General features: G+C 58.5%; 52 protein-coding genes and 2 tRNA genes (2 of these 54 running past the window's edge). 30 read left to right on the forward strand and 24 right to left on the reverse strand.

Annotated elements, in window-relative coordinates:
* From FKG94_RS04400 to FKG94_RS04420, 5 genes are all read left to right on the forward strand, one after another.
* Nucleotides 1–285: the 3' end of a ribonucleoside-diphosphate reductase subunit alpha gene (locus FKG94_RS04400; RefSeq protein WP_142902971.1), read on the forward strand. Its footprint begins 2574 nt before the window's first position; the window shows 285 of its 2859 coding nt (coding positions 2575–2859); its start codon lies beyond the left edge, outside the window; its stop codon occupies nucleotides 283–285.
* Nucleotides 286–426: 141 nt separating this feature from the next.
* Nucleotides 427–1713: a ribonucleotide-diphosphate reductase subunit beta gene (locus tag FKG94_RS04405; RefSeq protein WP_142902972.1), complete on the forward strand. Its 1287-nt coding sequence runs from the start codon at nucleotides 427–429 to the stop codon at nucleotides 1711–1713.
* A gap of 2 nt (nucleotides 1714–1715) precedes the next feature.
* Nucleotides 1716–1970: a hypothetical protein gene (locus FKG94_RS04410; RefSeq protein WP_142902973.1), complete on the forward strand. Its 255-nt coding sequence runs from the start codon at nucleotides 1716–1718 to the stop codon at nucleotides 1968–1970.
* Nucleotides 1971–2041: 71 nt separating this feature from the next.
* The gene (locus tag FKG94_RS04415; protein ID WP_142902974.1) at nucleotides 2042–2443 is read left to right on the forward strand and encodes a nucleotidyltransferase-like protein; all 402 of its coding nucleotides are present in this window, start codon (nucleotides 2042–2044) and stop codon (nucleotides 2441–2443) included.
* Between the two features lie 32 nt (nucleotides 2444–2475).
* Nucleotides 2476–2970 carry a DUF6231 family protein gene (locus FKG94_RS04420; protein WP_142902975.1) on the forward strand — a complete coding sequence of 165 codons (495 nt, stop codon included), beginning with the start codon at nucleotides 2476–2478 and terminating at the stop codon, nucleotides 2968–2970.
* A gap of 143 nt (nucleotides 2971–3113) precedes the next feature.
* Here FKG94_RS04420 and FKG94_RS04425 read toward each other — a convergent pair whose 3' ends face one another.
* From FKG94_RS04425 to FKG94_RS04440, 4 genes are all read right to left on the reverse strand, one after another.
* A complete protein-coding gene (locus FKG94_RS04425) occupies nucleotides 3114–4001 on the reverse strand; it encodes a GT-D fold domain-containing glycosyltransferase (RefSeq protein ID WP_179957485.1) in 888 nt (295 codons plus the stop codon).
* A gap of 299 nt (nucleotides 4002–4300) precedes the next feature.
* Complete coding sequence (locus FKG94_RS04430) at nucleotides 4301–5011, reverse strand: hypothetical protein (RefSeq protein ID WP_218943427.1); 711 nt, start codon at nucleotides 5009–5011, stop codon at nucleotides 4301–4303.
* Between the two features lie 484 nt (nucleotides 5012–5495).
* A complete protein-coding gene (locus tag FKG94_RS04435; RefSeq protein WP_142902977.1) occupies nucleotides 5496–5819 on the reverse strand; it encodes a YbjQ family protein in 324 nt (107 codons plus the stop codon).
* Nucleotides 5819–6031 (reverse strand): hypothetical protein, encoded by a 213-nt coding sequence (locus FKG94_RS04440; protein ID WP_142902978.1) that lies wholly within the window; start codon nucleotides 6029–6031, stop codon nucleotides 5819–5821. The genes FKG94_RS04435 and FKG94_RS04440 overlap by 1 nt, the downstream gene beginning before the upstream one ends.
* Before the next feature lie 792 nt (nucleotides 6032–6823).
* Here FKG94_RS04440 and FKG94_RS29695 point away from each other — a divergent pair.
* From FKG94_RS29695 to FKG94_RS04460, 3 genes are all read left to right on the forward strand, one after another.
* Entirely contained in the window at nucleotides 6824–7024 is a 201-nt protein-coding gene (locus tag FKG94_RS29695) for a hypothetical protein (RefSeq protein ID WP_246124924.1), read from the forward strand.
* Nucleotides 7025–7399: 375 nt separating this feature from the next.
* Nucleotides 7400–7777, forward strand: a complete 378-nt coding sequence (locus tag FKG94_RS04455; RefSeq protein ID WP_142902979.1) for a VOC family protein — start codon at nucleotides 7400–7402, stop codon at nucleotides 7775–7777.
* A gap of 257 nt (nucleotides 7778–8034) precedes the next feature.
* Nucleotides 8035–8304 (forward strand): CPXCG motif-containing cysteine-rich protein, encoded by a 270-nt coding sequence (locus FKG94_RS04460; protein WP_425460028.1) that lies wholly within the window; start codon nucleotides 8035–8037, stop codon nucleotides 8302–8304.
* Between the two features lie 376 nt (nucleotides 8305–8680).
* Here the strand turns inward: FKG94_RS04460 and FKG94_RS04465 are convergent, their stop codons facing one another.
* From FKG94_RS04465 to panB, 3 genes are all read right to left on the reverse strand, one after another.
* The gene (locus tag FKG94_RS04465; RefSeq protein ID WP_142902981.1) at nucleotides 8681–10051 is read right to left on the reverse strand and encodes a class II fumarate hydratase; all 1371 of its coding nucleotides are present in this window, start codon (nucleotides 10049–10051) and stop codon (nucleotides 8681–8683) included.
* 34 nt (nucleotides 10052–10085) lie between these two features.
* Nucleotides 10086–10559 (reverse strand): methylglyoxal synthase, encoded by a 474-nt coding sequence (locus FKG94_RS04470; RefSeq protein ID WP_142902982.1) that lies wholly within the window; start codon nucleotides 10557–10559, stop codon nucleotides 10086–10088.
* A gap of 221 nt (nucleotides 10560–10780) precedes the next feature.
* Entirely contained in the window at nucleotides 10781–11617 is an 837-nt protein-coding gene (panB, locus tag FKG94_RS04475; RefSeq protein ID WP_142902983.1) for a 3-methyl-2-oxobutanoate hydroxymethyltransferase, read from the reverse strand.
* Nucleotides 11618–11900: 283 nt separating this feature from the next.
* Here panB and FKG94_RS04480 point away from each other — a divergent pair, with 283 nt between their 5' ends.
* The 3 genes from FKG94_RS04480 to FKG94_RS04490 all read left to right on the forward strand — a co-directional run bounded on the left by FKG94_RS04480 (nucleotide 11901) and on the right by FKG94_RS04490 (nucleotide 15855).
* Nucleotides 11901–12827, forward strand: coding sequence for a LysR family transcriptional regulator (locus FKG94_RS04480; RefSeq protein ID WP_142902984.1), 927 nt, complete (start codon nucleotides 11901–11903; stop codon nucleotides 12825–12827).
* Nucleotides 12828–13377: 550 nt separating this feature from the next.
* Nucleotides 13378–14808, forward strand: a complete 1431-nt coding sequence (locus tag FKG94_RS04485) for an MATE family efflux transporter (protein ID WP_142902985.1) — start codon at nucleotides 13378–13380, stop codon at nucleotides 14806–14808.
* A gap of 87 nt (nucleotides 14809–14895) precedes the next feature.
* Nucleotides 14896–15855 carry a VanZ family protein gene (locus FKG94_RS04490; RefSeq protein ID WP_179957486.1) on the forward strand — a complete coding sequence of 320 codons (960 nt, stop codon included), beginning with the start codon at nucleotides 14896–14898 and terminating at the stop codon, nucleotides 15853–15855.
* A gap of 34 nt (nucleotides 15856–15889) precedes the next feature.
* Here FKG94_RS04490 and FKG94_RS04495 read toward each other — a convergent pair whose 3' ends face one another.
* The 3 genes from FKG94_RS04495 to FKG94_RS04505 form a co-directional block, all read right to left on the reverse strand.
* Nucleotides 15890–17275: a VWA domain-containing protein gene (locus FKG94_RS04495; RefSeq protein ID WP_142902987.1), complete on the reverse strand. Its 1386-nt coding sequence runs from the start codon at nucleotides 17273–17275 to the stop codon at nucleotides 15890–15892.
* A gap of 6 nt (nucleotides 17276–17281) precedes the next feature.
* Nucleotides 17282–18217, reverse strand: a complete 936-nt coding sequence (locus FKG94_RS04500) for an AAA family ATPase (protein ID WP_142902988.1) — start codon at nucleotides 18215–18217, stop codon at nucleotides 17282–17284.
* Nucleotides 18218–19114: 897 nt separating this feature from the next.
* Complete coding sequence (locus tag FKG94_RS04505) at nucleotides 19115–19540, reverse strand: Lrp/AsnC family transcriptional regulator (protein ID WP_142902989.1); 426 nt, start codon at nucleotides 19538–19540, stop codon at nucleotides 19115–19117.
* A 126-nt stretch (nucleotides 19541–19666) separates the two neighbouring features.
* Between FKG94_RS04505 and FKG94_RS04510 the strand changes: the two genes are divergently transcribed.
* Both FKG94_RS04510 and FKG94_RS04515 read left to right on the forward strand, forming a co-directional pair.
* The gene (locus tag FKG94_RS04510) at nucleotides 19667–20821 is read left to right on the forward strand and encodes a type III PLP-dependent enzyme (protein ID WP_142902990.1); all 1155 of its coding nucleotides are present in this window, start codon (nucleotides 19667–19669) and stop codon (nucleotides 20819–20821) included.
* A gap of 237 nt (nucleotides 20822–21058) precedes the next feature.
* Nucleotides 21059–21559 carry an aminoacyl-tRNA deacylase gene (locus tag FKG94_RS04515; protein WP_142902991.1) on the forward strand — a complete coding sequence of 167 codons (501 nt, stop codon included), beginning with the start codon at nucleotides 21059–21061 and terminating at the stop codon, nucleotides 21557–21559.
* Nucleotides 21560–21648: 89 nt separating this feature from the next.
* On the opposite strand, the gene FKG94_RS04520 is transcribed toward FKG94_RS04515, so the two are convergent.
* Entirely contained in the window at nucleotides 21649–22062 is a 414-nt protein-coding gene (locus FKG94_RS04520) for an ExbD/TolR family protein (RefSeq protein ID WP_142902992.1), read from the reverse strand.
* Between the two features lie 279 nt (nucleotides 22063–22341).
* Between FKG94_RS04520 and FKG94_RS04525 the strand changes: the two genes are divergently transcribed.
* A complete protein-coding gene (locus FKG94_RS04525; RefSeq protein ID WP_142902993.1) occupies nucleotides 22342–23790 on the forward strand; it encodes a coniferyl aldehyde dehydrogenase in 1449 nt (482 codons plus the stop codon).
* Nucleotides 23791–23833: 43 nt separating this feature from the next.
* On the opposite strand, the gene FKG94_RS04530 is transcribed toward FKG94_RS04525, so the two are convergent.
* The 6 genes from FKG94_RS04530 to hemA form a co-directional block, all read right to left on the reverse strand.
* Nucleotides 23834–24931, reverse strand: coding sequence for a PA0069 family radical SAM protein (locus FKG94_RS04530; protein WP_142902994.1), 1098 nt, complete (start codon nucleotides 24929–24931; stop codon nucleotides 23834–23836).
* A gap of 169 nt (nucleotides 24932–25100) precedes the next feature.
* Nucleotides 25101–26480: a YjgN family protein gene (locus FKG94_RS04535; protein WP_142902995.1), complete on the reverse strand. Its 1380-nt coding sequence runs from the start codon at nucleotides 26478–26480 to the stop codon at nucleotides 25101–25103.
* Between the two features lie 14 nt (nucleotides 26481–26494).
* The gene (gene moeB / locus FKG94_RS04540) at nucleotides 26495–27253 is read right to left on the reverse strand and encodes a molybdopterin-synthase adenylyltransferase MoeB (protein ID WP_142902996.1); all 759 of its coding nucleotides are present in this window, start codon (nucleotides 27251–27253) and stop codon (nucleotides 26495–26497) included.
* Between the two features lie 6 nt (nucleotides 27254–27259).
* Nucleotides 27260–28126, reverse strand: coding sequence for a peptide chain release factor N(5)-glutamine methyltransferase (gene prmC / locus FKG94_RS04545; RefSeq protein WP_142902997.1), 867 nt, complete (start codon nucleotides 28124–28126; stop codon nucleotides 27260–27262).
* Nucleotides 28127–28129: 3 nt separating this feature from the next.
* Nucleotides 28130–29212: a peptide chain release factor 1 gene (prfA, locus tag FKG94_RS04550; RefSeq protein ID WP_142902998.1), complete on the reverse strand. Its 1083-nt coding sequence runs from the start codon at nucleotides 29210–29212 to the stop codon at nucleotides 28130–28132.
* Nucleotides 29213–29248: 36 nt separating this feature from the next.
* A complete protein-coding gene (hemA, locus tag FKG94_RS04555; RefSeq protein ID WP_142902999.1) occupies nucleotides 29249–30529 on the reverse strand; it encodes a glutamyl-tRNA reductase in 1281 nt (426 codons plus the stop codon).
* 407 nt (nucleotides 30530–30936) lie between these two features.
* On the opposite strand from hemA, the gene FKG94_RS04560 reads away from it, so the two are divergent.
* The 9 genes from FKG94_RS04560 to FKG94_RS04600 all read left to right on the forward strand — a co-directional run bounded on the left by FKG94_RS04560 (nucleotide 30937) and on the right by FKG94_RS04600 (nucleotide 38305).
* Nucleotides 30937–32676 (forward strand): tetratricopeptide repeat protein, encoded by a 1740-nt coding sequence (locus FKG94_RS04560; RefSeq protein ID WP_142903000.1) that lies wholly within the window; start codon nucleotides 30937–30939, stop codon nucleotides 32674–32676.
* Entirely contained in the window at nucleotides 32673–33281 is a 609-nt protein-coding gene (gene lolB / locus FKG94_RS04565; protein ID WP_142903001.1) for a lipoprotein insertase outer membrane protein LolB, read from the forward strand. Before FKG94_RS04560 ends, lolB begins: the two co-directional genes overlap by 4 nt.
* A 232-nt stretch (nucleotides 33282–33513) precedes the next feature.
* Nucleotides 33514–34356: a 4-(cytidine 5'-diphospho)-2-C-methyl-D-erythritol kinase gene (gene ispE / locus FKG94_RS04570; protein WP_142903002.1), complete on the forward strand. Its 843-nt coding sequence runs from the start codon at nucleotides 33514–33516 to the stop codon at nucleotides 34354–34356.
* Between the two features lie 56 nt (nucleotides 34357–34412).
* A tRNA-Gln gene (locus FKG94_RS04575) sits at nucleotides 34413–34487 on the forward strand.
* Nucleotides 34488–34595: 108 nt separating this feature from the next.
* Nucleotides 34596–35525 carry a ribose-phosphate pyrophosphokinase gene (locus FKG94_RS04580; RefSeq protein ID WP_142903059.1) on the forward strand — a complete coding sequence of 310 codons (930 nt, stop codon included), beginning with the start codon at nucleotides 34596–34598 and terminating at the stop codon, nucleotides 35523–35525.
* 161 nt (nucleotides 35526–35686) lie between these two features.
* Complete coding sequence (locus FKG94_RS04585) at nucleotides 35687–36328, forward strand: 50S ribosomal protein L25/general stress protein Ctc (protein ID WP_142903003.1); 642 nt, start codon at nucleotides 35687–35689, stop codon at nucleotides 36326–36328.
* An 85-nt stretch (nucleotides 36329–36413) separates the two neighbouring features.
* Complete coding sequence (gene pth, locus FKG94_RS04590; protein ID WP_142903004.1) at nucleotides 36414–37001, forward strand: aminoacyl-tRNA hydrolase; 588 nt, start codon at nucleotides 36414–36416, stop codon at nucleotides 36999–37001.
* A 45-nt stretch (nucleotides 37002–37046) separates the two neighbouring features.
* On the forward strand, nucleotides 37047–38138 hold the full coding sequence (gene ychF, locus FKG94_RS04595; protein ID WP_142903005.1) for a redox-regulated ATPase YchF: 1092 nt from the start codon (nucleotides 37047–37049) through the stop codon (nucleotides 38136–38138).
* 90 nt (nucleotides 38139–38228) lie between these two features.
* Nucleotides 38229–38305, forward strand: a tRNA-Met gene (locus FKG94_RS04600).
* A gap of 91 nt (nucleotides 38306–38396) precedes the next feature.
* Here the strand turns inward: FKG94_RS04600 and FKG94_RS04605 are convergent.
* Complete coding sequence (locus tag FKG94_RS04605; RefSeq protein WP_142903006.1) at nucleotides 38397–40184, reverse strand: diguanylate cyclase; 1788 nt, start codon at nucleotides 40182–40184, stop codon at nucleotides 38397–38399.
* Between the two features lie 322 nt (nucleotides 40185–40506).
* Between FKG94_RS04605 and FKG94_RS04610 the strand changes: the two genes are divergently transcribed.
* The gene (locus FKG94_RS04610) at nucleotides 40507–42249 is read left to right on the forward strand and encodes a di-heme-cytochrome C peroxidase (RefSeq protein WP_218943428.1); all 1743 of its coding nucleotides are present in this window, start codon (nucleotides 40507–40509) and stop codon (nucleotides 42247–42249) included.
* Nucleotides 42250–42294: 45 nt separating this feature from the next.
* Here FKG94_RS04610 and FKG94_RS04615 read toward each other — a convergent pair whose 3' ends face one another.
* Nucleotides 42295–43992: a diguanylate cyclase gene (locus tag FKG94_RS04615; RefSeq protein ID WP_142903007.1), complete on the reverse strand. Its 1698-nt coding sequence runs from the start codon at nucleotides 43990–43992 to the stop codon at nucleotides 42295–42297.
* 397 nt (nucleotides 43993–44389) lie between these two features.
* Between FKG94_RS04615 and FKG94_RS04620 the strand changes: the two genes are divergently transcribed.
* Complete coding sequence (locus tag FKG94_RS04620; RefSeq protein ID WP_142903008.1) at nucleotides 44390–45187, forward strand: helix-turn-helix domain-containing protein; 798 nt, start codon at nucleotides 44390–44392, stop codon at nucleotides 45185–45187.
* Nucleotides 45188–45664: 477 nt separating this feature from the next.
* On the opposite strand, the gene FKG94_RS04625 is transcribed toward FKG94_RS04620, so the two are convergent.
* Entirely contained in the window at nucleotides 45665–46405 is a 741-nt protein-coding gene (locus tag FKG94_RS04625) for a slipin family protein (RefSeq protein ID WP_142903009.1), read from the reverse strand.
* A complete protein-coding gene (locus tag FKG94_RS04630; RefSeq protein ID WP_142903010.1) occupies nucleotides 46402–47835 on the reverse strand; it encodes an NfeD family protein in 1434 nt (477 codons plus the stop codon). Before FKG94_RS04630 ends, FKG94_RS04625 begins: the two co-directional genes overlap by 4 nt.
* Before the next feature lie 257 nt (nucleotides 47836–48092).
* On the opposite strand from FKG94_RS04630, the gene FKG94_RS04635 reads away from it, so the two are divergent.
* On the forward strand, nucleotides 48093–49001 hold the full coding sequence (locus tag FKG94_RS04635; RefSeq protein WP_142903011.1) for a diguanylate cyclase: 909 nt from the start codon (nucleotides 48093–48095) through the stop codon (nucleotides 48999–49001).
* A gap of 273 nt (nucleotides 49002–49274) precedes the next feature.
* A complete protein-coding gene (locus tag FKG94_RS04640) occupies nucleotides 49275–50132 on the forward strand; it encodes a substrate-binding periplasmic protein (protein WP_142903012.1) in 858 nt (285 codons plus the stop codon).
* Between the two features lie 5 nt (nucleotides 50133–50137).
* Here FKG94_RS04640 and FKG94_RS04645 read toward each other — a convergent pair whose 3' ends face one another.
* Together FKG94_RS04645 and FKG94_RS04650 are read right to left on the reverse strand one after the other, a co-directional pair.
* Entirely contained in the window at nucleotides 50138–53245 is a 3108-nt protein-coding gene (locus FKG94_RS04645; protein WP_142903013.1) for an efflux RND transporter permease subunit, read from the reverse strand.
* A gap of 12 nt (nucleotides 53246–53257) precedes the next feature.
* On the reverse strand, nucleotides 53258–54406 hold the full coding sequence (locus tag FKG94_RS04650) for an efflux RND transporter periplasmic adaptor subunit (protein WP_142903014.1): 1149 nt from the start codon (nucleotides 54404–54406) through the stop codon (nucleotides 53258–53260).
* A 173-nt stretch (nucleotides 54407–54579) separates the two neighbouring features.
* Here FKG94_RS04650 and FKG94_RS04655 point away from each other — a divergent pair, with 173 nt between their 5' ends.
* Complete coding sequence (locus FKG94_RS04655) at nucleotides 54580–55245, forward strand: TetR/AcrR family transcriptional regulator (protein WP_142903015.1); 666 nt, start codon at nucleotides 54580–54582, stop codon at nucleotides 55243–55245.
* A gap of 46 nt (nucleotides 55246–55291) precedes the next feature.
* Here FKG94_RS04655 and FKG94_RS04660 read toward each other — a convergent pair whose 3' ends face one another.
* Nucleotides 55292–55564 (reverse strand): TMEM165/GDT1 family protein, encoded by a 273-nt coding sequence (locus tag FKG94_RS04660; RefSeq protein WP_142903016.1) that lies wholly within the window; start codon nucleotides 55562–55564, stop codon nucleotides 55292–55294.
* A 174-nt stretch (nucleotides 55565–55738) separates the two neighbouring features.
* Between FKG94_RS04660 and FKG94_RS04665 the strand changes: the two genes are divergently transcribed.
* Together FKG94_RS04665 and FKG94_RS04670 are read left to right on the forward strand one after the other, a co-directional pair.
* Complete coding sequence (locus tag FKG94_RS04665; RefSeq protein ID WP_142903017.1) at nucleotides 55739–57022, forward strand: aspartate aminotransferase type Ic; 1284 nt, start codon at nucleotides 55739–55741, stop codon at nucleotides 57020–57022.
* A gap of 159 nt (nucleotides 57023–57181) precedes the next feature.
* Nucleotides 57182–57671: the 5' portion of a class II glutamine amidotransferase gene (locus tag FKG94_RS04670; RefSeq protein WP_142903018.1), read on the forward strand. 296 nt of this gene lie beyond the right edge of the window; only the first 490 of its 786 coding nucleotides appear in the window; it begins with the start codon at nucleotides 57182–57184; its stop codon lies beyond the right edge, outside the window.

The raw sequence follows: 57671 nt of genomic DNA on the forward strand, positions 1-57671 counted from the left end.
CCCCGCTGGATCGTCGATGCGGCCAGCCGCCGGCAAAAGTGGATCGACCAGGCCCAGAGCCTGAACCTGTATATCGCCGGCGCCAGCGGCAAAAAGCTGGATGTCACCTATCGCATGGCCTGGTACCGGGGTTTGAAAACCACCTACTACCTGCGGGCCCTGGCGGCCACCACCACGGAGAAGTCCACGGTCGAAACCGGCACCCTGAATGCCGTCGCAGCCAGCGCCACGGAAGTGCCGCAGGCCTGCGCGCTGGACGATCCCGATTGCGAGGCGTGTCAATAACGGATTAAGGGGAGAGCGTCAGTCTGGCGGGGGCTTCGGCCCCCGCCCAGACCTTTTAGCGCGAACACCCTAGTCATAACGATAGTCAAACCGCTAGCCACACTGAATTTCACTGTACAAGTTTTGAGGATCAACAACACTATGCTGAGCTGGGATGAGTACAAAGACGAAGCACCCGCCGCCCCCGAACCGCAACTGGCCCCGGTCGCTGAAAAACCCGAACTTAAAATACGCGAACCGGAGCCGGTAGCGGCCCAACCGGCCGCCCCCGCCAGCGCCGACAGCGCGCCGGCGCCCGCTGCTGACGACGCGCCGGCGGCTCCCGCCGACGACAGTACCCTGGCCGCCGCCAAAGCCGCCGTCAAGGCGCTCGACCCGGCCCCCGGACTGGAGGAGCTGGAAATGGGCGCCGCCCGGGTGATGGTTGACGACAAAGCCATGATCAACTGTCGCGCCGATCTCAACCAACTGGTGCCCTTCAAATACGACTGGGCCTGGCAGAAATACCTCGACGGCTGCGCCAACCACTGGATGCCCCAGGAGGTCAACATGACCGCGGATATCGCCCTGTGGAAAAGCAGTGAGGGTCTGTCCGAGGATGAACGCCGCATCGTGATGCGCTCACTGGGCTATTTCTCCACCGCCGACAGCCTGGTCGCCAACAACCTGGTGCTCGCCATCTATCGCCTGGTCACCAACCCCGAGTGTCGCCAGTATATCCTGCGGCAGGCGTTCGAGGAGGCGATTCACACCCATGCTTACCAGTACTGCATTGAATCTCTGGGCATGGACGAGGGCGAGGTTTTCAACATGTATCGGGAACTGCCGTCGGTCGCCAACAAAGCGGCGTGGAGCCTCAAACATACCCACTCGCTCGGCAACCCCACGTTTACCACCGGCACGGTGGAGAGTGACCGGGAACTGTTGCGCAATCTGGTCGCTTTTTACGTCGTCACCGAAGGTATTTTCTTTTACTGCGGCTTTACCCAGATCTTGTCGATGGGCCGGCGCAATAAAATGACCGGAGTGGCCGAGCAGTTCCAATATATTTTGCGCGACGAATCCATGCACTTGAATTTCGGCATCGATGTGATCAACCAGATCAAACTTGAAAATCCACAACTGTGGACCGCCGAGTTCCAGCAGGAAGTGGCGCAGATGATCCTGGAGGGCACAGAGCTGGAAATCCAATACGCCCGTGACTCCATGCCCCGCGGCGTCCTGGGTATGAATGCGGCCACCATGGAGGAATACCTGCACTTCATCGCCAACCGCCGCCTGGCGCAACTGGGTCTGCCGGAGCAATTTGCCGGTGCGCAAAACCCCTTCCCGTGGATGAGTGAAATCATGGATCTGCGCAAAGAGAAGAACTTTTTTGAAACGCGGGTGATTGAATACCAAACCGGCGGCGCCCTGAGCTGGGAGTAGGCATGACAGAGGTCGCGCCCCAACCGACCGGGGCGCGACGCCAGGGCCACTACGGCACACTCGCTTTGGAGGAAAATGTGAACAAACAACACGCCAGCCCGGAAAGCATCATCAAAGCGCTGAACCAACTCAGCCAGACCATCGAAGCCATGGCGATTGTGGTCAACCGGCTAAAACGGTCTGTGGAACATGATTCAAACCAGGCCGCAGTCGCCGCAGCGGAGGCCGACCAGCACTGCGACCGCAAATTACACTGACTCGCCACGCCGGTGCCGGGCGATCGTCTTGAACTTCACCGTCACAGAGGTTTTCAGGAAAGGGGGTATCTGTGAGCGCGCAAATCAGCGACGCCCTGCAAGAGATTCAGCAGCCGTTAACAGACCACAGCCAGAAATCAAAGTATCGCCAAGTTGCCCGTATCATCACGCATCTGCGGAATGAACTGCACCAGCAGCATCCTCAGTTGGCCATGCCCACCAGTTGGATGATTGAGTGCCTGGTCTTTAATTGCCCCGCCAGTGACTTTAACGGCGATAACTGGCAGGATATCGTCAACGCTGTTTTAGATCGTATCAGCGACGATATGGCGCGGGACTACGGCCGTGAGTGCCACTACCACCAGACCGACGGCACTACCCCGTTGTTTCCCAATCATGACCTCTACGACGAAACAGACGCCTACCATTTCTGCCAGCGCCTGTCACAGTACCTGGAAAAGGACATGGGCTAGCGCCGCGCCACCATCTTTGCGGGAGTGTCCCTATGGTAAATACGGCAAGCCCCAGTCAGGCTCTCTACCAATTACTCAACGAACAGCAACCCCAACAGGTATTAAGCTGCTCGCGAAGCGATATCCCGGCACTGGCAGCCTACTGTCAGGCGCATGACTGCGAGTTCGTCCATCTCGACCCCGCCGACGACGGTATCGACCCGAAACGCTACGATCTGGCGGTGGTCGCCGACTGTCTGGAACATCTGGATAAGGCACGGGGTACGGCATTGTTGGCACGGCTGCGCAATTTACACAGCCACCGCATCTGGGTAGTAGTCGACGAGACCGCCGGCTGGCAGTTAACGGACTTTATTGCACTGGGCTTTCAGCGCCTGCAAGCGTTCAGTGATGAATCGCAGGCCGGCGAAAAAACTCGCTGTTACTGCAGCTATGGTTATGATATCAACACCTATAACCACACCCGCACCTGGAATAACCCGCGCTTTTGGGCCAACCCGGAGAACTTCGGCAAATATTGGTGGTGAGGTGTCAGTTGGACATGACTATATAACTGACCTGCCATCTCCTAGTATCAGCGCCATATTCTCGAATCGTATGCATCTGCGGTGAATTTTTCGCCCGTCAACTCATCACCGCCGGCAATACCGTTTCCGGTAATATGGGTCGGCTATCCCGCCGGCGGGGGCAGATAAAACACACCGTTTTTTGCCAGCTTGTAGTTTGAAGGTGTTTTTCCCAGGTCGATTGCCTGATAGCCTGACTTTGACAGGTCATAGGCGAGCAAAGTGGCCGTCGGACCCAGCGATAACATAATCAGCCAACTGGTATCGTATTGCTTAATAGCACTAAGGATATGGTCGTACTTTTCAAAGGCATTCTTACCGGGGGCGTAGATAAATTCATGTTGGGCAATATTGTGAAACAAATCCTCCTCAAAGAAAAAATGGCTGTTTTTGCCCACCACAAAAACGACTTTGCGGTTATGCCATACCTGCTTCAGCAATTCGATATAGCTATCGAATGCCTCTTTTTGACTGGGAAAAATAGTAGTGATGGTAGATGAGTCGTAAGTTCTATTACAATTAAACAGCCTGAGGACTCTATTACCTCGCCTGATGATAAATTTTTTCCAGGTTTTTGTCAGATCATTTTCACTATTGATGGTATTGATACCGATTAGAATATTGTTGTCGCTGGTATTAAGAATCTGCTTCAACCTTGCGACCAGCTCGAGATCGTATTTCTGCATCGCCTTGGTGATTCCAATACAGAGATTGAATTCGCCGTCGCCAAAGCGGGCTATACTTTTTCTTTCTGCCAATATTTTCTGAATGGTCTCTGTTTCAGTTCTGACTTTGGGATAGTGATGAACAAAGTGTTCGATTTTTTTCCGATGGAGCCTGATAACCAGGTCGTCGATCTTATTTCTGACATGCGTGCGCCATGATTTGATCGGCACAAGGCCGACAAAAAGACTGGAAATCTTACGGACTATACCCCTTGGGATTTCCAGATCACTCCCCAAGACTTTTTCCCAATATCTATCTGTATGCACTGGTAGTTTTGCTCCCTGGCGGGGTTTACTAAGCCCCATAGACGTTTAGTTATATTGGTTTTTTACGCTTTCTTGCAGGATAGCGGGCGGCTTCCAAATACGGTTTCTTGGAAAGCCTCTGTAATAGTAAAAGACTGGTTGTATGTTTGACATATGCGGATTATGAGCTTTTTATTACGCAGGTTGTCGTTATTCTGCCAGCATCGTGGCTGGTTGGTTGCCACATGCCTGGAATCAGTTCCCAAAGGCCGGAACTTTACCATAGTAGCGTTAAATGTGGTACGGGTCCTTCCGCCAGCCTACTTGGCCACCAGGGCGGCGCCGGTTGGCACCGGTGGCGAGGTCGCGCCGGGCTTGGCGATACCCAGGACCGCCTGCACCACCAGGACCACCCAGATGGTGATGACCCAGGGCTTTACCCGCGCGAGACTGCGGATCATCAGTTGGTTGTCGGCGTCGGTGTAACTATCCCGCACCAGCTTGGCATAGGTGGCGCTGAAGCCTTTCAGGTTAACGCGGATCATCAGACCGCAGAAAATCAGAAAAGCAAAGGCCAGCAGTTTCGCCACCACCCAGGGGGCCTCGGCCAGTCGCCCGCTGGTGATTGAATAGATGCAGGAGACCACCAGGGCCAGGATCACCAGCCAGCGAAAGTGGAAGTCAATGCGGGTCAACGCCGGAATAAAAGCGGCGTTGTGCTTGAAATGCAGCACCAGTACCAGGCTCAGCCACACCGGACCCAGCAGTACGATGGCCGCCATCTGCCAGGGTGGGTGGGCAATACCGTTGAACTCAGTGAGCAGGCCGCCGGCGGTCAGCATTAAGCTCATGCAGATTTTCGGGATCAGATCGCAACCGAGCATAATCCTGGCGGCAGTCAAGCGGGTCTCACGGCAGAGACGCGGGTCGACGACAAAGCGGCTCGAGTAAAACACGCCCACATCACCACCGAGCCAGTAACAGAACAGGAGGATATGAATCAGCAGGGTCAACTCGTAGGCAGACAGCATTTTTTGAGACCAGCGACAACCTATACAAAATGGCTTATATTTATAACAATGGGTTTTATTGTACTGCCTCCCCGCATAAATTCAATCCAACTGAGGGAGAAACAAAGACACAGGTGAAATCTGGAGCCCTGATTAAAGACGGCGGCGATGCCCGACGCCGGGCCGGCCCAGATGAACGATAGCGCCAGTGGGATCTTCTATGCAGCCTGGCAACCAGGTTGTCGGCCCTGTTTCTGGGGTTGGTTCGACATGATTGAATCGACGCGAGATTGAACAAAACAGGGGAGATTTTACAGCGTATATTCCGTAAGGTTTCCCAATTACTCCCCAATATCTATCTATAGGCTTATATCAACACCTACAACGCACCCGGCTGTAAAACCCAGTGATCTTCCGCCCGCAAGATCCAAAACTCCGGGTCCGCGCGAGAAAAACGATAAAGGACTCGGGGTCGCTACCAGCAGCCTCGCGCACGCAAAGCTGATTAGCGCTTGGGTTTAAGTTTTACCGCGGTGCCATAGGCTAATAATTCCGCTGAGCCCTGCATAACCGGTGAAGTCGTAAATCGCATCGCCATTATCGCATCAGCACCTTTTGCCTGCGCTTCGGCGATCATCCTGTCAATGGCCTGTTCCCTGGACTCGGCGAGCATTTTTGTATATTCGGTAATCTCACCGCCCACGAGTGTTCTCAGTCCCGCCAGTATATCTTTACCGACATGTCTGGCTCTGATGGTATTGCCGCGCACCAGACCGATGGTTTCGGTAATTTCATAGTCAGACAGTTCATCCTGGGTGGTTATCAGCATTATTTATCGACCTTTTTTGAGTAATAGTCATCTTCTTTGTTGTTTAACCGTTCTCTTACAACTTTCAGCAGCAGAACACCGACACCGCCAAGCAACACCAGGCCGATAATCCCGTAGGGAAACGCAGCAACTATGCCAAACAGCATTGCCGCCAGGTAGAGAGCGGCTATGATGGCAAGTAATGAGTAACCAATTTTCTCGTAGTTATCCATAGTAGTTACCCGCCTTTCTCTCTGTAATACAGTTACGTGATAAAAACACAAACTTGTCTACTGGCCGACAGGCCAGCCATACCAAGCTGAGGTGGATGACTATACCCTGGATTCAGCGAAAAGCGGTAGCAGCAAATACCGCGCCAAAGGGTATTTTTACAAATCTTTGCAAGACCGGAGCCCGTCCGCAGACAAGTGCGGGTCATCCATCGCTTTGCAGGATGCGGTGCACGTTTGTCACCGACCTGACGGCGCCGTCCCTTCGCCAGACTTGAGCCCGGCTCGTACGGCTCTCGAAAAACAGATACTGCCGGTCCTTAAAAAAGTGGGTATAGTGGATGATCCGATACAGGGCATGTTTTTCTGTACGGACACCATAGCACACAGCATGAACAATACTGACTTAAGTGAGGAAAAAGGGCTCTACCCCCGGACTCTCGCGAGCCTGAACACTGTCTAAAAACACAGCATTGCAATAAATAATTCGTATCGCCAACATTGGAGGCGATTTGATGTGTTTATAAGCATGACGCATTCAGAAAATTGACCTAAGAAACTGATATTAAAAGGAATTTTATACTCAAGTCAAAAGCCTTGCCCGTAGCGTACAGCGCGATGACGTTTTTCAGAACGCTTGCATGGCGCTAGTTGCAATGTTTTGCAAAAACGTCGTGCGAAATCGTGCATTTGTTTAAAGGGAGATATTCATGCCAAAACTATACGAGTAACTTGGAATTGTTCTATTTTTTTACAGCAATGAACATGAACCGATCCATGTACATGGAAAATACGATGGAAAGGAGACAAAGGCTGAAATCCGTTTTTTACAGAAAAATAAGCAAAATCGTACTGAAAGACAAAGGTCCTGGTTTGGAACCCGCAAAGCGAAAAGACTTTGAGCAGTTCGTGAACGTTTACGCGGAAGAAATTGCCAACAAATGGGTAGACTACTTTGTCAAGAAAAAGTCGATGGCACCAAAAGTCATCACTTAGAAGGTGAGAAGTGTCCGAGTTATTGGTTAGTTCCGTAAGACATATAAGTCCCATATTCTCGAACTAACTTTCAATGATGGTCATGTACAACTAGTAGATAGTAGATTTTGCCCAGTTCATTTTTTCGAACGGACATCCGGACTATGATAAGTACAAGACTGAAAGTGGTTTTCTAACATACGAACTGGTTGACGGAAACCTGAATTGGGATGACTACACAATGATTTTCCCGGTAGAAGATCTGTACAGAGGTAAAATATAAAGGCATAACATGGTGTCTATACACAAACGGCGCACTGGATTCTCTCCATGTCGCACCGGTCGCCGCGTAGCGTTGGGCACTTAAACCAATCAAAAAACTCAAAGGGTGGCAAAATGAGCAATCCGGTCGGCTGGTTTGAACTTTATGTAGACGATATCGAAAGAGCTAAAAACTTTTATCAGGCAATCTTTGACACGACTCTGGAAAGACTGAGTGACCCTACGGATGCCAACGCGGAGATGTGGGCTTTTTCTTCAGATTACGAAAATTATGGCGCTGCCGGTGCGCTGGTCAAAATGGAGGGGTTTGCCGCAGGAGCAAACAGCACAATAGTATATTTTTCCTGCGAGGACTGCGCAGTGGAAGAGGCGAGAGTAGAAGCTGCCGGCGGTAAAATCCAACAGGCAAAAATGTCGATTGGCGATCACGGTTTCTGCACGCTTGCCATAGACACCGAAGGAAATATGTTCGGGCTGCATTCAAATAAATAGGTATCTGATACCTCAAAGGCCGCGAATAACCGGACCCTGCGGGCGAAAAGCCCCAGAGTTCCGGTTGGGCTAATAGCGAAAGGGGGCTCGCCAGGAGAGAATGCCATTCAAGCCGTGGTTCACTGGCCATCGACCGCACGACTTACCCAGTGAGAAGCGGTCAAACTCCGGCAGTTCGCCTTCGAGATCGCGCACATCAAAGGCAAAACTGCCAACCACACCGGCAGACGGGCGCTCGCGCGCATCCAGGCAAAGAGATGACAGTTTGGCCGGAATACCCCACAATCCACCGGCAAACAGGACTACACGTCGATGCTGACCACGAGGCGCCTATGTTGACCGAACACCAGGATCGCTGCCCTTACTGCGGTGAAACCATCTCGCTCCTGGTGGACTGCTCCGATGGCGCGCAAACCTACATAGAGGACTGCGAGGTCTGCTGCCGGCCAATTCAGGTGCGATTTTCAGTCACCGAAGCCGGTGAACTGCAGTCGGTTGACCTGTTCAGTGAAACAGATGTGATCTAGTCCCCATTCTTGTAGGAAATATCTCACAGAGATTTCAGCCATTGTCATCTATTCTAGCAACCGTTCCTGCGAGACAATACGCAGTAACAGGGAAGTACACACGGACGTCCCCAGGCCATGTAGGGTCAAGGGAAGCGACCTTTAAGATGCAAAGGAGACGCATCTATCAGGGAGCATCCTCACTCGCAGGATTGTGCGTCAGTGAGATGCAGAAGCTATGGACGGTTTTCCAAGGGAAAGGGTCGCAACGGATATTCAAGGTAGTCAACACCGGTCATGGAACAAAGGAAGCTCGCAGACTACGGCTCTTAGGGAAACTCCATTCAGGGCCAGGTCTCACGACCTGGCCCTTTTGGTTTTCTTTTTTATCTTACCGTCATCCCCCGCGGGTCAGCTTTTGTGGGTCCAGCAGCCGCTCCAGTTCGGCGCGCCCCAAATCGGTTTGCTCCTCCGCCACATCGACAATCGGACGCTCCTCCCGATAGGCTTGCTTGGCAATTTCCGCCGCTTTCAGGTAGCCGATTACCGGATTTAACGCCGTGACCAAAACCGGATTGCGAGTCAATGCCTGCTGCAAACGGGTCTCGTTAACAGCAAAAGAGGCAATCGCCTTGTCCGCCAACAGGCCGCCGGCGGCACTCATCAGTTGCAGACTGCCCAAGAGATTGTTGGCTATCATCGGCAACATCACATTGAGTTCGAAGTTGCCCGACTGGCCGCCGATACTGATCGCGGTATCGTTGCCGATAACCTGGGCGCAGACCATGGCCACCGCTTCAGGAATGACCGGGTTGACCTTGCCCGGCATAATCGACGACCCCGGCTGCAACGCCTCGAGTTCTATCTCGCCAAGCCCTGCCAGGGGTCCGGAGTTCATCCAGCGCAGATCGTTGGCAATTTTCATCAGGGTGACCGCCGCGGTCTTCAACTGGCCCGACAGCGCCACCGCGGTGTCCTGTGAACCGATGGCGGCAAAGAAGTTGTCACTGGGAGTAAACCCCAGACCGGCCATATCGCTCAACTCGCGACAGAAACGCCGGGCAAAATCCGGATGCGCGTTGACACCGGTGCCCACCGCCGTCCCCCCTTGCGCCAATCGGGTAACGGCGGACTGCAAACCCCGCAACTGCTCGATGTTCTGCCTTATCTGCGCCGCCCATCCGGACAGCACCTGATCGAGGCGCACCGGCATCGCGTCCATCAGGTGCGTGCGTCCCGTTTTGGTATACGGCACGGCTTTCCCCTTGGTATCGATCACCTCACCCAGATGCTGCAAAGCCGGCAGTAAATCGTTGACCAACCCCAACGCCGCGCTGACATGAATGGTGGTGGGAATCACGTCGTTGCTGCTTTGACCGCAATTCACATCGTCATTGGGACTGACCGCTTGCCCCAGAATACGACTCGCCAGGGTGGCGACCACCTCATTGGCGTTCATATTGGAGCTGGTGCCGGAGCCGGTCTGGAACACATCTACGGGAAAATGGGCCATAAAATCCTGCTGCAGCAGTTGTTGGCAGGCGCTTGAGATGGCGTCTCCCCGCGCCTGCGGCAACTGCCCTAAGGCTACATTGGCCCGGGCCGCAGCCCCTTTCACCAGCAACAGGGCGCGGATAAACGCCGCCGGCAGCGGCTGCCCGCTGATCGGAAAGTTATCGACGGCGCGCTGGGTCTGGGCTCCGTAGAGCGCTGTCGCGGGCACCGCCACCTCGCCCATGCTGTCTCGTTCGATACGGGTGTCTGTCATAATCGCAAGTCCTGGAGGTGTCTGAGACAGGTGCTCAACCCGGCTGATCAGCGCGGGTTCGCTCGGCCAGATAACCCTCGTAGTCCGGCACCTCACGACTGTAAGCGCAGTCCATCTGCGGCGCGGCGATCAACAGATCCGCGGAGCTGCGATTGCAGGCGACGGGAATATTCCACACGGCGGCTATGCGCAATAGTGCCTTGACATCGGGGTCGTGAGGCAGGGGTTCGAAGGGGTCCCAGAAAAAGATGAGGAAATCGATATGGCCCTGGCTGATCATGGCGCCCAATTGCTGATCTCCCCCCATCGGGCCGCTGATCAGCTTGTCGATCGGCAGCCCCAGGGCCGCCTCCACCTGCGCGCCGGTGGTGCCGGTGGCGAACAGTTGATGCGCCTGGAGGCGGTCGCGGTGGCTGCGACACCAGTCGATCATAGCGGCTTTGCGGTTATCGTGGGCGACCAGCGCGATTTTTTTTTGGGGTGGAGATGTGATCTGCTTGTAACGCACGGCTTAACCTCTCTGCCTAGTGTCCTGTCGCCACCGGCAGCACCATGACTACCGGCAAGCCGATTCCGGCCGATAATCTCCGTTGCTACCGATACACCCTGTTACTGTCGAAATCCCACAGCTGCAACCAGCAGCAACCCATGCCGGAGCCTCGGGGACTTCGCCATTATAAACAGATAAAAGCGCTGCGTTTTAATCGCGACGCAGCCTGCAACCGGCGGTCACCCCGCAGCGACCCCGGACGGGATCGCTGCCTCATAGGTATTTTCGCGCGCAGGAAAAGTTCCGGCCCGAACCTCGCGCGCAAACGCCGTCGCGGCCTGATCGATCACCTCCCGCACCGCGCCGAACTCCTTGTTGAACCGCATCGGCGCCGGGCCGGCATTGAACCCGACCATATCGTTGATCACCAGCACCTGGCCATCACAGTCGGGCCCGGCGCCGATACCAATGGTGGGAATGCCGATGCAGCGGCTGACCTCCCCGGCCAGTTCGCCGGGAATGGCTTCCAATACCAGGGCAAAGGCCCCCGCCTCTTCCAGCGCCCTGGCATCGCGCAGCAGTTGCGCGGCCGCCTGCGACTCCCGCGCCTGCACCTTGTTGCCACCCAGCACGTGGAACGATTGCGGTGTCAGCCCCAGGTGCGCCACCACCGGAATGCCCGCCGCGCTGATGGCCCGCACCGAATCACAGACCCTACCTCCGCCCTCCAGCTTGACCGCACTCACATCGCTTTCCTTGAGCAGGCGCAGTGCAGCCTGCAGCGCCTGCGGCGGCCCCTGCTGATAGGTGCCGAACGGCAGATCGACCACCACCAGCGCCTGCCGGGCACCGCGGCTGACCATCCCGGCGTGATAAATCATCTGTTCGAGCGTCACTTTGAGCGTGGTGTCGTGTCCCTGCACGACACACCCCAGGGTGTCCCCCACCAGCAGTATATCGGCGTGACTGTCGAGCAGGGTCGCCATGGTGAAGTCATAGGCGGTGAGCATAACGATTTTGCGGCCGCCCTTGCGACCGACAATATCCGGTACCCTGATGGGTTTGAATTGCTGCATAGTACCTCCGCTGCCGTGAACGGCGTATCGCTAAAAGTGGTCGTTTCGGATTGATCTGTTTCAATGGCTTCCGCTCCATCTCAACTATCTCCATCTCAACTATCTCCATCTCAACTACGCCGCGAGAATGGTCCATGCTAAGATCATAGTCAATTATAGGATTTAGTATGTATCCCTTAGAAATCCCTTATACTTGAAAGCCGTTCTATACTCGCCTGACCACTGTGAGGTGAGTTATGCGGGTTCTGGAATCCTCCTTTAGACAGAGAGCGGGGAGCGGATAATGACACTCGACGACCTGGATATTTTTATCGCCGTCTGCCAGGCGGAGAACCTCAGCGCTGTGGCCCGCGACCTGGGCTGCACCCAGCCGGCGGTCAGCCAGCATATCACCCGCCTGGAAAACGAACTGGGGACTCCCCTGCTCGAGCGCCGCGCCCGCGGCGTATCGGTAACGCCCGCCGGGCGACTGTTCTACGAGCATGTGGTGGAGGGGCTGGGCACGCTGAAACTGGGTGTGCGCCAGGTCAGGCAACTGCAGGCCGGCGAAGCCGGCGCGCTGGGTATCACCACCGGCAGCACCACCATCCGCCATTTTATGACCGATGTGGTAAGCGCTTTTCGCGAGCGCTATCCCCAGGTGCAATTGCAATTTCACTCCGCCAACTCTCACCGCCGCTGTATCGATGCCCTGCGTAACGAACAGGCCGATCTCGCGTTCGTTACCATGGGCACCCCCATCCGCGGACTCGAACAGCGGCCCGTCGTGGAAATGCCCTGGGTTCTGGTAACCCCGCAGTCCGCGGCCTGGAGTGAAAAGGACACGGTGGCGCTGCAGGACCTGAAACGTATCCCCTATATCCGCCTGAAGGAATCGTCCACCTCCCAGGGCCAGCTCGAATCGCTGCTGCTCGATGCCGGTATTCACCTGGAAACCTCGACCACGGTCGACGACTGGGATACGGCGATTTTGTTCGCCAGTATGGGGTTGGGCTGCGCGGTGACACCGGCGCTGCACGCCGAGCACCTGGCGCAGCAGCACAGCATTGCCATCTACCCGATTGAGAGCCTGCCGCCGGTGGTGTTTGGTTGGGCATCGCGGCGGTGGAAATCGCTGCCGAAAGTAGCCAGGGATTTTATCGAGATGTTTGCCGGCAATACGTCTATCGCCCCTCACTACCTGAAGAAAAATAGTGAAGTCAATCGCTGAGCGGACCGGCCAATCGGCACCTCTTTGCTAAAACACCAGGAAGTAAACGCCTCAAGCAAGTGCCGTTGGACACCGGGTGTGGATAACGTGCAAAAATCCGAAAAAATAGTTTCAAAAAAAACCAAAGCCGTCTAGAATCTACCATCGGCAGTTATGGTACCGTACCCAACGGGCGCACTGCCGGCTTCAGTTGTTGTGATCAAGTCTCAACCCTACAAGCAGACTCGCAGCAAGTAGCGTCAATAGATAGCTCGTAATAGATAGCTCGTAACAGTTAGTTTGCAAAAAAGTACCCTGTATAGTTTGCAAAAAAGTACCCTGTAAAAAGCCAGCCCGTAAAAAGCTAGCCCGTAAAAGGCATTGTCAGAAGGACGTATAGCCATGACAGTTTACAAACCTTTCCCCATGCTGCGCCGCTAATCGCGCCACCGACCGCTACGCACAACCTCTCTCTAGTTATAGCTAATCCCGAGGCGCGCCTAGCGCGTCACAGGGCCGTTGTGTGCTCGTGCAACGGAAAAAGGTCAAACAGCCCAGTGAATTAACACTTATGGATCAGGAACATCAACCTATTCCCCAGGCGGGGCAGCCCCTCAGGCAACGCTGGCAGGGGGAAATACGGGTGCTCGCGGTCTTGGGCGGGCCGATCGTCGTCACCCAACTGCTGCAAATGGCCACCGGCGTGGTCGACACGATTATGTCCGGCCGCGCCAGCGCCCAGGACCTGGCCGGCGTCTCCATCGGCGTCAGCCTGTGGATTCCCATTTTTCTCTTTTCTCTCGGCACCCTGATGGCGTTGACGCCGGTTGTCGCTCACGCGCGGGGTGCGCAACAGGACGACGAGATAGCGCCGGCCGTCTATCAGGGGTTTTGGATATCCCTGCTCGCCAGCGTTTTGATTGTGGCGCTGCTGGTCAATATCGACCCGGTGCTCGGCTGGATCAACGTCAACGATGAGATAAGGCCCATCACTGCCGGCTACCTGTACGCGATGGCATTCGGTATGCCCGCCATTCTCGGCTTCAATGTCCTGCGCGCCTATGCCGACGGCCTGTCACTGACACGCCCGGCAATGATCGCCAGCATTATCAGCCTGGCCGTGAATGTACCGCTGAACTACGTCTTGATCTACGGTAAGTTGGGCTTTCCGGCGTTTGGCGGCGTCGGTTGCGGCTGGGCCAGCGCCGCGGCGCTGTGGGTCAGTTTTGCCGTCATGATCGGCTATGTGGCCCTGGCTCGCGGTTTTCGAGGCACATGGCTATTTACCCGCGTCCACCCACCGCAGTGGCAGCAAATAAAGGCCTTGTTGAAACTCGGCGTGCCGATCGGCTGCAGCTACCTGGTCGAATCCAGCATGTTCTCCGTGATCGCCCTGTTTCTGGCCGTTTACGGCGCCGTGGTAGTGGCATCGCACCAGATCGCCCTGAACGTGGCATCCCTGGTCTTTATGATACCGCTCAGCCTCGGCCTGGCGCTGACGATTCGCGTGGGTTTTTTGAGCGGCGCCGGGCAACCGCTGGCAGCGCGTTTTTCAGCGTTTACGGGCGTCGCACTGGCGCTGATTTACGGCACTGTCAGCGCCGTCTGCCTGTGGGTATTCGCACCCACCATCGTCTCCTGGTATACCCCCGAGTACCAGGTCCAGCGCCTGGCCGCGGAACTGCTGGTGTTGGCGGCGGTATTCCAGCTCACCGACGCCGTGCAGGTAACCTGCGCCGGCGCCCTGCGCGGTTACAAAGACACCGCCGTGCCCATGGTGATGACCGTCGTTGCGTTCTGGTTGCTGTGCCTGCCGCTGGGCTATGGTCTGGGCATGACCGATTGGTTTGGCCCGGCCCTGCAGGCCAGGGGGTTTTGGATCGGACTGGTGTTGGGGCTTTCGGTGGCGGCAGTGTTTCTTTCGACCAGGCTTTATCTACTCAGCCGCCGCAGAATATTGCCGCCGCAGACCGGCCATGGTTTCAGTGCCCAGGTGCGGTAAGATAGCCCGGCCTGCGCCGAATGGCATTACGGCCTGCTACCCGGAACCGGAAGATATTTTGCCTAGACGAATGGAATGGATGCGATATTGAAATCTTCACTCCCGCTCAGCCGCGGCCGCCTGCTGTTGATGGGTGCCGGTTTGGGCGTTCTCGGCACCGTGCTGCTGACAGTGCAGTTACCCGGGGATGATCGTTTTACCCGAGCCCTGCAAAATGCCGGGCATGCGGGCCTGTTTGCACTGCTGACGATCGTCGTACTGCCGGCAATGCGCCCGGCAAACACAGCCGCCCCGTTGCGCCCGCTGGTCGTTATGTTTGTACTCGCCTGTCTGGCGCTGGGTGTGGGAGTGGAACTGGTGCAGTCGTTTATCGGCCGCCAGGCCTCCTGGAAAGATATCGCCCTGAATATGGCCGGCGTCGGCATCGGACTGTGCCTGTTGACGAGTTTCAGGCCCGGCTCGTCCCTGCCCTTGCGCGCCACCGCGGCGTTTGTCTGTTTACTGCTGTTGGCGGCGAGCTTTACCGACCCCGCCTTGTGGTGGTACCGGCAACTGCAACGCGACCGCCAGTTTCCCGTGATAGCCGCCTTCGAGTCGCCCTGGGTCAATCGCTTTGCCTCATCGAGCTACGGTAGCCAGCTCGCTATAGTGCCGGCGCCGGCGGCCTGGTCGCAAAACCTTTCGCAGGTGGCGCGGCTGACACTGCGCCGTCGCGGGCCCTGGCCGGGCCTGGCCCTGGTTGAGGTCTATCCCGATTGGCGCGACTACCGCTTCCTGTCTTTCGAAATCTTTTCGGCCAACCCCGATCCCCTTGACCTGTCCCTGCGCATTCACGATAAATCCCACGACTATAGACACGCCGACCGATTCAATCGACAACTGCGCGTCAACCCCGGCGTCAACCGTTATACGATTCCCCTGGAGGCCGTTCGGCAGGCACCCGCCGGCCGCGATATGGATATGCGCAATGTTCACACCCTGGTCTGGTTCTCGCATCGCCCCCGGCACGAGAAGGTGATTTTCTTTGATAACGTGAGGTTGTTGTAGGGATAGGCTGTGGGGATAGGCTGTAGGGCTATGTTCAACTGTGCCGCAGCAACCGGCTGAAGATGCGCGTCAGGTCGCGCAGTGAATTGCACGGCTCCACCTGCGAACAGAAAGGGGCGTAGTCCCGCATAATGGAGTCACCGGTATTCCAGCTGACCCGACTCTCCGGGTTGAGCCAGATGACCCGGCGGCTGCGCCGATAGACCCGCTCCCACACCCCGGCATTGCCGTCGGCGTCATTGTTGCGGGCATCGCCAAGCATGATCACTGTTGTCTTGTTGTCGATATCGCTGAGCAGGTGGGCGTCCAGCTCCCGCAATGCCCGGCCGTAGTCCGTAGACATATTACCCCAGTTGTTCAATAGGTCTGACACCGCCGCTTCCAGCTCCAGTTCGGCAAAGCAATCGGTCACCTCGGTCAGTGCGGCGGTGAAAACAAAAGATCGCACCCGCGGCATAACGTCCTGCAGGCTATAGAGAAACAACAGCAGAAAACGCGCGACCCGGCTCACCGACCCGCTCACATCACAAATGGCCACCACCTTGGGCCGATCGATGCGCACCGACTTCCAGCGGGTGCGAAACTGTATACCGTCGAACGCCGCATTGGCAGCTATGGTTCTGCGCACATCCAACAGGCCCCGTTTCGCCACCTTGCGGCGCCGGGCGTGCTGCGCCGCCAACTGTTTGGCAGCTTTGCGCACCAACCTGGTCATATGCTGGTAGTGGTGTAGATCGATATTGGTGAGCCTGACTTTCTGCAACGACTCGTCCTGTAAACGCCTGCCCTGTTGCCCGGCAAACAACAGGTACTGTTGTTCCACATAGTCTTTGACCTGATCGACCAGTTGCTGGCGACGGTGCTGCAGCCTGGTCAGCAACAGCTGCTGCCCGAGGTCTGCAGGGTTCTGATTCAAGGTATTGATTTCGCGGTTTAAGGCATCCATGCCCAACCGCTGTAACACGTCATAGCTGTAGCGACTCTTTTGGGTAAACACCTGAATTTGGTTGACCCCGGCCTCCCGCGCCGCCGTCGCCACCGCCAGGGAGAGTTCGGCGGCATCGCCATCGAGCAATTGCCGGCCCAACGCGGAGACAACCGCAGCGGCGGCGTCGCCGTCCGCGATCAGCGGCATCGGGTCCTCGGGGTTTTGCGCCGCAGTGGCGTCAGCACCGACCGGCTCATCAACTTCCGCCCCGGGCGCACCCGGAACCTGAAAGTAGCGGTCGAACAATTGTTCGTACAGATATTTCTGGTCTTGCGATTTAGCCAGTACCAGACCCAACGCCGTTTTCAGGCGCGGCCGGTCATCGAGACCAATTATCTTCAGGGTATGCAGAGCATCCAATGTCTCTGCCGGCGATACACCCACATCGGACTGGCGCAGCGCAACGATAAATTCATTTAAGACCTGCTGCATGGCGCGCTAGTTTTTCGGATTCAACAGTCGGCCAAGTTCGGGTTCGACAATCTCAATATCCTCCTGGTATTTCAGCAACAGGTTCAAGGTATCCCGCACCCAGGCGCGGTCGAGGGATTCGACATTGAGCAGCAGCAAAGCCCTGGCCCAGTCGATGGTTTCACTGATGGCCGGCGCCTTTTTCAGCGCCATGGCCCGCAACTGATCGACAAACTGAATGAGTTGCTCGCGCAGTTGTCGTTGCATCTGCGGCACCTGGGTGGCGATAATCTGCGCCTCCAGCGCCGGTTCCGGAAAGGGAATATACAGGTGCAGACAGCGGCGTTTCAACGCATCGCCCAGTTCCCGGGTGTTATTGCTGGTGAGCAGGACTATCGGGGTGGATTTGGCCTTGATGGTGCCGATTTCAGGAATCGAGACCTGATAGTCGGACAGCAACTCCAACAGGAAGGCCTCAAATTCCTGGTCCGCCTTATCGATTTCGTCCACCAGTAATATCGCCCCGTCCTCCACCTGCAGCGTTTGCAGCAGGGGCCGCGCCTCGAGAAACTCCGGCGAATAAAAGATATCGCCGAACTGGTGCAGGCGGCTCACCGATTCCTCCAGGCCGCGCGCACCGCGCAGGATATCGCCGAGTTGATCTTTCAACACCTGGGTGTAAAGCAGCTGCTTGCCGTATTTCCATTCGTAGAGCGCCTTGACCTCGTCCAGGCCCTCGTAACACTGCATGCGGATCAAAGGCGCGCCGAGATACTCAGCGGTTTTCTTGGCCAGTTCGGTCTTGCCGACCCCCGGCGGTCCCTCCACCAGGATGGGTTTTTGCAACTGGCAGGCCAGGTACATGGCGGTGGCAATGGCATCGCTGCAAATGTAGCCCAGTTTTTCAAAACCTTCCCGCACTACCTCGGGCGAGGAGATCTTATCGTGATGTTTGATTTTCACCGCTACACCTTAAATCGGGAGACCTGGCCAGTGTAACGCCGAGGGCCCGGCTTATGAACCTAATAATGGTGATAGTGGCCGATTAGTCCGGATGATAGCCTTAGCAGACAGCGAGCCTACCGCTGACATCGCTTTTGCCAGACAAACAGGGCAATGCTGATGGCATTCGCTTCAGATGCTCACTTTCGCTTAAGGTGCCTACTTTTAGTGAAGATGGTGCTAAAAAGATTTTGCGGCAATTTATCAACCCTCACTCGGGTCTTATCGATCTTGATTAAGAAGATCAAGGTTAAGCCTACCTCTGGACAGTGCTTTCAGAAACTCTCGACAGCAGGGATGCTGTCGTGACCACCAAAAGTAGGCGCCTTAAGCGAGAGTAGGCGCTTTAGGCGAGTCCCCATGGATGGGTTCATCGAGGGGACGCCTAGTCCGTGTTTCTGAAAGCACTGTCCAGAGGTAGACCGGTCAATTGGCACAAATCGTCTTAATTAATCGCACTACAGGGCAATGCCATTCACGCCAGCACCAAGACGCAGCCCGCCTTTACACAAACTCCCCATTCGAAACACTTCTTTACCGTCCTTGAACCAACTTTGAGGCCAGCTCAGTAAACTGCAACACATGGATTAACACAGCCCTGACCGCCCACAACCCGAGGATCACACTATGTTTATGTCAATCGCCCTTATCGTCACCCTAGGCCTGCTCACTGCAATCGCAGCTCAGGATCTGGCGGCTTAACCAGCCGCCAAAACCTTTAACGTTCGCCCTGAATAAACAGATATTAGGACCCAGCTCCAGCGGTCTGCCAACACCAGTCTTACTCACGGCGTTTAGCGACTAACCGGCCGCCGCACAATACCGCGCAGACTCTAGCGACCAGTATCGACCAGTCCGCTAGCGCTCGAACTTCTTCGACAGCACTACCGACGTCAGCGTGCGTCGCACCCCTTCCAGTTCCGCCAACCGGTCTATCTGCCGATCCAGATCGGCGGTGGTTTCCTCCTGCACCACGGCAAAGATATCGTATTCACCGCTGATGGAGTAAAGCGCCTTTACCGCCGGGATTTTCTCGATCTGCCTGTTTAACTGGGCCGGCTGCTTCTGATCGGTCGCAATCAGCACATGGGCAACCACCCGGGTATTGAGATAATCCGCCGCAAAGCGGATGGTGTAGCCCTGAATAACCTGCTGCTTCTCCAGCCGGCGCATGCGCTCCTGGACCGTCGCTCGACTGACACTTAACTTCTGTGCCAACACCGTCACACTTTCGCGGCCGTTTTCCGACAATAGCGCCAGCAGTCGCTGATCCAACTTATCCATTTATCAATCTGCCATATAAGCCTGACAATTTGCTCAAAATTATTGCACATCTTGCTCATAGTGACCATACAAATTGATACTCCCCTGTCTTACCATGGCCGGATACCCAGCTGGTCGAGGTCAAAAATGGGCTGTCAAAACACTGCAACGGAGCAACACCATCCCCACCAACCCCTGGAGTTCGCCCATACCTCTCTGCTGGAGGTGCTGCGCGATGGCTATCCCGGTCCGTTTCTGCTGATGGATTCCGCCGTAGTGCGCGACCGGGCCCGCCAGTTCCACTCGGCACTGCCGAATATCGCCCCACATTTCGCGGTCAAAGCCAATCCGGACCTGCGCATCCTCAAAGCCCTGCGGGCGGAGGGGGTCAGTTTTGAAATCGCCTCGCGCCAGGAGCTGGAGTTGCTGTTGCCTCTGGGGGTGGCGCCGGCAGATATTTTTTTCAGTAATCCGGTAAAACCGCGTGAGCATATCGCCGCCGCCGCAGCCGCCGGCGTCGAGTGGTTCGCCATCGACAGCATCGAGGAGCTGCGCAAGGTCCACAGCATCAAGCCCGACGCCAAACTGTACCTGCGCATCTTTACCAGTAATGAGGGTTCAGTCTGTCCGTTGTCGGGCAAGTTCGGCGCCCACCCGGCGGAGATACGGGACATCCTCGCCGCGGCGACCGCGTTGCAGGCCGACCTGGCCGGGGTCACCTTCCATGTCGGCTCCCAGTGCACCAATATCGACAACTGGCGCATCGGTATCCGCGCCGCCCACGATGTCCTGCAGCAATTTTCCGCGGCCGGTCTGACACCGCAACTGCTCGACCTGGGTGGCGGCTTTCCGGTGCGCCTGGGCGACCCGGTGCCGGATATCACCGATATCGCCAAGGTTATCCGGGAAGAACTCGACGCCATCGAGATGCCGCTGCGCCTGATCGCCGAACCGGGGCGTTTTCTGGTGGCGGAGGCCGGCTGTCTGGTCACCAGCGCGGTGGGCACCACGCTGCGCAACAATGAGCGCTGGCTCTATCTGGACGCGGGGTTTTACAGCGGCCTGATGGAACTCAAAGACGGTATTCCCTATATCCTGGACACCGAGCGCAATGGCCGGCCGGTACCCTGGACCATAGCCGGCCCTACCTGCGATTCCATCGACGTCTGTTTCAAGGGTTATTTACTGCCCGACAATCTGGCCGAGGGCGACCTGATCTACGTGCGCAGCGCCGGCGCCTACAGCAGCGCCTGCAGCACCCGCTTCAACGGCTTTCCCTCGCCGGAGGTTCTGGTTATCTGAGCCGCACCTGCAAGCCGATCTTTCAAGCAGCCCCCTCAAGCGGCAGCCAAACTGTATGGTCCGCAGCGATCGGCACTAATAAACCGGCACCTATAACGGTTTGAACTAAGCAAACCGGCGGCGGCCATTATACTTAAAACACGAGTGCGTTAACTATGCAGGCCGCCGCAGTCACGGGCCGGCAACCAACGCAACCACCGTGACCGGAGCGGCCGTATTTTTGCGGGAGATTTGGCCGTGGGCATCGCCATCACACTGAAAAACTACCTTCAAGCCAATCGCGTGGCTTTCGATTTGCTCCACCATCACTATGCGGAGGGTTCACACAATACCGCCTGCGCCGCGCGCATACCGTCGCGCAGCCTCGCCAAAGCCGTGGTGTTTCGGGATGAGGACTTCTACTACACCCTGGCGGTAATTCCCTCGGACAGGAAGGTCCGCCGCCACACGCTCAACCAGATCTTCGACCGCCACCTGGAACTGGCCGACGAGGAGGAACTGGACCGGTTATTCAGCGACTGCGCCCGCGGCGCCGTGCCGGCCCTGGGTCAGGCCTACGGCGTCAACGTCATCTGGGACGAGCAGTTGCTGGACGTGGACGATATCTGGATGCAGGCGGGCGATCACGAGCACCTGATCCATATCAGCCGGCGCCAGTTCGAAATCTTGATGGAAACAACCCTGCGGGAAAAGTTCAGTGCCGAGGCGCCGGGACCGGCGTTAAAAAAAGCCGGTTGATCAAAACGCAGAAGGCGGTATAGGGGGAGAGACAGGCAATTGCAGCGAAAGACGCCCCCGAGCGGGAGCGCCCCTGCGCAGACGCGGCGCTACTGCATGGCCACCAGGGATACCTGGTTGACACCCGCCTCGCGGGCGGCGTCGGCAATCGCCACAAAGGTGGCGGCTTCGGACTCTTCGTCAGCTTTGACAATCACGATACCATTGGGAAACTCGGCGTGCAGGCGCTCGATATTGGCGCGCACAGCCCGTGCATCGATGCGCCGCTGCTCCAACCAGATCTCGTTGGTAGCGGTGACGGTAATCAGGATATTCTGCTCATCGGGATTGGGCGGCGGCGGGTTTTCCTGCTCTTCCGGCACATTCAGATCAATTACGGATTCTTTAATAAAGGATGCCGTCACGATAAAGAAGATCAGCATAATAAAGACGACGTCCAACATTGGGGTCAAGTCGATATCAGAGCTATCATCGCCATCTTTACGACTCTTTTTTCGGCTCACAATAGTGTCCCCTTACAATCTTTAAAAAAGTTATTCGAATTTTAAAGGCGGTAATCTTACCCTGTCTGACGCTACAACACTATTCTTGATTAATGCCTTTGACACCGCCAGCGCCTTAATTGCTTAAAAAACAAACGTTTTATTCCCACCCACTGCCGCTGCCCGCTCAAGGAGCGGATATGACCGACAAGACAAGCTGCCACCGATAGTACATTTGTGCAATCTCTGTTAGTCTGCGGCCATCCTATCCCATAAATCCGGCAGCGGACGGAGGCCAATATGACATCAACGGCTGGCGTGACCGAAGCAACCAGAGAAAAAGTGACCGAGATAGCACAATCCAGTCAAGTTAGCGAAATGTTTAACCGCCAGCGCGACGCCTATTTCAATAACCCCTACCCCACCCTTGAGGAACGCCGCCGCCATCTGCTGGCGCTGGAAAACCTGCTGCGGGACAATCAGGATGCCATCGCCGAGGCGATCGACAAGGATTTCGGCGGGCGCTCCGTGCATGAAACCCAGGCGCTGGAGCTGTTCAGTTCCATCGACGGGCTGCGCGACTGCCGCAAGAAGCTGAAAAAGTGGATGAAACCCCAGCGCCGCCAGGTATCCATCTGGTTCGCCGGGGCCAGCAATACCGTGCTGCCGCAACCGAAAGGCGTGGTGGGCATCGTGGTGCCCTGGAACTATCCGCTGTTTTTATCGATGGGCCCCATCGCCAATGCACTGGCGGCCGGTAACCGCTGCCTTGTCAAAATGGCGGCCAATTCCCAGCACCTGTGCCGGCTGTTGGCGGAGCTGGTGGCGGAAAAGCTGCCGCCGGAGACCCTAACGTTCCTGCCAGGTGTCTCCGCCGCGGAATTTACCGACCACCCTTTCGATCACTTGATCTTTACCGGCTCTCCCGGTGTGGGCAAAACGGTTATGAAAAAGGCGGCCGAATTTCTCACCCCCGTCACCCTGGAGCTGGGCGGAAAATCACCGACGATTATCGCCGAGGACTTCGATATCAAGGCGGCGGCCGAGCGTATCGTGCAGTCCAAACTGTACAATGCCGGCCAGACCTGCGTGGCGCCGGATTACCTGTTCGTGCCCAGGCACCGGGTCGACGAGTTTATCGAGCAGGCCCGCCGCGTGGTCGCCAAGCGCTACGGCCGGCTGGAAACACCGGACTACACCGCGATTATCGACACCCGGGCTTACAGCCGACTACTGCAGACACTGGATGACGCCGAGCGCAAGGGCGCCCGTCCGATCAGCCTGCTGGAAGGGGTACAGCCCGACAACGACCTGCAGAAAATCCCACCCACCCTGTTACTCGATGTCGGCGACGATATGACCGTTATGCAGGAGGAAATTTTCGGCCCGCTGCTGCCGATCAAACCCTATGAGAACCTCGACGATGTGCTGGCGTTTATCAACGCAAAAGAGCGGCCGCTCGCGCTCTACCTGTTCAGCAACGATAAAAAACTACAGCAGCAGGTGCTGACCAACACGATCTCGGGCGGCGTCTGCATTAACGACTGTATGATGCATCCGGCCCAACACGATCTGCCTTTCGGCGGTATCGGCAACAGCGGCATGGGCCATTACCACGGCTATGAGGGTTTTGTGGAGTTTTCCAAATTGCGCCCTGTATTCAAACAGGCCAGGCTGCCCGGCGCTGCTCTGCTGGCGCCGCCCTACGGCAAGCTGTTCGATTTCCTTTATAAACTGATGGTGAAGTAGGGCCTGTTTACACTAAAAGCATCGCCATTCCAGACGTCCCCGGCTAAAACAACTGGAGCTGGAGTTCGCGGGCAGGCGGCGCGGTAAATTGCGAACAGTCGAGTTCCCACTCCCGCCGCGGGACCAGCCCGAGTTTTTTACGGGCCAGTGCGAAACGTTTGGCAATCAGTTCCGCATACACACCGGTGCCGCGCATGCGGGTGCCGTAGGCCGACTGGTAATCCGCACCGCCGCGACTCTGCCGTATCAGGCTGATCACATGCTCGGCCCGCTGCGGATAATGCGCCCGCAACCACTCGTAAAACAACGACTTCACTTCCAGCGGCAGGCGCAGCAGAATATAGTTGGCCGACAGTGCCCCGGCGGCGCTGCAACGCCGCAGCAGAGTCTCAATTTCCGCATCGTTGATCATCGGGATAATCGGCGCCATCAGCACGCCGGTGGGAACGCCTTCGCCGCGCAGTTGCTCGACCAGCTTGAGCCGGGCCTGCGGCGCGGCGGCGCGGGGTTCCAGCCGCCGTTTCAATTCGCTGTCGAGGGTGGTGACACTGATCATCACCGAACACAAGCGCCGCTTTGCCATGGCGCCGAGCAGATCGATATCCCGCTCGATCAGGCCGCCCTTGGTGACAATCGACACGGGGTGGCGCCGGGCATACAGCAATTCCAGCAACTTGCGGGTCACCTGGTAAAACTTCTCTATGGGTTGATAGGGGTCGGTATTGGTGCCAAACACCAGCGGCTTACACCGATAGCCCGGGTGGCGCAACTGTTGCTCCAGCAGTTCGACCGCATTGGCTTTGTAGAACAGCTTGGTTTCAAAATCGAGCCCGGGAGACAAATCCCAATAGGCGTGGGTCGGCCTGGCAAAACAATAAACACACCCGTGCTCGCAACCGCGATAGGGGTTGATCGACTGATCGAAGGGCACATCCGGCGATCCGTTGCGGGCGATGATGCTCTTGGCGTACTCGGGCCGTACATCTGTGGCAACCGAAGTCTCCGCCGCCGGCGAACACCAGCCGTCGTCTTCCCGCAAGGTGTGATAGCGATCAAACCGCTTGGCCGGGTTGGACAGGGCGCCGCGCCCTTTCAACGGCCGCCCGGCACCGGCGTCATCACTGCCATTGGGAGTCGTCATTGCGGACTTGTTCGCTGGTAGAGGATTATCATCACGGACACCCTGAAACACTGTATAAATAAACAGTATATGAGTCTTGCGATAATATGCAATCCCATTCCTTGAGCCGGCGTAGAATTAATAAGGCGGTGATAGTCCGGCGTTTATCGCAACCCGCTATAACACCGATTCACGACGGCATCAAAGTCCGCCGATCAACCGCCAAACCCACCTGCTCCAATTCCAATGCCACAAAGCGGTCGGTGTCGGCGGCGGTCGCCACCTGCAGATGATCGCACCGGTATCGCCACGACCAGACCCGCGCCCAGGGCAGGAACAAGCCCAGCGAAAAGACCACCGCCACGGCATTGGCAAGCACCCTCAGGGCATAGAAAACCCTATCATCGGCAACATCGAAGCGGTGCCCGTCAAGCGCCGCGGCCCGCAACAGGGCATTGCCGTGGCCGACAGCGCAGTGAGAAAAGACGATCACGTAAACAGCGACCGCCAGCAGCAGCCCCGCGGCGCCGGCGACCAGCGACATCACGGCCAGGCCACAGAGCAGGCCGGCCGCCGTGGCGAACACCGAAAGCCGGTAAAAAGAGGCCGGCGTGGCATTGAATTCGAAGCGCCGCAGGCCGTAAAGGTAATTGCGGATCAAAAAACCCTGCTGCCGGTGAACAGCCGCGGGTGCCAGCACCCCCAGCGTCACCAGTGCCAGCAGCGGCCAGCCCAGAAACGCCCGGCCGGCCTCCAGCGCCGATCCCCGGAAGCCGAAGCGGATATTGCGATAGGCGCTGTTGTGAGCATTAAACGCCAGCGATCGAACCAGCAGCCAGGGCGCGAGTACCACCAGTCCCGCCAGCAACACCAAGCCGAGGGCCTGGGACACAGTTAAGGCCAACACCACGGCGGCAATCGCGGCCGTGACAGCAATACGACTTTTGAGAATGCTGAGCGGGCTGGCCAGATACTCAAACGACATGTCGTCCAACCGGGTGCGCTCATAGACATAGCACTTGCGCCTGACCTTGGCCCAGGCCGAATAGATGCCCAGTGTCACCAGGGTCAACAAGAGATCGGTCAACCATACCTTGAAGTAGTCATTGCCGGCGCCGCTGAAACTAAAGCGCAGGTGGCGTTCCTGCAGTCCCAATGTCACCGGCTCGGCCCGATCCGTAACGACAGTCGCCGCGGGTTGTTGTGCAGGTGGTGCGTCAGGCTGCGGATCGGGTGGTGCGTCAGGCGGCAGTTCAGGTGGCGGCGCCGAAGGCAGCACAGCCGGGGCGACGTCGGCCGCGGCAATCGGGTCGGCCGGCGCCAGTCGGCCAAACGGCAGATGCGGCTCGATGGCGACCAGCACACCAATCTCAGCCAACGCCGTGCAGAATTTTTCCGCGCCCGATTCATCGAGGTCAGATTTCAGCGTCAACTGCTCGGCTGAGAAAATGCGCTCCAGGGTTTTGCGGGTGACCGGAAAGAGTTCCGCAAACCGGCGTTTCACCTTATCGCGATCGAAACCGTCGACAGTTTCCCCGTAGAATACAATATCGAAACGAGCCTCGGGCATCGCGCCTCCCGTTGTTATGTTTTCAGCTCCGCGCCGGCGCACACCGGGCACTGTCGGTCGCGCGCCAGCTTGAGCTGGGTCCACACCATGGCCTTGGCGTCGAGTATCAGCAGGCGCCCCACCAGGCACTCGCCGAAACCGACCAACAGTTTGATGGTTTCCAGCGCCTGCACCGAGCCCACGATACCGACCAGCGGTGCCAACACCCCGCTTTCGGCACAACTGAGATTTTCATCTTCCGCCACATCATAAAGACAGCGGTAACAGGGCGCCCCGTCCACCCGGGCATCAAATACTGCCACCTGGCCCTCGAGCCGGATCGCGGCACCGGAGACCAGCGGGGTTTTTTGCGCCACGCAGGCCCGGTTCAGCGCAAAGCGGGTAGTGAAGTTGTCCGAACAGTCCACTACTACATCGGCAGTGCCCACTTCCGCCAGCAGCCGCTGCTCGCTCAAGCGGCACTCGAGCGCCACAATATCGACCGCCGGATTGAGTTCGCGCAGCGTGGCCGCCGCCGATTCCACCTTGGCCGCGCCGATGCGCGCGGTGCGATGGACGATCTGGCGCTGCAGGTTACTCAAATCAACCCGGTCAAAATCCGCCAGGACCAGGCTGCCCACTCCCGCCGCCGCCAGATACATGGCCACCGGACTGCCGAGGCCACCCAATCCCACCACCAGCACTCGCGCGGCGAGCAGCTTTTCCTGTCCCTGGAGATCGATCTCCGGCAACATAATCTGGCGGCTGTAACGTAATAGTTCGTCGTCGTTCATGGCTTTTCACCCGTCTGCGCCCGGTCCTGAAAGAATAGTTGGCAGGCGCCCCTCGGTCATTCGCTCGCATCCGGCCATATCGGTATGTGTCGCTGTTTGGACAAAGCCGCAACGCCGCAACAGCGCCCGCACGGCAGCGCCCTGGCGGTAGCCGTGCTCCACCAACAGCCAGCCGCCGGGCTCGAGCCGCCCGCACGCCTGTTGCGCAATGGTGTCGATCGCCGCCAGGCCACCGGCAGCGGCCACCAGCGCGCTGCGGGGCTCGAAGCGCACATCACCGCGTTGCAGGTGGGGATCGGCCGCATCGATATACGGCGGATTGCTGACCACCATATCCAAACGCGCGACCGCATCAAATGCCGCCAGCCAGTTTCCGCGTTGCACTGTCACATTGTCGAGCCCCAGGCGGCAGCGATTCTGCTCGGCCAGCGCCACCGCCGCGGTGCTGGCATCCACGGCAAACACTTGCCACTGCGGCCTTTCACCGGCCAGGGCCAGGGCGATGGCGCCGCTGCCGGTACCGAGATCGATGACCCGGCAGGGGGTTGGCGGCAGCAACTGCAGGGCTCTTTCCACCAGGCACTCGGTCTCCGGCCGCGGAATCAGCGTAGCATCATTAACCTGCAACGACAGCGACCAGAATTCTTTCTCACCGAGTATATAGGCAATGGGAGTACCCGCCAGGCGCTGCTCGATGTAGGCCGCAAACAATGCCCTTTGGGTGCCGTCGAGTTCTCGCTCCGGCCAGGTATAGAGATAGGCGCGATCGCGCTCCAGTACCCGCGCCAGCAACACCTCGACATCGAGGCGCGGCGACTCGCTCACCGCCGCCAGTTCCGCAGCCCGCTGTAAACAGTCGCCGATGGTCGCCACGGATTACCCGGCTAACGCTGCCAGTTGGTCCGCCTGATACTCGTTGACCAGGGGCTGCACCACATCCCCGAGACCACCTTCCATCACTTCCGCCAGCTTGTACAAGGTCAAATTGATACGGTGGTCGGTCACCCGGCCCTGGGGATAATTATAAGTGCGAATACGTTCGGAGCGATCGCCGCTGCCCACCAGATTGCGCCGTTCATCGGCAATCTCCTGCGCGGCCTTTTCCTCCTGCACCGTATTCAGCCGGGCCGCCAGCAGCGACATGGCGCGGGCGCGGTTTTTGTGTTGCGATCGCTCGTCCTGGCACTCGACCACAATGCCGGTGGGCAGATGGGTAATGCGAATCGCCGAATCGGTTTTATTGACGTGCTGACCGCCGGCGCCACTGGCGCGGAAGGTATCGATACGCAGGTCCGCCTTGTTAATATTCACCTCTGCCACCTCGTCGGCTTCCGGCATCACCGCCACGGTGCAGGCGGAGGTGTGGATGCGGCCCTGGGACTCGGTTTCCGGTACCCGCTGCACCCGGTGCGCGCCGGACTCGAACTTCAACTGCGAATAGACCCCGCGGCCCACGACCCGGGTAATTATTTCTTTATACCCGCCGTGCTCCCCGGCGTTCTCGCTGAGGATTTCCACCTGCCAGCCGCGGCTCTCGGCAAATTTTGAATACATGCGAAACAGATCGCCGGAAAAAATCGCCGCTTCATCACCGCCGGTGCCGGCGCGAATTTCCAGGAACACATTCTTCTCGTCGTTGGGGTCCTTCGGCAACAGTAATGTCTGTAGCTCCAGCTCCAGCGGTTCGATCTGCTGTTCGGAGGACTGCAACTCCTCCTGCGCCATCTCGCGCATATCGGCATCGCCGTCTTTGAGCAGTTGCCTGGCTTCCTCGACATCGTCGAGCAGTTGCCGGTAGCGGTTATAACACCCCACCACCGGCTCCAACTCCGCATATTCCTTGCCGAGCGATCGAAACTTGTTCTGATCGCCGATGATCTGCGGATCGCCGAGCAGCGCACCCACCTCGTCGTAACGTTCCTGCAGGTTTTCCAGTTTTTCCAGTATTGACGCTTTCATTATTTCTCGCTTCAGTGAGACCGGCCGCCGCCAGGATTACTCCTGTTCCATATCGTCCTGGGTCAGTTCAAACAACTCCTGGGTAACGCCAATCATATCACTGCGGCCGGTGGCACTGGCCTGCTTCAGTTTCGCCGTGGGCGTGTGCAGCAACTTGTTGGTCAGGTTGCGGGCAAGCTGGGCCAGCACCTGCTCGGGATCGCCGCCGGACTGCAACAGCCGCTGTGCCTTGGCCAACTCCTCATCGCGCAACACTTCCGCCTTGCGCCGGTAGGCCTTGATGGTGGATACCGAATTCAGCGCCCGCAACTCATCCAAATACAGCGCTACCCCCTGATCGATAATGGTATCGGCTTTGCGCGCCGCCTCGCGGCGCGACTTGCGATTCTCCTCGATCACTTCGCGCAGATCGTCCACCGTGTACAGATAGACGTCTTCCAGTTCCCCCACTTCGGCCTCGATATCCCGCGGCACGGCGATATCGACCATAAAAATCGGCTGGTGTTTGCGCCGTTTCAACGCCGATTCCACCGCCCCCTTGCCGAGCAGCGGCAACTGACTTGCCGTGGAAGAGACGACAATGTCGGCCCGGTACAACTGCTCGGGAATATCCGCCAGCAGTATCGCCTCGGCGCCGAAGCGACGGGCCAGCTCTTCGGCCCGGCCCAGGGTGCGGTTGGCCACGATAATCTTTCTCACACCTTGCTGGGACAGGTGTCTGGCCACCAGTTCGATGGTCTCGCCGGCGCCGATAAGCAGTGCTGTGTCCTGTTTCAGGTCGGAGAAAATCTGGCTCGCCAGACTCACTGCCGCATAGGCCACCGATACCGGATTTTCACCGATGGCGGTTTCGGTGCGCACGCGCTTGGCGATACTGAAGACCTGCTGAAACGCCCCGTGCAGCTTGGCGCGGATCGTGCCCATGCCATGGGCCACCGCATAGGCCGATTTCATTTGCCCGAGTATCTGTGGTTCTCCCAGCACCAGCGAGTCGAGACCACAGGCCACTTTCATCATATGGCGAATGGCCGCTTCCCCCCGATGCCAGTAGTGATAGGGCTCAATATCGGCCAGTGACAAATGATGGTAACGGGCCAGCCACTCCATCAGCAAAGCAGACGGCTCGACACCGGCCGCCTGCGCGCAGGCATAGATTTCCGTGCGGTTGCAGGTGGAGAGAATCGCCACTTCCTCGAGTCCGGCCGAGCGTTGCACATCCGCCAGCGCATCGCTCATCTGCTCGGGTGCAAAAGCCACCCGCTCGCGCAGGGCCAGCGACGCTGTATTGTGATTGATCCCGAATGCCAACAATGCCATGGATTATCTTTAAAAAACGGAACTTGTTTATAAAACCGCTGATCTATCTATTGTATAGCTGGTGTAGAGCATCATGCGGCAATGGTTATGAGCCAATAGTTATCAGGCAATAACGGCACCGCACTCACGCAAACCTCAAAAGGACTAAAAGGCGACATTCTCCCGGTACAGCAAATCGCTGGCAAGGAAAAAAGCGATTTGCGGGCCGACGGTCGGTTACCGGGACCGTATGGACGGTATCAGGTTGAATCCGCAAACCGCAAAACCCCGTATATCCGGGGGGTACACTTATACCAGCGCCTGTGACCAACTCCCGCAATTGCGCGCAGAGAAGTGTACGTAGAGAGATACCTTTGCCTTATAATAATCCGTCCACCGACTAGGAAGCACAACGCTTGCGAAATTCCATGAAAGCACCCAATGCGCTGGCAGTGGCCGTTATCGGCACGCTTACCCTCTACGGCTGTGCTACCCAGACGCCGGTTCCCGTGACCGAAACACCGGTCGAAGTCGTGCCGGAGCCGGTGGTAGAAGCTCCGCCGCGGCCGTTTCCAGCGGAAACGCTCTACGCCCTGCTGGTGGCCGAAATGGCAGGCAGCCGCGAGCGTTATGATATAGCCCTCGGCAACTATATCCAGCAGGCCCACAAGACCCGCGACCCCGGCGTCACCGCCCGCGCCACCCGCATCGCCCGCTTTTTGGGCGCCCGGCAGGCAGCATTGAACACGGCGCTGCTGTGGGTGCAACTGCAACCCGACAACCGCGAGGCGCGCATGATTGCCGCCACAGAGCTGGCGCAGGCCGGCCGCCTGCTGGAGGCCTTCGAACAATCGAGCCAGCTGCTCGCGCTGGGCAGCACCCCTATCTTTCAAACCATAGCCGCCAGAGCCGTACAGGTCACTGACACCCAACGCGAGCAATTGCTGGAGCAGTACCAAATGCTACTGTTACAACACCCGCAAAACATGCAACTGCTGGTAGGTCGGGGGCTGCTGCTGCAACAGCAGACGGAATTGGAAGCGGCTCTCGACAGTGCCCGCCAGGCGCTGGCTCAGGACACCACCTATATCCCGGCGGCTATCCTCGAGGCGAAGCTGTTGCACCAGTTGGAGATGCCGGAGCAGGCGTTGGAGCGCCTGGTGCAGCTGCTGCAGCAATTCCCCGAAAACAAACGCCTGCGCCTGCAGTATGCCCGCCTGCTGGCCAACTACGACCTGGAACAGGCGCACCGGCAATTCAGCCTGCTGGTGGAACAGTCACCGGACGACCCGGAACTGGTGTTTTCACTGGCATTGGTCAGCAATGAACGGGGTTTGAAGGAAGAGGCGCGCCGGTATTTCGAGCGCCTGTTGACACTCGGTCACCGGCGCTCATCGGCGCACTTCTATCTGGGCCGGCTGGAGGAGGAGAGTGAAAACTACAATCAGGCCCTGCAGCACTACTGGCAGGTGGAACCGGGCCCCGACTTCCTGCCGGCAATACTGCAATCGACCGATATACTGGTGCGGCAAAACAGCCTCGGCGAGGCCAACGAGCGGCTCGATAAACTGCGCCAGCGCTTTCCGGACCAGGCCGAGCGCTTCTACCTGCTGGAGTCGGAAGTCCTCGGCCAGCACGATTACCTGGACGAGGCGCAATCCCTGCTGACCGGCGCGCTGCAGCAAAACCCCACCAGTGCCAAACTGCTCTATGCGCGCGCGATGATCAACGAAAGGCGCGATCTACTGGATGTCATGGAGCGCGATCTGCGCACCATTCTCAAATACGAACCCAACAACGCCACCGCTCTCAATGCCCTCGGCTACACCCTGGCCGATCGCACCACCCGCTATGAAGAGGCGCTGGAGCTGATCAGCCAGGCACTCGATATCAGGCCGGATGACCCGGCCATTATCGACAGCATGGGCTGGGTACACTACCGCCTCGGCAACTTTGACGAGGCGCTGCTGCGCCTGCGCGAGGCCATGAAGGCCTATCCCGACCACGAGATTGCCGCCCATCTCGGCGAGGTGCTCTGGGTGCTCGGCCGCGAGCAGGAGGCCCGCGAAATCTGGCGGGAGGGATTGCGGCTCAACCCCAACAGCGAAGTGATTCCCGCCACCATGCAGCGGCTGCAAAAACAAGTCAGTGAGGACAGCGGCAAGTGACCTTCACAGGCTTGTGCCGCCGCAGTCTGTGGCTGGTGCTGGCGGCGCTGCTAGGCGGCTGCGCCGGCCAGCCCAAACTGCCGCCCATCGACAACTGGGACGCTTATCAACAGCAACTGGCGCAGTTACATAACTGGCAGTTGCGCGGCAAGCTGGGGGTTCGCATGCCGGCGGATTCCGGCAGTGTCACCCTGGACTGGGAACAGGAAGCAAGTCTCTACGCCATTCGCCTGAGCGGCCCGTTCGGGCAGGGCACCACCTGGATTCGCGGCAATCGCCGGCAGGTGCAGCTCGAGCAGGCGGGCCAGCCGCCGCTGTCGGCCGGCACACCGGAGGAGTTGATTCAAAGCGCGCTCGGCTGGGACATTCCTGTGCGCGACCTGTATTACTGGGTCAGGGGAATTCCCGCTCCGCGCGCGCCGGTGGCTTCGCAAGAGAAGACCGCCAACGGTGCCCTGGCCTATCTGGAACAATCCGGCTGGCAACTCTCCTACAGCCGCTATAACACTGTGGGCCCCTGGCAGTTGCCGGGCAAAATCGTGGCGATCCGCGACCCTCTGAAACTGACACTGGTTATCAGACAGTGGGAGGTGGGGGATCGATAGTGTCACCTCCTTAAGCAAATATGTGTCAATTGATCGGTCTGGCACTGACTGGGGCCTTCAGAAACTCTCGACAGCAGGGATGCTGTCGGGAAGTCCCCAGGGACGGGTTCACGACGTGTTTCTGAAGGCCCCAGTCAGTGCCAGACCTACCTTCAGTACGCTTAATTGAGGTCGGTTCGATGGGATCGGGGATCGATAAACTGATGCAAATACTCTCAATGAAGTGCCGTTGATGCCCGACCTGACTCTTCCCGCTCCGGCCAAGCTCAACCTCTTCCTGCATATCACCGGCCGCCGGCCCGATGGCTATCACAACCTGCAGACCCTCTTTCAACTACTGGACTACGGCGACCAATTGGATATCAGCCTGCGCAGCGACAGTGAAATTCGCCTGCAACCGACCCTGCCCGGGGTGCCGGAACAGGACAATCTGGTGGTCAAGGCAGCTCGCGCCCTGCAACAGGCCACCGGCGCCCGCCGCGGTGCGGATATATACCTGCACAAGCGCCTGCCCATGGGCGGCGGCATCGGCGGCGGCAGCTCCGATGCCGCCAGCGCCCTGATCGGGCTCAACCATCTCTGGAACTGCGGCTTGTCCCGCCCGGCACTGGCCGCTTTAGGCGCCCGCCTGGGCGCCGATATCCCGGTCTTCGTGGAGGCTCGAACCGCCTGGGCGGAGGGTATCGGCGAGCAGTTGCAAGCCATTGAAATGCCTGAGAAATGGTTCCTGGTATTGGCCCCCAAATGCACGGTATCGACGGCCTCGATTTTTTCCCGCAGGGAATTGACAAGAGACACGACGGCCATTACAGTAGCGGCCTTTCTTGAGCGGGGTGGTCGAAACGACTGTCAGGCACTGGTAGCGGGCCTTTATCCCCCGGTGGATGAGGCGCTGCGCTGGCTAAGTCAGCACAGCCCGGCTCAGATGACGGGAACAGGCGCGTGCATATTTGCCGCTTTCGCATCGGCCGCACAGGCACAGGCAGTACTGGCGCAGCGACCGGCACATATACCGGGTTTCGTGGCGAAGGGTATCAACCGCTCACCGGTTTATGACCGACTCCCAATGTCGTAACACATGTCAGGTCTTATTACATGCTAGACCTTATATAAAGGCGTTGTACAAGCTACTGGGGTGTAGCCAAGCGGTAAGGCAGCGGGTTTTGATCCCGTCATGCGAAGGTTCGAATCCTTCCACCCCAGCCATTTTCCAGGCTATATTTTCACACATGGATTTTCACATAAGGTCCCGCACCTCACATCTGCAAACCCGATTCCGACAAAGATAAGAAGGGAGAGAAAGTGGCTGACTTAATGGTCTTTACCGGGAACGCAAACCCGGCCCTGGCAAAGAAGGTTGTCGACAAATTGGGTATCCCCATGGGGGACGCCACAGTCAGCCAGTTCTCCGACGGTGAAATCGCGGTGGAACTCAATGAGAACGTGCGCGGACGCGATGTGTTTGTGGTGCAATCCACCTGCGCACCCACCAACGACAATTTGATGGAATTGTTCGTGATGATCGATGCGCTGCGACGCGCCTCCGCCGGCCGGATTACCGCGGTGGTGCCCTACTTCGGTTATGCGCGGCAGGACCGGCGGGTGCGCTCCTCCCGGGTGCCCATCAGCGCCAAAGTGGTGGCCGATATGATGGTCAGTGTCGGTATCGACCGGGTGTTGACCGTGGACTTGCACGCCGAACAGATTCAGGGCTTTTTCGATGTGCCGGTGGACAATGTCTACGGCTCGCCGGTGCTGCTGGACGACATCAACCGCCAGAATTACGAAGACCTGATCGTGGTGTCGCCCGATATCGGCGGTGTCGTGCGGGCCCGGGCCGTCGCCAAGCAGTTGGAAATTGAGCTGGCCATTATCGACAAACGCCGGCCCCAGGCCAATGTGGCGGAAATTATGAACCTGATCGGTGAAGTGGAAGGCCGCACCTGCCTGCTGGTGGACGATATGGTGGACACCGCCGGCACCCTGTGCAATGCCGCCACCGCACTGAAAGAAAAGGGCGCCAAGAAAGTGGTTGCCTATTGTACGCACCCGGTCCTGTCGGGCAATGCCATTGCCAATATCGACAACTCAGTACTGGACGAGTTAGTGGTAACCGACTCGATTCCACTGCGCAAGGAGGCCCAGGCGTGTAAGCATATCCGCCAGCTCACCCTGTCGCATATGTTGGCTGAAGCGGTGCGCCGTCTCAGCAATGAAGAATCGCTGAGCGCGATGTTCCGATAAGTATTACACCGGCCGCCGGCTTGCCGGCGGCCGACTAACCGCCTCTACGGCCATGACTGTGCAGCGATATTGCTGCCCAAAACAGGGTGGGGAGGCATCAACACGCTAGGGCATGTTCTGGTCGCGGACTGCCGTAGTTTTTAACTCGAGAGGATCTGGCAATGTCTGCTGAAGATTTCGTATTGAATGCCGAGGCCCGTGCAGACGCAGGGAAAGGTGCGAGCCGCCGCCTGCGTCGCCTGGCCGAAAAAGTACCCGCCGTCGTTTACGGTGGCAAGAAAAAACCGCAAAGCATCGCGGTGGGCCACAACGAGCTGCTGAAACACCTGGAAAACGAAGCGTTCTACTCCCACATTATCGAACTGAATGTGGACGGTAAAAGCGAGAACGTTATTCTGAAAGACCTGCAGCGCCACCCGGCGAAAGCGCTGGTCATGCACGCGGATTTTCTGCGTGTCTCCAAAACCAAGAAATTCAGCACCCGCGTACCCCTGCACTTTATCAATGAAGAAAAGTGCGTGGGGGTCAAAATGCAGGGCGGCTCGATCTCGCGCAATATGACTGAGCTCGATATCAACTGCCTGCCCGCCGATTTGCCGGAGTACATCGAAGTCGACCTGGCTGAGATTGAAGCGGGTCAAATCGTGCATATCTCCGACCTGACCCTGCCCAAGGGTGTGGAGTCCGTCGCCCTCTCCCACGGCGCCGGCCACGATCTGCCGGTCGCTACCGTAAACAAACCGCGCGGCAGCGTCGAAGACGGGGACGAGGAAAGCGAGGAGGAAGGCAGCGCCGAAGAATAGCCCGGCCGCCACTCTCCCCCTGCCGGGTGCAACCCATTGTGCGGGTGCCACCCGGCAGGCAGGTCGGGTTAGACCTACAGACGACATGGACACGCCAATCCGCTTGATAGTCGGCCTGGGTAACCCGGGCGCTGAATACGCGCGAACCCGGCACAATGCCGGCGCCGACTTCGTGACTGAGCTGGCGCGCCACCACAGCGCCGACCTGGCTCCGGAAAGCAAGTTTTTCGGCCACAGCGGTCGGATTCACGTGGCGGGTGCCGATATTCGCCTCCTCAATCCCACCACCTTTATGAACCGCAGCGGTCAGGCGGTTGCCGCTATGGCGAACTTTTTCAAGATACCCCCCGAGGCGATTCTGGTGGCCCATGACGAATTGGACCTGGCACCGGGAACCGTGCGCCTGAAGCACGGCGGCGGCCATGGTGGCCACAATGGCCTGCGGGACATTATCAAAGCCCTGGGTAATAATAAAAACTTCGCGCGCCTGCGCATCGGTATCGGCCATCCCGGCAGCGCCGACCAGGTAATCGGTTATGTGCTGAAAAAGGCCGGCGGCGCCGAGCAACAGTTGGTTGACCAAAGCATCGGTGCGGCGGTGGACGCACTGCCGCTGGCCGCCGCCGGGGACTGGAACCGGGCCATGCGGCAACTGCACACCAGGCAGAGCTAATGCCGCCAGAAATTGGCGGCCAAATTTCACTACGAGTCAGACACTATGGGCTTTAACTGCGGCATTGTCGGTCTTCCCAACGTCGGCAAATCCACCCTTTTCAATGCACTGACCAAAGCCGGTATCGATGCGGAGAACTTCCCCTTCTGCACCATCGACCCCAACGCCGGCGTGGTACCCGTTCCCGATCCGCGCCAGGACAAGCTGGCGGCCATCGTCAAACCGCAAAAAGTCATCCCCACGACCATGGAGTTTGTCGATATCGCCGGCCTGGTCGCCGGCGCCTCCAAAGGCGAGGGGCTCGGCAACAAATTTCTTGCCAATATTCGCGAGACCGACGCTATTGCCCACGTCGTGCGCTGTTTCGACAACGACAATGTCATCCATGTCGCCAACCAGATCGACCCGGCAGCGGATATCGAAATTATCAATACCGAACTGGCACTGGCCGATCTGGAAACCGTGGAAAAAGCCCTGCAACGGGTCACCCGCACGGCCAAAAGCGGCGACAAGGACGCGCTGGCACTGAAGGTGCTGCTCGAGCAAATCCAGCCGCACCTGGACCAGGCCAAACCGCTGCGCTCCTTCGGCCTGGCGGACGATGCCATGGCGCGACTGCGGGAATTGAACCTGCTGACGGTAAAACCCACCATGTATATCGCCAACGTGGATGAGGACGGCTTTGCGGATAACCCCCACCTGGAGCAGGTGCGCGCCATCGCCGCTGCCGAGGGTGCCGTAACGGTGCCGGTGTGCAACCAACTCGAAGCGGAAATCGCCGAACTGGAAGACGACGAGAAACTGGAGTTCCTGGAGGGCCTGGGGATGGTGGAGCCGGGCTTGAACCGGGTCATTCGGGCCGGCTATGAGCTTTTGAACCTGCACACCTACTTCACCGCAGGGCCGAAAGAGGTGCGCGCCTGGACCATTCCCGTGGGCGCCACCGCCCCCCAGGCGGCCGGCAAGATTCATACGGACTTTGAGAAGGGCTTTATTCGCGCCGAGGTGATCAGCTACCAGCACTATATCGAGTGCAACGGCGAGCAGGGCGCCAAAGATGCGGGTAAATGGCGCCTGGAGGGCAAAGACTATGTCGTGCGCGACGGCGATGTTATCCACTTCCGCTTTAATGTCTGAGCCCGCCCGCAAGGCTTGACTTTATCGGGCGGGGCGGAGAAAATACGCGCCCTCCCAGGTACCCGAACCAGCGCCGGGACTTGGGTTTGTGGCAAGGTAGCTCAGCTGGTTAGAGCGCAGCACTCATAATGCTGAGGTCGGGAGTTCAAGTCTCCCCCTTGCTACCATCTTCCAGCAATTACCGCTTTAAAATCGGGTGGTATTGAGCTTTTCAGCCGACAGTTTTTTAATCGAAGGGGATTGGTCGCCGGCAAGGCGTTAAGAATTCACCAGGTTGAACATCGGCTCCAGTTCCTCGATATTGATCACCCGGTTGCGTCCCTGTTCTTTGGCGTAGTAGAGCGCGCGATCGGCGGCATCGAGCAGCTGGGACACGCTGGAAATCGCGCCATCGGCGGCGCAGGCCAAACCGATGCTGATGGTAACCTGTTCGGCGCCGAGGTTTTTCTCCTCCACTTTGCGCCGCAAACGCTCTGCCAGCGTTATGGCTTCCCGGCAGTTGGTGCGGGGCAGGACCACGGCGAATTCCTCGCCGCCGAAACGACAGGGAATATTCGGTTTGCGCACATTCGAGTTCAGGAGTCCGCCCACCATCTTTAACACTTCGTCACCTTTGGCATGACCGAAACGGTCGTTAAAGCTTTTAAAGTAATCGATATCGATCATCAGCAGCGACAGCGGCTGGCCGTGGCGATAGGCGCGGTGAAACTCACTGCGCAGAATTTCATCGAACTCGCGCCGGTTGGCCAGGGACGTGAGCGCATCGGTGCGACTCTGGCGTTTTAAATCGTTGACGCGGCTGCCAAGCGCCAGCGACAGCAACACCATCTCGATCAACGAACCGATCTGAAAGCCATTTTCGGTAAAGAACGTATGTGGCAGCAAACCGAAAATTTTCAACATATAAACAATCACACCAAAGATCAGCGCCGACCAGGCCACCATAAAATAGCGCGCCGGTGCAAAGCCGGCCAGTAAGCACAGCACTCCCATACACAAAATGAGCGGCATCTCCACCATCGTCAGGATGGACAGCGCCACGATCATAAACGAGTAGGGAAATACAATGGCACCGCACAGACTGATAAACACCACCGCCAACAGTGCCAGGGAGATTTTATCCAGGCGCGGGGAAAAGGATGCAATCGAGAGGATTTTGCGGGAAAACTGCAACGCCCAAAACAGCGACAGTGCCAGCAGCACCACCAGACTCTGGTTGCCCCAACCGGGGTAGTCGGGCCAGAGGAACTGAAACGCCAGGCCGTTGTGACAGGCCATGTAAAGACCGTAGCTGACAACATAAAGCAGGTAGTAGAGAAATACTCGATCGCGCACGGCAATAAAAATAAACAGGTTGTAAATCACCAGCACCAAGAAGCCACCATAGTAGAGGCCGTAGGCGAGCTGTTCTTTACTGAGCGCTTTGATCAGCTTGAGCGGGGTGTACATCGACAGGGAGATGTCGATCGGACCCTCGGTTTCGTAGCGCAGGTAATGAACGGTGCGACTGTCGGGCGGCAGCGTCATACGAAACAGAAAGTCTTTATGCTCGATATCCCGCTCGTGAAACGGTCGCATATCGCCGGTGCGATGCAACGTCCAGTTGTCTTCACCCTGCGCTTCCCAGAGATCGATGTAATCGATGAGCGGATAAATCTGCCGCAAAATGACGTCGAGTTCTTCCGGGTTGGTATTGACCAGGGTGACTTTTACCCACCAGGCGGATTTGGTGTAACCGATATTGGGGGAAATACTGCCCGGGGGGGCAAACTTACCCAGCCGGTCCAGGCGTTTAACGTCGCTGATGGTAAGATTGGCCTGTCTGTCCTCCAGCAGCTGGATATGATCCGACAACTTGAGACCTTCCATGTTGTCGCGCACGGTAAAGGACGAACCGCCCGGCGCGGCACTGCCTTCAAACTGGGCCAGCGCCGTATCCGGTGTCCAAAGACCGCCGAGCAACACGTATACGCCTATCCCCGGTGCCGTCCTGGCCACCCATGCATTGACGGCCCGCACCCAAGCGTTAAAAAGATCGATTCTCATTAATATCCGAGCACCTGCGGTCAGCAAGCCGCACTTGTTTGGTAGATTCAACCGGTCTCAGAGGTAACCGGGACCGAGGGCCTGTTAACAGCCGACCTGTTTTTTTGCGCTTATTATAATGAGGGTTGAAAAAAAAGTCTGGTCTTATATAACGCCCGGGCCAAAACGGCCGCCAGGCCCCACTGTTTCCGGCCAGCATCGCTTGGCAACGAGCCTCGCGGATGCCCCTCCAGGCACAAAAAATATTGCTAAATCCAGTGCCAGCGATTAGTTTAGATGCCTAAAAAGGCAGATAAGAAAAAATATAAGGATCATAGCTCTTATGCTTCGGTATTTAAAAACTACCAGAATCACTCGCACCCGACCGCCGCACGCCGGCCCAAGGCCAGCCCGTCGCCTCGGCACCATAGCGGTGCAGCGCCACCTGACCACCGCCCTGGGCCGGGTGCTGTTTATCCTAGCCACCGCGAGTATCATCGGCTGCGACACCACTGACGAGTCGATACAAACCGGCGACATCGTTCGGGGAACTCAGGATGTGATAGCCCTGGAACAGGGTTGGAGCGCAGAAACACAGGACAGGGTGTGGTTCAGTTCGTTCGGTTCACGGCTGGTCCCCTATGACTGGTTCCTGGTTCTGGAGCAAGCCGGCGCCACCGAGCGCTTTCGCAGTGATGCGCACTTGGGGCATTTAGGCTTTATCACCCAGTCCCCCACCCCGCACAACCCCGACGGCCTGCCGGTGGGGTTTGCGCGGGACTCCGACAGCGCCACGGGAGATTGGGTGGGGCTGACTTGCGCCGCTTGCCATACCGCGGAATTAACCGCCAAAGGCCATAACATTCGGATCAGCGGCGGCCAGGGCCTGATCGACTTCGAAACCTTCGAGGGCGAACTGGTAGCGGCGCTGAAATCAACCAAGAATGACGACGCCAAGTTTCAGCGCTTCGCCCGCGCGCTCGGCGACGACAGCTCCAAACTGCGCCAGGCCCTCGATGTTCAACTGCAGCGCCTGCAGGCAATTCACGACAGCAACCACACTGCTTACCCCTACGGCTACGGCCGGCTCGACGCCTTTGGTCAGATATTCAATGCCGTGGCAGTGGGCGCCCTGGGTATGGCGGAAAATACCCGCTCGCCCGATGCGCCGGTCAGCTTCCCGGTACTGTGGAGAGCGCCGCACCAGGATGTCGTGCAATGGAACGGCTCGGCCCCCAACGCCGGGCCCGGGCCACTGTTCCAGAACGTCACCACAGCGCTGGCCGTCTACGGCACTATTGAGGTTGGCGATCGCAGCGGTCATTTAGGGTATCCGTCGTCGGTCGACATCGGCAATCTGGGGTTTTTGCAGCAGCAGTTCTTTCGGCTCAAATCGCCGCAGTGGCCGCAGGATATACTGGGCAGACTCGACCCGGAGCGCCTCGCCCGGGGCAAACAACTCTACGACAAAAACTGCGTGTCCTGTCATGCCATCGTCGATCGCAACGACGCCGAGGTAAAAATCAAGGCAACACTGATCCCCGCGGCCGAAGTCGGTACCGACCCGCGCATGGTCGACAATTTTGTCAGCGCCACAGTCAAGTCGGGCGCCTTTTCCGGCCGCCGCAAAGCCATTTATTTCGGCGAAGAACTGGCCCCTGAGACAAACAGCATCGGGGTGGTGTTACACGCGGCCACCGGCGCTGTCATTCGGCACCCTTTCGAGTCCGTTCTTGCCGGGTTCCGCGGCTATGGCAGCGTCTATGACACCCCGCTCAAAGAGGTTGCCAACAACTACAAGGCCCGCCCTCTGGACGGTATCTGGACAGCGGCCCCCTACCTGCACAACGGTTCGGTGCCCAATCTCTACGAGGTATTACTGCCGCCGGCACAACGCAGCACCAGCTTCCACGTCGGCAATCGGGAGTTGGACACCGTCAAGGTCGGGTTGCACACGACGGCGACCGCCAGCAGCAGCCTGTTCGACACCCGGTTACCGGGCAATGCCAACAGCGGCCACCTCTATGGCACGCACTTAACGGAAGCGGAACGCTGGGATTTGATCGAGTACTTAAAAAGCCTTTAGCGTAATTAAAAAGCCTTTAGCTCAACTAAACAGCCTGTAGCTCAACTAAACAGCCTGTAGCGCCGGAGAACACACAACACAGTTGCGCCCGTGGGCCTTGGCCTCGTAGAGCGCCGTATCGGCGGCATCCAACAGTCCCTCGATACTGCCGCTGTCGGTGGGGAGCAGCGCTGCCAGTCCCACGCTGATGGTAATACGCTCGTACTGGTCAAACTCCTTGGCGATACGCCGGCGCAGGCGCTCGGCAACCGCGGCGGCATCAGTGGCGTTGGTGCGCGGCAGTATAACGGCAAACTCCTCGCCGCCAAACCGAAACGACAGCGCCGGTTTGCGCACCGAATGGCTGAGAATACCGCCAATTCTCTTCAGCACCTTATCACCCTCGGCGTGACCGAACTGATCGTTGAGCTGTTTAAAATGATCGATATCCAACAATAACAGTGCCAGCGGCTGGTTGAATCGCGTGGCCCGATTGAATTCAGACTGTAACAGCTCATTGAACTGGCGCCGGTTAAACAATTGAGTCAGCGAATCAGTACGGCTTTCAATCCTGAACACGCGAAACCGACTGCCGAGCGCCAGCGACAGCAGCACCATTTCTATCAGGCAGCCGATCTGGGTACTGTGCTGGGTGAAAAAGTTATGCGGCAACAGGCCAAACGACTTCATCAGATAACAGCCGATACCGACCAGCAACGCCACCCAAGCCAGCAGGAAGTAGATAGCCGACGTATCCCCGGACAACACCCGCAGACTCACCAACCACAACACAATCACCGCCGTCGCCGACGCCAGTAACGCGATCAATGCGATCAGTTGCGGGTATGGCAACAACCATGCAGCGGGTAGCGCGCAGGCAAACGACACCATGGCAAGCCTCGACAGACGGTCGAGTGCGGCCGAGTGGCGGCGCAACGCCAAAACACTGCGCGCAAACTGTAACACGGACACCATGGCCAGCACGGCAAAGACACCGACACTGCGGTTGCCCCAATCGGGGTTGTCGGGCCAGAGAAACTGAAACGCAAAACCGGAGTGAATGGCAAGGTTCATCACGGTAAAAAACAGGTAGGCCAGATAGTAGAGAAACACCCTGTCGCGAACCACGAAAAAAATACACAGGTTGTAGGCAATCAACACCAGATAAGCGCCGTAAAAGAGACCGTTCAACAACTGGTCGACACTCAGCGTTTGAATCAAGCTCTCGGGGGAGTAGAGAAATAAGCCGATATTGATCGGCCCCTTGGAGGCAAACCGCATATAGTAGGTGGCGACACTGTCGGCGGGCACTTCGAAAACAAACAGAAAATCCCGGTGCTCTATATCCCGTTGCCAGAACGGTAACTGATCTCCGGAGCGACGCTCCCGCCATTGGCCGGCCGGCGTTTTTTCCCACAGCGCTATCTGATCGATAAGCGGGTAGTCCTGCCGCACCAGGTAAGTGACGGACCTGGGGTTGGGGTTGTGCAAACTGAAGCGCACCCACCAGGCGGATTGATTAAAACCAAATCCGCCGGCGGTGGTGTCGAGCCGGCGATACTCCCGGCGCATGGATTCCGCACTCACCTGGGCAAACGTCAGCGCACCGGTCCGGTCCTGCAGAAATTCAATATAAGGTGCGAGAGAATAGCCCCGCAGTTCCAGCCGCAACGACACCGGCTCGGGTGCCGCCAGCACCGGCACCCCCCCGATCATCCCGGCGATAAAAAAGGCCCAAACCCGCCACACAGAGGTTGCCGTCATAAACGACCCGAAACCCGGCGTCGCCACTCAAACAAGGCGTGATCTCCGGCAATCGGATGTAGCGGGGCGCCCGGGTCCAGCAGCGTTTGCAGCAGTCGGTATCATTGTTATTTAGTGAGGAGTTTTGGTGTTGACGTTACAGCGCAATTATAGAGACGGGAGATAGGTTAGAGAAGCACTATCGCCAGTGACTATTCACCACCATCCACACGCAAGGTTGTTTACCCAGGCGCAACGGACAGGGTTATACTGGCCTGCCCAGGTAACCTGCACAATTACCTCTGAGGTAAAGGTCTCACTGTCAGGGAACCTGCGCCGATCGATTCTCCAGCCAGGCTGGGGAGGGGTCGAAACGCCTATACGATAAAACGACAAGACAGGTCAGGAGGATGCGTACATGGGTGTCGGTCTGTTGCTCAAAGATTACCGCCAAACCCGCAAATTGAGCCAGTTGGAGTTATCGCTGGAGGCGGAAGTCTCGGCGCGGCACATCAGCTTTCTGGAAACCGGTCGCAGCCGGCCCAGTCGCGCGGTATTGCTAAAATTGGCCCAGGCCCTCGACCTGTCGCTACGCGACACCAATGTGCTGCTGGTTAGCGCCGGGTTCAATCCCCATTACCCGCAGCGCTCCCTCGACGATCCCGCCATGCAGGCCGTACGCCAGGCGCTCGATTTTGTTTTGAGGAACCACGCGCCGTTTCCGGCCGTAGTAATCGACAGCGACTGGAATCTGCTGATGGCCAATACGCCGCAACTGGAACTGACTCGTCGCCTGATGTCCGCCCAGCCCAACTGGCCGCAAACCACCAATGTATTGGAGCTGCTGCTGGACCCTAACGCCTTCCGCCCTTTCGTACGCAATTGGGAGCAACTTACGAAACTACTGCTACGCCGCCGCTACCGGGAGGAATCCTTTAACCCGCCGGCGGCGGGCGAGGAGAGCCTGCTGGAGCGCCTGCTCACTTACCCGGACCTGCCGCCGTCCTGGCGCCGGCAGGATCACGACGAACTGGAGATGCCCATGCTGACGCTGGAACTGACTGTAGGGAATCAGCAGCTACGCTGTTTTTCCAGTATCGCCACATTCGGCACCGCGGTGGATATTACCCTGCAGAATCTGCATATCGAAACCTATTTTCCCGCGGATGAAGAAACCAGGCGCTGCTTTATCGAGTGGGCACGGCAATCGTCGTAGGCACAGAGCACAGACCCGGATGGCACAAGCTTCAGAAAACTTGGTAAGTCGGATCAGGAAAGTGCCACCCGGCACGGTGCGGCGTCGAAGCGACCTATTTTACACTGCCTGTTACGGTTTTCTCGATACAAGAACAGTGTACAGGAGGTAAGGCCCGGCGGGGGTGCGCGGTCCCGATCATTCAGGGTGCGTTTAAGCTTGCCTGTCGCCCCGGCGTTGTTGAGCGAGGACTGTTCGAATCCCAATTTTTTTTGCGAGCAAAAAAAATGGTTGAGTTCCGCAGCCGCCGGGGCGACAGGCAAGCTTGCGCCCGATCGGGACCGCGCACCCCCGCCGGGCCGTGGAGTGGCACATAAAAAATTTAGAACGCGAAACTATCCAAGCTGTATTCTCTCAACAGCTTTAAGCACCACCACCAAAAGTAGGCGCCTTAGGCGAAAGTAGGCGCTTGAAACGAGAGCCACTCGTGATAGCCCGCTATTTTTCCAGCCCCTTGAGCACATCGATAGGCAGGGGAAAAACAATAGTATTGCTTTTATCACCGGCAATCTCGGTCAGGGTCTGCAGGTAGCGCAACTGCAGCGCCTGGCTCTGTTTGGCCAGGGTGTTGGCGGCGCCGAGTAATTTTTCCGCCGCCTCGAATTCGCCGTTGGCGTGAATGACCTTGGCGCGTCGCTCCCGCTCCGCTTCCGCCTGTTTGGCAATGGCCCGGATCATACTTTCATCCAGGTCGACATGTTTGATTTCGACATTGGACACCTTGATCCCCCAGGCATCGGTCTGCTGATCGAGAATGGTCTGGATATCGGTGTTGAGACGCTCGCGGCCCGCCAGCATATCGTCCAACTCGTGCTGTCCCAACACCGAACGCAGCGTGGTCTGGGATAACTGACTGGTGGCCTCAAGGAAATTTTCCACCTGGATGATGGCCCGCTCCGGGTCCACCACCCGAAAATAAATCACCGCGTTTACCTTGACGGAGACATTGTCCCGGGAAATGACATCCTGGGTGGGCACATCCATCACCACCGTGCGCAAGTCCACTTTTACCATCTGCTGGACCACCGGAATCACGATGATCAGACCCGGCCCCTTGACTTTATAAAACCGGCCCAGCATAAAAATCACGCCGCGTTCATACTCGCGCAGAATACGAAACATCGACAACAGAAAGACGACCACCAACGCAATCAGTGTGACAGTAAAATAACTCATCATGAGGCTCCCCCGGTCTTCTCCACCTGCAAAATAATGTGCTCGGCAACTTTTACCCGCACCGTGTCGCCCACGATCAGCGGCTGGTCGCAAGCAACCTGCCACAATTCACCCTGCAGGCGAATCATCGGGGCATCGCCACCCACCTGCTCGACTCTCGCGATCTCTCCCACCAGGGTTGCCAGACCGGTGACCACAGCGCTGCGCCTGGCGCGGGCGATAATGCCCAGCAACAGTATCAACAACCCCGCGCTGGCCGTGGCAAACGCCAGAATAATCGGCAGCGCAATCTGGAAACCCGGCAACTCCGTATCCATAAGGATGATCGAGCCGATGATAAACGCGACTATCCCGCCCAGGCCGAGCACGCCGAAACTCGGCGCAAACGCCTCCGCTGCCATCAGTCCCGCCCCGAGAATAATCAGTGCCACCCCTGCGTAGCTGACCGGCAATACCTGAAACGCATAGAGCGCCAGCAGCAGACAAATAGCACCGACAATACCCGGTACACCCATACCGGGATTGGAAAACTCAAAAATCAAGCCGTAGATGCCCACCAGCATCAACACGTAGGCGACGTTGGGATCGGTAATCACCGCCAGGAACTCACTGCGCCAGTCCGGCTCCTTTGGTACCACGGCCGCCCCCTCAGTGGCGAGGGTGTAGTCCCTGTCGTTGACCGTCACCGTGCGCCCGTCGACTGCCGTCAACAGCGCATCGAGATCGGTGGCAACCAGGTCGATGACCTGTAACTCCAACGCCTCCCGCGCTGCGAGACTGGCCCCCTCGCGCACCGCCTTCACCGCCCAATCACTGTTGCGGTTGCGCAGCCGGGCCAGGCCCTCGATATAGGCCGCGGCATCGTTGACAATCTTGCGCTCCATGGCGGTGGCCGGCTCGAAGCGGGAGCTGTCCTCCTCACCGTCGGGTGACTCATCCCGGGGCATGCCGGGCAGGCCCGGCGCGCCGATTTGTACCGGTGTCGCCGCCCCCAGATTGGTGGCCGGCGCCATCGCCGCGACATGAGAGGCATAGAGAATATAGGTTCCGGCACTGGCTGCCCGGGCGCCCCCGGGTGCCACATAACCGATCACCGGCACCGAGGCGGAGAGAATGGCCTGCACCATGGTGCGCATGGATTTATCGAGTCCCCCGGGAGTATCCAGCCGCAAAACCACGGCGTGGGCACCGCCGCGAGCGGCGCCTTCGATGCCCCGCACGACATAGTCGGCCGAGGCCGGACCGATCACGCCGCGCACATCCAACACCCACACCGCTCGCGACACCGTCCCCTGGGCGTTGGCCAAGGCATTCAACCCGCAGGCCAGCAGCAGCCCGGCAAACACATACCACAGTCGCCCGGGTCTCGTCTGCCGCGGCCGCAGGAATTGCGGTTGTACCTCTAACGGTTGTACCTCCAACTGTCGATGCATAGGGGGTGTGGCTCTCAACAGAGGCATGGCGATAGACCGCGCCAGGCTATCGGTATGCCGGCCATTATACACAACCCGACTGACCGCCAGTTGATACAGATTCCCTATTGGCGCGTTTAGCCCGCCCGCCTTAAAAACGCTCACTTATAAGCAGACAAGTCTCTAAACCCATTTTAGTGATATACAAGTCGGGTTTTTGGCGGCAAAATGTTCTTTTTTATCGATGCTGACACGGGAACCCACGCTGGTAAGCAAATATGGCCAGAGTGCTAATCATTGATGACAGGCCGATGACGGTCAGGGGTATCTGGCGCTACCTCCGCAACCACGGCTACGACGTTGAGGTGGCCACATCCGGCGGCGGCGGCCTGCAAATGGCGCGCCGCAAAATACCCGATGTCATTCTCCTCAATGTCACCCTGCCGGGCCTCAGCGGTCTCGATGTGTTGCAGGAACTGCTGCGGGACCGGGACCCGGCTTTCAAACGCATCCCTGTGATAATGCTGTCCGCTGCCAATACTGAGGCCGAGGCGGTGCAAGCACTCGACCTCGGAGCCCAGGATTATATTCTCAAACCGGTGAAGCTGACCGTATTCGCCGCCCGCCTGCGTATGGCGCTGCGGGTCAAATTCAACCAGGAGGCACTGGAGCGGGCCAACGAGTACCTGTTGACCCTGTCCTCCATCGACCCGCTGACCCAGACTTTCAACCGCCGCCGCTTTTACGAACTCGCCACCCGCGAGCTGGCCAAGGCGCAGCGGTTTCAGCGGGAATTGTCGGCGATCATGATCGATGCCGATCATTTCAAAGCACTCAACGACAGGTTTGGCCACGCCCTCGGCGATAAAGCCCTGTGCATGCTGGCCGATGTGTTGCGCAAGAGCTGCCGCGATATCGATATCATCGCCCGCATGGGCGGTGAAGAGTTCGCCGTTTGCTGCCCGGAAACCAATCTGGGCGGCGCCATGCAACTGGCGGAGCGCATTCGGCGCGGCATCGAAGTCGCCTCGTTTAATCTCGGCCCGGGAACGGTGCGAGTTACCGTCAGTGTCGGTGTCGCCACGCTTTGCGATATCGACCGCAGTGTGGACAGTCTGCTGGAACGGGCCGACCGGATGATGTATCGCGCCAAACAGGGTGGGCGCAACCGTGTGGTGGGAGCCTAAAGAGACATAGACATTACGCCCCAGAGGCGGGTTTTGCTTTTGCCCGGCGATAGGACGATAATCCGCAGGCATCGCCGGTCAATTTTATCGCAACCGCCGGCGCGTATCGGAAGTCGAAACTGAATCACCGGGAGATCGCTGTTGACTCACCCATCACCGGAGTCCGGACCGACAGCGCTTGCCAAGCCGACAGTTTACCGCCAACCTGCGCGCCGACTGCAAAAGTCGCAACAGCCGGGGGGAAGTGGCTCGGGCCATTTGTTGAAATGGTTCTTGGACGCACGCTTAGCCGGTTTTTTCGCTCGCCTGTCTAGAGGTCTGCTGATCGCCTGTCTACCCGCGCTCGCCATCAGCGAACCGCTGAGCTTCGACGCCATGAACCTGGCGCCCTATGGTTTCAAAATACCGGGGGGTTTCAAAATACCGGGGAGTTTCAAAACACCGGGGGGTTTCAAAACTCCGGGGGGTTTCAAAACTCCGGGCGGCGAGGTAAAAGGTATTTTTATCGATATGCTGAAAGCGATTAGTCGCTCAGCGAAACTCGATACCGTGCACAACGTGTACTCCGTCCCCCGCATTTCTCAAAGAATGCGCAACCGCCAGTGCGCCTGCTCGATTTTCATGCGCCTGCCCCGGCTGGACCGCCAGTTTGTCTTCGTGGCGCAGATACCCTGGGAAATAGACATTGTGGTAATGGGCGAAAAAAATCTGGATTTAAGCTCGCTGCAAGCGCTGCGACGGCTGCGTGTGGCAGTGCCCCGCGGCATGCACTTCAGCAACGCACTCGACGCCGCCGATGCTTTTATCCGCTTTCCCACCAACGGTTACCTGCAGAGCACCCGCATGTTGAAACGCGGGCGCGTGGATGCCATGGCGGGCACCGAACCCAGTCTGACCTATCTGATCCGCCAGGAGCGCCTCACCCGCCCCCTGACCACCCTGGTGGTCGATACCCGACCGGTGGCCCTCTATTGTATCGACGGACTCGACTTCTACGACAAACTGCGTCGGGCCGTAGAAACCTTGCAGGAAACAGGTCGCCTGGCCGATATTATCCGCCAGTACCGGGTGCCGCCGGCCGACACAGCGGTGCCACCCGCGGTGCGCCCGGCGGCGCCGGCACCTTATTGACAACCCTATGCCGAAGCCGGCGCCGGCGCGCCACTTTGCTGAAAGGAACGTCGCTGCGCAAACACTATAAAAGCGGCCGGCACGAAATAGAACGACAACAGCGTGGTCAGCAGCGTACCGCCGGCAATGGCTACGGCAAACGGCGGCCAGAAGCCTCCGCCGCCGAGAATCAGCGGCAGAAAACCGCCGAGAGTGGTGATGGTGGTCGAGGTGATATGCCGGGCACAGTTTTGCACACCGGTCACCACATCGGTCTCATCACCGCGCACCGCGTTGGCATCCGACTTCAGTTCCGCCAGGATGACGATAGCCGCGTTAATTGCCAAGCCGATCAAGCCCAACAAGGCGATCAACACAACGAACCCAAACGCGTAATCGAACAAATAGACACTGAGCAGCCCCAGTCCCGCAGCCTGGATGGCGACGGAGAAGATGATAGCGCTCATGCGAAAGGAGTTAAACGACAACACCACCACTACCACCAGCAGTGTGACAATCACGCCGACATAGGCCAACAGATTGCCGACGGCATCATTGCGCTTCTCGCCCTCGCCGCCGAATTCCAGCCGGTAGCCGGCCGGCACCTGAAACCCCTCACGCTGCAGTGTGTCTTTAACCGCCGTCACTACCGCTGCCGGCAAAACGCCATCGCGCAAATACCCCTCGATAGTGTTTACCCGTTCGCCGTCGCGCCGCGGAATCGTACCGCGCGCCGGCAATACCTGCAGCTCGCCGATGGCCGCCAGCGGCAGGCCCGCGTAGCCGCCCGGCAACTGCGGCGGCACAAAATCGAGGGAGGCCAGGTCCGCCAGTTCGGCGCGCTCGCCGCCGTCGAGTCGAATCCGCACCGGCAGCTCCTGGGTGGATTCCAGCAGCGAACCCTGCACCACACCGTCCAGCGCATTTTGTAATTGCTGCGACAACGCGGTCAGCGGCAGGCCGCTGCGGTTGCTGTCTTCCTCGCGCACCGAAACCCACAGCTTGGGCACAGCGCTGCCGAGGGTGGCCCGGCTGTGCAAGACATCGGGCGTTGCGGCCAGCACCCGGCGCAGTTCGTCACCCAGCGCCCGCAGGCGATTCAGGTTCGGCCCGTAGACTCGCAACTCAACCGGTGCATTAAACGGCGGCCCCTGCTCCAGCTTGCGCACCAGAATCTGTGCCTGGGGAAAGCGGTCGTCCAACTGCCGCTGCAACCTGGGAATCATCTGGTTGACCACCTTAAAATCGGCGCCGGTCACCATCGCCTGCGCGTAGTACTGGGCACCGTCGCGGCGGGCGATCAGGTTGTAGTAAAACGCCGGTGCGCTGGCCCCCACAAACCAGTGCAGGCCGCGCACGCCGTTTTGCGCCTCGATCACGCGGCCCACATCTGCAGTCAGCTCCAGAGTGGCGTCCAGTGAAGCCGACTCCGGCAGAAACACCTCGACATGGAACATATCCCGATCGGAGGCGGGAAAGAACTGCTCGGTTAGCTGCGCGGCGGCGACAAAACCGAGTGCCGGTACACTCGCCACCAACAACAGCGTCAGGCGCGGGCGCCGCAGCGCCCATACCAGGGAGCTCCCGAACCAGCGACTCAAGGCGCCGAAGTAGACGCCGTTTTGCCACCAGCGCTGGCGGCCCTCGGTGGCGGGTTTGATCCAGCGCCCCGCCAGACCGGCGATCAAGGTGTGGGAAATAACATAGGATCCCACCAGCGAAAACACCACCGACAGCGCAATGCCGCCAACAAACTCTCCGGCCGGCCCCGGCATCAGCGCTATGGGTAAAAACGCCAGAATCGTGGTCGTGGTGGACCCCAGCAGCGGCAGCCACAGGTGCCGAATCGAGCGCTGCACCGCCTGCACCCGAGTGGCGCCGCGCTGCCGCTCCCGCGCCACGGTATCTACCATCACAATGGCGTTGTCCACCATAATACCCAGGGCCACAATCAAGCCGGTCACCGACATCTGATGAATCGGCAGCCCGTAATACTGCATGCAACTCAGGGTGAAAAACGCCGTCAGCGGCAGCGCCGCCGCCACAATCAATGCCGAGCGCCAGCCCAGGGTGAAAAGCAGCACGGTGAGGATCAAAACAAAACCGAGAGCGACATTGTTCATCAACTGACTCAGGCGCTCGCGGGTGTAGTCGTTCTGGTTAAAAATGATTTCGGCGGTGATATTGCCCGGCAGCGTAGCGGAAAACTGCGCCAGGCTGCGCTCGACCCGCGCCGTCCACTGGTCGACCCGCACCGCCGGCACCATCCGCGCGGCCACCACTACAGCCCGGTTGCCGTGCACTATGGCGAGTTCGTCTGCCGGCAACTTTTCCTGGCGGCTGACCCGGGCCACATCGCCGATGCGGATCACCGTGCCGTCGGCATCGACTTTCAGCGGCACCCGGCGCACCCGCTCCAGATCATCCAGTTCCCCGGCCACCTCCACGGCGACCCGGAAGTTATCGTTGTAGAGTTGCCCCGCCGCCACCTTGGCGTCGGCCCCGGCCAGCGCGGTCCCCACCTCGCCGGCGGACAGACCCAGGCTGGCAAGTTTGTGAGAGTCGACCGCCACCAGTACCTCTTCGCGCGGCGGACCGCGCAGCGATACCAGGTCAGTGCCGGTAATACTGCGCAGGCGACTCTCCAGCTCCTCGCCATAGCGCCCGAGCACCGCCATTTCCGGCGGGCTGCTGCCGGCCCAGGTCAGCGCCACCAACACGGTGTAGGCATGCACCCGATCCTCATCCAGGCTCGACGGCAGGGCACCGGCGGGCATGTCTGCCTGCGCCTCTTCCAGCAGGTCCCGGGCTCGCGACCAGATCAGATCGACCTGGCGCGGGCCGATCTGATCTTCCAGTTCCAGCGTGATAAACGACAGCCCCGAGCGGGACACTGAAGTGATGTGCTTGAGTTCCGCCAGCTCGCGCAGCTTGTTTTCCAGCTTCTCGGTAACCAGTGCCTCCACCCGCTCCGCGCTGGCACCGGGAAACGGCGTTAACACCGCTGCGGAGCGCCCGGTTATATAGGGGTCTTCGCTGCGCGGCAGGGTCGACAAAGCCCCCAGGCCCGAGACAATCAGCAGGGCGATAACCAGAGCAACGACCCGGCCGTTTTCGACAAAACTCCTCACCATTATGCGCCCCGCCTATTCCTGCGCCAACGCGTCGGCAGTTCGTTTGAGAACGACCCGCTGACCGGGCACCAACCGGTGCAGACCGGCTGCCACCAGCTTCTCGCCACTGCTGACGGCACCGTTGATAAACACCTGTTCGCGGTTGGCGTGGATAACCTGGATGTCGCGGGATTCCAGCCGGTACGCGTTACCGGCCCCGGCCGTGCCATTCTCATCGGCAGCGAGTAAATAAACACTCCAAAGACCGCGAATGCCGTCGGTTATCGCCGCTGCCGGCACCCAAAAGCCGGGGCTGTCGACCGTTTCGGTGAGGGTGAGGTAAGCGAGGTCACCGTTGACCACCAGGGCATCATCGGGCAGGCGAAAGCGAACCATCACGGTGCGGGTAACGGCATGGACATCGGCACCGACCGCCAGCACCCGCGCCGCCAGGGTATTGCCGTCGACTTCAATGCGGCTGGGATCGCCCGGCTGCAGGATCGGCAACATGCGCACCGGCACGCCGATATGGGCCTCCATAGCCCCCTGCTGCTGCAAACGCAGGACGGCTACGCCCGCGTTCAGGACCACCCCCTGATCGGCGAAGCGCCGGGTTACCACCCCGTCGAACGGGGCTGTCAGGGTGGATTTGCGAATCCGCGACGCCACCGACGCCACCGACGCATCCAGCCGGGCGATACTGGCGATCAACGCCGCGCGCTCCGCATCGAGTTCGTCCAGCCGCTGTTCGGAGGTGAAGCCGCTCTGGCGCAGGGAGCGCTGGCGCCGCAAGCTGGCCTCGGTGAGCTGCAATTGCGCCCGGGTTTCAGCCAGTTGCGCATCGAGTTCGCGCCGCTCGATGCGCAGCAGTTCCGTATCCAGGACTGCCAGCACATCGCCCTCGGCCAGGGTTTCACCCTCATCCACCAGCACCTCTGCCAGCTTGCCCGCCTGTTCGAAACCCATATCGGCATGCTGGCGGGCGCTGACTTCGCCGCTGAAGCGGCGCTCGACCTGGTAACTGCTTTGTTCGCTCAGTACCAGTGGGCTGACGCGGTGAAAATACGGCGCCAACACCGCTTCGCCGGGGTCCTCGCCAAGCGCCGCCAGAATCACGCCGGCCAGGCCGATCAAAGCGGCAATCAGCAGCATCTGAATGCGGGAGAAGGAATAGAGGATCATTGCGGTACCTCGAAGTAGCTCCGGGTCGTGAAACCCGACAAATCAAACTGGGCAGTCCAGTTTGATGGAGTATAGACAAATCATACTGGACGGTCTAGTCTATTTTTCATATCGCAAAATCGCTACACTGAAAGACCTGTTAGCCAGCTACCTGAGGTGATATCTTTCGCGCCATGACCACAGATAATATCGATCATCCGGCAACCGATCGGCCTGCAGCCGCCAGCCTCCAGCCCAGAGGTCGCTCGCGCAGTGAGGAAAAGCGCCAGCAGATTTTCGATACCGCCGCCAACCTGTTTGCCACCAACGGTTATACGGGGACCAGTATGGACCAGATCGCCGAGGCGGCCGGGGTGTCCAAACAGACCGTCTACAGTCACTTCGGCGATAAGCAGGGGCTGTTTATTGCCTCGATCCGGCACAAATGCATCGTCAATGCCCTCGACGCCGACTTTTTCCAATGTGACTTGCCACCGCGGGAAGTGTTGCTGAAACTGGCGCAAAACTTTATCGAGCTACTGCTTAGCGAGGGCGCCGTCAGGGTCCACAGAGTCTGTGTCGGCGGCGCCGAACAGCACCCGGAGGTGTCTCAAATGTTCTACGAGGCCGGGCCGCAACCCCTGGTGGAGTTGTTGACAAACTACCTGCAGAGCCAGGCAGACCGGGGCGAGTTGGCGCTGGACAACGCCCGCCACGCCGCCTCACAGTTTTTATCCATGATCAATGGGGATGCGCCGTTTCGGGCAGTGTTGGGGCTGGAACAGCAACACAGCGCGGAGGAGCTGGACAGCTACAACCGCAGTTGCGTCGACATGTTCCTGCGTGCCTATCGGCCTTGAGGAACGCGGGCCTTTGAGAAAAGAATTACGGGCCTTGAAGAACAGTTCAGGCCCGCCACAGCGTCCAGCAGCCGATCACAATAAAACCGATACCGGCAACCACCGACAGGGTTTTCGGCCCGAGATAGTTCGACACGACACCGCCGGCGAGCACACCCAGCCCCGAGGCTGCAATCAGGGCCAGGCAGGCGCCGGCAAAAACCGCCCATTTATCTACCGATTTATCCGCCGCAAACAGCATGGTGGCCAGTTGGGTTTTATCCCCCAGCTCCGCCACAAACACCGTCGCAAAAACCGTCAAGATCACTTTAATATCCACATGGACTCCACTGTTTAATGCCACCCTGCGGTCACCACAGGGCCGCGAAGAAAATCGCCAAACCCAATTAAAACTTGCCGGTATTGGCGTTATAATGCCCGTCCTCTTTCATTTCAGGCTCCGCGCCCAGCCTCGCATCGCGGCTGCACTTTAACCAAACTGGGGTAAATTGTCTTGCAACTGGATCAAGCCACCGCCGAGAAGCTGCAGCAATGGGAACGGGACCTGAACGCTGAATACGAACAATTGCAGTCCCGCTCACTCAATCTCGATCTGACCCGCGGCAAACCGTCCGCCGAGCAACTGTCCCTGTCGAACGCTATGGACGGCATTCTCGCCGGCGACTATACCAGCGCCGATGGTACCGATACCCGCAACTACGGCGGTATCGACGGCATCAAAGAAATGAAACGCCTGGGCGCCGAAATTCTACAAGTCGACGACGGCGAGGTACTCGTCGGCGGCAACAGCAGCCTGACGCTGATGTTCCAGGCGGTACTGCACGCCTACCTGTTTGGTTTTGACGGCCCGCAAAGCGCCTGGAGCCGGCAGCAGCCGGTACAGTTTGTCTGCCCGGTGCCCGGCTACGACCGCCATTTCGCCATCTGCGAGCAATTGGGTATCGAGATGCTGACGGTCCCCATGACGGCCGCCGGCCCGGATATGGACGCGCTGGAAAACCTCGTGCGCAACGACCCGGCGATCAAGGGCCTCTGGTGCGTACCCAAGTATTCCAACCCGACCGGAGCCGTCTACAGCGCTGCGGTGGTCGAGCGGATCGCCGGACTCGGGCGTATCGCCGGCGCCGGCTTTCGGGTGTTTTGGGATAACGCCTACGCCGTTCACGACCTCGGCGACACGCCGGCGGCACTGGCGAGCATTATGGACTGCTGCCGCAAACAGGGTACCGAGGATTCAGTCATTCAGTTTGCCTCCACCTCTAAAATCACGTTTGCCGGGGCCGGAGTGGCATTTATGGCGGCCAGCGCCGCCAACCTGAACGCCTTCAAAGGTTCCCTGGGAATCGCCACCATCGGTCCCGATAAGGTCAACCAGTTGCGCCATGCTCGCCTGTTTCCCTCGCTGGCGGCGCTGCACGACCACATGAGAAAACACGCACAGATCATCAAACCGCGCTTTGCCTGTGTGCTCGATCAGTTGGAAGCCGCGTTTGGCCACTGTGACCTGGGCCGTTGGGAAAGCGGCAGCGGCGGCTACTTTATCTCTTTCAGCACGCGCCCGGGGCTGGCGGCGGAGGTGGTGCGACTGGCGGCAGCGGCGGGCGTCAAACTGACACCCGCCGGCGCGACCTTTCCCTATGGTCGCGACCCCGATGACAGCAATATCCGTATCGCCCCCACCGTGCCCAACGTGGCAGAGCTGGATACGGCGATGCAGGTGTTTGTAATCTGTGTAAAGCTGGCCTCGGTGAGGCAGGCGATTGCAACGCGCCAATAATAGTAACGCGTTAATAATAGCAACGCGCTAATAGCGGCAACGCATTAGCAGCAGCGCGCTGACAGCCTGTCGCCGGCGCGGCGAGCGATAGACTTTGCCCCGTTAGCGGTAAAGTTTTCCCAACAGGCTGTAACTTTTTATGCAACTCAGGTCTCGACCATGTGCGAACTCCTGGGCATGAGCGCCAACGTGCCGACCGATATCTGCTTTTCCTGGGCCGGGATGATGAACCGCGGCGGCGCCACCGGTCCCCACAAAGACGGCTGGGGCATCGCCTTCTACGAGGGCCGCGGCATCCGCGAATTTCGCGATCCGGCACCCAGTTATACCTCGGAAATCGCCCGGTTCGTGCGCAATTACCCGATCAAAAGCGAAACCGTGATCAGCCATATTCGCCAGGCCAATGTGGGCAACATCTGCCTCGAAAACACCCACCCTTTTATCCGCGAACTGCACGGCAGCTATTGGTGCTACGCCCACAACGGCCAGTTGCAAAACTTCACCGAGCTGCCGCTCGGGCAGTTCCGGCCGGTGGGCACCACCGACAGTGAGCACGCTTTTTGCTGGCTGTTACAGCAAATCGCCGGTGAGGTGCCGACCACAGCGTCCAGCGCCGAACTCGGTGCGGTGCTACACCGCTGCTGCCGGA

Origin of the sequence: Exilibacterium tricleocarpae (assembly GCF_007004655.1) — a bacterium.
In the GTDB taxonomy this organism is placed as follows: domain Bacteria; phylum Pseudomonadota; class Gammaproteobacteria; order Pseudomonadales; family Cellvibrionaceae; genus Exilibacterium; species Exilibacterium tricleocarpae.

Bases quoted from the DNA above. Each gene is read 5' to 3' on its own strand.
- FKG94_RS04405 (WP_142902972.1), top strand. From the start codon at position 427: ATGCTGAGCTGGGATGAGTACAAAGACGAAGCACCCGCCGCCCCCGAA.
- FKG94_RS04410 (WP_142902973.1), top strand. From the start codon at position 1,716: ATGACAGAGGTCGCGCCCCAACCGACCGGGGCGCGACGCCAGGGCCAC.
- FKG94_RS04420 (WP_142902975.1), top strand. From the start codon at position 2,476: ATGGTAAATACGGCAAGCCCCAGTCAGGCTCTCTACCAATTACTCAAC.
- FKG94_RS04430 (WP_218943427.1), bottom strand. From the start codon at position 5,011: ATGCTGTCTGCCTACGAGTTGACCCTGCTGATTCATATCCTCCTGTTC.
- FKG94_RS04435 (WP_142902977.1), bottom strand. From the start codon at position 5,819: ATGCTGATAACCACCCAGGATGAACTGTCTGACTATGAAATTACCGAA.
- FKG94_RS04440 (WP_142902978.1), bottom strand. From the start codon at position 6,031: ATGGATAACTACGAGAAAATTGGTTACTCATTACTTGCCATCATAGCC.
- FKG94_RS29695 (WP_246124924.1), top strand. From the start codon at position 6,824: ATGGAAAGGAGACAAAGGCTGAAATCCGTTTTTTACAGAAAAATAAGC.
- FKG94_RS04455 (WP_142902979.1), top strand. From the start codon at position 7,400: ATGAGCAATCCGGTCGGCTGGTTTGAACTTTATGTAGACGATATCGAA.
- FKG94_RS04460 (WP_425460028.1), top strand. From the start codon at position 8,035: ATGACAGTTTGGCCGGAATACCCCACAATCCACCGGCAAACAGGACTA.
- FKG94_RS04465 (WP_142902981.1), bottom strand. From the start codon at position 10,051: ATGACAGACACCCGTATCGAACGAGACAGCATGGGCGAGGTGGCGGTG.
- panB (WP_142902983.1), bottom strand. From the start codon at position 11,617: ATGCAGCAATTCAAACCCATCAGGGTACCGGATATTGTCGGTCGCAAG.
- FKG94_RS04480 (WP_142902984.1), top strand. From the start codon at position 11,901: ATGACACTCGACGACCTGGATATTTTTATCGCCGTCTGCCAGGCGGAG.
- FKG94_RS04485 (WP_142902985.1), top strand. From the start codon at position 13,378: ATGGATCAGGAACATCAACCTATTCCCCAGGCGGGGCAGCCCCTCAGG.
- FKG94_RS04495 (WP_142902987.1), bottom strand. From the start codon at position 17,275: ATGCAGCAGGTCTTAAATGAATTTATCGTTGCGCTGCGCCAGTCCGAT.
- FKG94_RS04505 (WP_142902989.1), bottom strand. From the start codon at position 19,540: ATGGATAAGTTGGATCAGCGACTGCTGGCGCTATTGTCGGAAAACGGC.
- FKG94_RS04510 (WP_142902990.1), top strand. From the start codon at position 19,667: ATGGGCTGTCAAAACACTGCAACGGAGCAACACCATCCCCACCAACCC.
- FKG94_RS04525 (WP_142902993.1), top strand. From the start codon at position 22,342: ATGACATCAACGGCTGGCGTGACCGAAGCAACCAGAGAAAAAGTGACC.
- FKG94_RS04530 (WP_142902994.1), bottom strand. From the start codon at position 24,931: ATGACGACTCCCAATGGCAGTGATGACGCCGGTGCCGGGCGGCCGTTG.
- FKG94_RS04535 (WP_142902995.1), bottom strand. From the start codon at position 26,480: ATGCCCGAGGCTCGTTTCGATATTGTATTCTACGGGGAAACTGTCGAC.
- moeB (WP_142902996.1), bottom strand. From the start codon at position 27,253: ATGAACGACGACGAACTATTACGTTACAGCCGCCAGATTATGTTGCCG.
- prfA (WP_142902998.1), bottom strand. From the start codon at position 29,212: ATGAAAGCGTCAATACTGGAAAAACTGGAAAACCTGCAGGAACGTTAC.
- hemA (WP_142902999.1), bottom strand. From the start codon at position 30,529: ATGGCATTGTTGGCATTCGGGATCAATCACAATACAGCGTCGCTGGCC.
- FKG94_RS04560 (WP_142903000.1), top strand. From the start codon at position 30,937: ATGAAAGCACCCAATGCGCTGGCAGTGGCCGTTATCGGCACGCTTACC.
- ispE (WP_142903002.1), top strand. From the start codon at position 33,514: ATGCCCGACCTGACTCTTCCCGCTCCGGCCAAGCTCAACCTCTTCCTG.
- FKG94_RS04580 (WP_142903059.1), top strand. From the start codon at position 34,596: ATGGTCTTTACCGGGAACGCAAACCCGGCCCTGGCAAAGAAGGTTGTC.
- FKG94_RS04585 (WP_142903003.1), top strand. From the start codon at position 35,687: ATGTCTGCTGAAGATTTCGTATTGAATGCCGAGGCCCGTGCAGACGCA.
- pth (WP_142903004.1), top strand. From the start codon at position 36,414: ATGGACACGCCAATCCGCTTGATAGTCGGCCTGGGTAACCCGGGCGCT.
- ychF (WP_142903005.1), top strand. From the start codon at position 37,047: ATGGGCTTTAACTGCGGCATTGTCGGTCTTCCCAACGTCGGCAAATCC.
- FKG94_RS04605 (WP_142903006.1), bottom strand. From the start codon at position 40,184: ATGAGAATCGATCTTTTTAACGCTTGGGTGCGGGCCGTCAATGCATGG.
- FKG94_RS04610 (WP_218943428.1), top strand. From the start codon at position 40,507: ATGCTTCGGTATTTAAAAACTACCAGAATCACTCGCACCCGACCGCCG.
- FKG94_RS04615 (WP_142903007.1), bottom strand. From the start codon at position 43,992: ATGACGGCAACCTCTGTGTGGCGGGTTTGGGCCTTTTTTATCGCCGGG.
- FKG94_RS04620 (WP_142903008.1), top strand. From the start codon at position 44,390: ATGGGTGTCGGTCTGTTGCTCAAAGATTACCGCCAAACCCGCAAATTG.
- FKG94_RS04625 (WP_142903009.1), bottom strand. From the start codon at position 46,405: ATGATGAGTTATTTTACTGTCACACTGATTGCGTTGGTGGTCGTCTTT.
- FKG94_RS04630 (WP_142903010.1), bottom strand. From the start codon at position 47,835: ATGCATCGACAGTTGGAGGTACAACCGTTAGAGGTACAACCGCAATTC.
- FKG94_RS04635 (WP_142903011.1), top strand. From the start codon at position 48,093: ATGGCCAGAGTGCTAATCATTGATGACAGGCCGATGACGGTCAGGGGT.
- FKG94_RS04645 (WP_142903013.1), bottom strand. From the start codon at position 53,245: ATGGTGAGGAGTTTTGTCGAAAACGGCCGGGTCGTTGCTCTGGTTATC.
- FKG94_RS04650 (WP_142903014.1), bottom strand. From the start codon at position 54,406: ATGATCCTCTATTCCTTCTCCCGCATTCAGATGCTGCTGATTGCCGCT.
- FKG94_RS04655 (WP_142903015.1), top strand. From the start codon at position 54,580: ATGACCACAGATAATATCGATCATCCGGCAACCGATCGGCCTGCAGCC.